Consider the following 57,671-nt stretch of genomic DNA (forward strand, 5'->3'; position numbering starts at 1 on the left):
CCGCGCCATCCTCGAACCGAACCCTGACCAATGTGCAATCTCTACTCAATCACCACGAACCAGGCCGCCATCAGCGAGCTGTTCCGGGTGGTCAACCGCTACGTCGGCAATCTCGCGCCGATGCCCGGCGTGTTTCCGGACTACAAGGCGCCGATCGTACGTGCTGGCGCCGAGGGCCGGGAGCTTGCGACCGCGCGCTGGGGAATGCCGTCGTCGCAGCAAGCGCTGATGGAGGCGACGAAGAAGCGCGCCAAGAAATTGGAGGCCAAGGGCAAGCCGGTCGAGTTCAAGGAACTGCTCCGGATGGAGCCGGACGGCGGCACGACCAACATCCGCAATGTGAAGAGCAAACACTGGACCCGATGGCTTGGCGTTGAGAACCGCTGCGTCGTGCCGTTCAACTCATTCAGCGAGTTCAACAAGGACGAGGGTGGTGACATCTGGTTCGCGCTCGACGAAAGCCGGCCGCTGGCCTGCTTCGCCGGCATCTGGACGAACTGGACTTCGGTCCGGAAGGTCAAAGAGGGCGAGACCACCAACGATCTCTACGCCTTCCTGACGACGGAGGCGAACGCCGAGGTCGGTGCGATCCACCCCAAGGCGATGCCGGTGATCCTGACGACGCCTGAACAGGTCGAGATCTGGATGACCGCGTCCCCGGACGAGGCATTGAAACTGCAGCGTCCGTTGCCGGACGGATCGCTCCGGATCGTCGCCCGCGGCGTCAAGGAGGATCAGGCTGGGGCGGCGACGTGACCAGCGATCCCGACGACCCGGCCAGGCCCCCTTCCCGCCAACGCAAGATCATCCATGTCGACATGGATGCCTTCTACGCATCAGTGGAGCAACGCGACAATCCCGACCTCCGAGGCAAACCGGTCGCGGTCGGCGGATCGCGCGAACGCGGCGTCGTGGCGGCCGCCAGCTACGAAGCCCGCAAGTTCGGCGTTCGGTCGGCCGTGCCGTCAGTGACCGCGAAGCGGCAGTGCCCCGATCTCATTTTCGTCAAGCCGCGCTTCGAGGTCTACAAAGCGGTCTCGCAGCAGATCCGGGACATTTTCGCCGAGCACACGCCGATCATCGAACCGCTCTCCCTCGACGAGGCCTACCTCGACGTCACGGAAAACCTGCAAGGAATCCCGCTGGCTCGCGATGTCGCGCTGGCAATCCGGGCGAAGATCAAGGAGGTGACCGGCCTGAACGCCTCAGCCGGCGTCTCCTACAACAAGTTTCTGGCCAAACTCGCCTCCGACCACCGCAAGCCCAACGGCCAGTACGTGATCACGCCGGAGATGGGTCCGGCGTTCGTCGAGGCCCTTCCCGTCGGAAAATTCCACGGCATCGGACCGGCGACCAGCGCGAAGATGAATGCTCTGGGCCTGTACACCGGCCTCGACCTGCGCAATCAATCGCTCGACTTCATGCAGGCCAATTTCGGCAAAGCCGGCGCGTATTATTACTGGATTTCGAGGGGCGTCGACGACCGCGAGGTCCGCGCGAACCGGATCCGGAAGTCAGTTGGCGCGGAGAACACGTTCTCGAACGATCTTGTGGAGTTCGAAGCGATGGTCGCCGAGTTGCAGCCGCTGATCGACAAGGTGTGGCGCCACTGCGAGGACAAGGGCGCGCGGGGCCGGACAGTCACACTCAAGATCAAGTTCAACGATTTCGAGACCATCACGCGGAGCAGGTCCACACCCCTCGCAATCTCAAGCCGCAGCGAGCTCGAACGGTTATCGATCGCTTTGCTGCAGAACGAGATGCCCGCTCCAAAACCGGTCCGGCTTCTTGGAGTTTCCTTGTCTTCGCTTCATGGCGAAGCGCCGGCCGAGCCGCAACTCGGACTGCCGATTTGAGAGGGGTATCGACCAGGATTTCAGGACGGCGCAGGCGCAGGTTGTTTGCAGCGCGGCAGAGCTCATAAATTAACATTCCTGAATCCCAAAATGAAAAGACTTGCGGTAGGATCGGGCTTTCTAAGGGGCGTACCCATGTTTGAACAAGCGACAACCGCTCTATTGCGAGCGGTACTCGACGAGGTCTGCGAAAAGCTACCCCGCGACGAGACCGGCGCTCGCACCCACGTGGCCTGCAAGATCCTGGAAACCGCAAAAACCGGCGAAGCGACGCCGGAGGTGCTGCGGCAGGTCGCTCGGAAAGCCCTCGCGCAAGCGCCGACGATGTGGCCTTGATAGACGAGGTGCGGGGGTGAATTTCCAGGTCACGGTGTTGAAGATCCTGGTGAGTTACCCCGATGGATTCGCCGTGATGGCGGACCTCAAGCGCGACATGGCTATCCTCGCCACCAGCGGCCCGGAGTGGACCGAGCGCACCAAGCGGCTGGCGGCGCGCGTGCCCGGGCTCGACATTTTTTCGGACGGTCTCGTTGAACGCCAAAATGGCGGCTGGAGGATTACTGTCAAAGGGCGAGCCGTGCTCGAATCCATGGAGGGCCGCCGAACAGAAGAGCCTGCGCTTGAGAAGGTCCCACTAGAAACCGCTGCCGCGCCGGTCCCAGCATTGCCCCAGCCCGTGGAGCGAGCGAAGCGGCGACGCGAACGTCGCCAGCGTCGCCGCGAAGCGAGCGAACGCGCGCGAGCGCATGCGTCTTGAGGGACAGCCGCCGATTTCTCCCAGCGGCGCCGACCGAAGCCTTGATCGGCTTTTCGCGCACACGAGTCCGGTTTCGCCGGAATTGCTACTGTGCCGCATGGGCCGGGTGTGGAAAAGGTCCCGCAGGCGAAGCGCGTCTCACTCCCGCGGCGCGGCGCACGCGATCTTGAGATGGGTCAAAGCAAACCGCGGCGTCATGTGTAGTGTTTGGAGTGTACCGAGCGGCACAACTACCTGTGCTGTTACGGTTGCGGAGTCCCGGACTCCTAGGCACTCCGGACTCCGCTACCTTCGTGGGAGAGGCTGAACCGGCCTCGGCTCCACATCGACTTTCGCGACGCGTTCGATGGAACGAAAGCCGGCGTGGCAGGAGGAATTCGGTTTACGCGGCCGTTTGTTGTCGGACCCATGTCAGGGGGGCAACACACGGCCCTTGATCGCGTTCGCCACGGCGCTCGAATGCACCCGGCCGGAGCCGTCTTCGCGAACGCGCATACGAACGCGCTGCTTCAGATCTTCGAGAACCGCCGGATTAAGGGAGCGGACGAGAGGACCGATGGTGGACCCAAGCGTGGAGCAGTCCCAGAACTCCTCGAAGTCCGCGAACACCCGCTCGATTTCGATCGTTCGGGTCTCGATCCCGACGAACCCAGCCTCCCTCCAAAGTACCCGCAGCGATTCGAGCCGCGCAGCATCGGTCTGAGGAGGCCGGATCGGGGGATAGCCCATGGTCTGAAGCTCGGTCTGGATCGGCTGCATGGGAAAGCCGCCGCCGGCGATGTCCCAGGCATAGGCGGCGACGAGACCACCCGGTCGTACCACCCGCTTCATCTCCGCAACGCCCTTGGCCGGACCGGGTACGAAAAAGATCACAAGAGCCATGACCGCCACGTCGAAGGACCCGTCCGGGAACGGCAGTGCCATCGCGTCCCCGATCTGGAAACTGGCCTTTGCAGCGCCGGGGCGTAGTCTCGCGTAGGCAAGCTGCCCTTGCGAAGGATCCACGCCCTCGATTGCCGCCGGCCTCGTTCTCTGTAAGACAAGTTCGGAGAACGCACCGTTTCCGCAGCCCACGTCTACCCAGGCAAGACCCGGATCGGGCGCCAGCCAGTCCAAAAACACCTCTCCGGCCAACCGGCTCCAGGCGCCCATCATGCGCTCGTATGCAGCCCCATCATCAAAACGTATCTGCTGATCTGTCATCCGCTGCGAACTCTCAGTTTTCGGGGGCCTTCAACGGGCTGTCGGCCCATTTTGGGGCGGCAGGATCACGCAGCGGGTCCCCCTCGCACCGGCTGCAGACGTGGCGTTCCTCGTGCCCCTCGTCGCACGGCGCAACCTTCATTGGCTGCCCGCACTCCGGCACGGCTTCCGGATTGGATAAACGATGGCCATGTGAATGCCCCTGCGAGCGCCAGCTTAATTCCGTGAGATGCGCCGAGACAAGTACGTTGCGCCGAAATCCGCGGCGCCCGTACTTGGCGGCTGAGCGCAATCTGCGGCGCTCGTAGCAGTTATGCTCGAGTCGCCAGCACGATTCCGAACAGTGTTGCCGCACGGGCTACGAGCTGCTCGACCGTGACCTGCTCGCGAACAGAGCAGTCGAGCTCGCCACGCCCCCGCAGGCACCAACAACGTTCCTATCGCCGCTACTGGGGCAGAGAGCCGGGACAGTGCTGTAAACGAAGTAAGGCCAAATCCGACAGTCACCAAGTGGACCAGATAAGCCTAGCTGGACACAGATCCAAACAACCGGATTGGACGGATTCTTAGATTTCCGCATAGACCTCGAGCAGATTGCCGTTGGGTGTCGCGCGGCGATCAGGATGGAAGAGCGCGTCAATCAAGGTGAGAGAGTTTCGCCGGGCTCGTGACGAAGGGAGGGCGTAGCCCGACCGGAGTTACGAGCTCGGCGTCGGCGCGATCCGCTAGGGACCGCGCCGACTGGTGATCGCGGCCGGCAGGTTATGCAAGTGGTTCTTCCGCCAAGAGGAATCACTCGCTTGCCCGGCCGGCACATCACAGATCACCAAATGAGGCTCTACATGAAGCACCGTCAGACCGACAGCCCGCCACTGGCGGCCCAGGCATCATTCAGTGCGGCGGGCAATTGCACTAGGTGGTCAATCAGGGCGTAGTTCAGCGCATTTAGTTTCTCGGGTCGTTGAGAGTCAGAAGAACGACCCGCCCTTTCGTTTCACGAAGCACCAACTCTTCCATTCAAGATCCATTTCGTCGTTTGATCAGGTGCGGACTACGCCGCAAGCGCGGTCCAGCAGCCCCCGGCCGAACCCGTCCCCCTCGGAGGGCGAAGCCCGTGCACCCCAAAAACTGATTTGTAGGAAAGCCGGAGCCCCTCCTGCGAGAAGCATAGGTAGGGCGACCAGGCACAAAAGGTCCTCCAGCGTACAGTTCCATCGAACGACTGGCGTCGAGCAGCGTTGAACCACGCATGCGCACCCGCGGTAATGGAGCGGGCGGGAGACCCCATGAACCTGCGATCCGCCAACGGCTCTCAATCCGCAAACCGCTCGCTTCGGGATCTCGCCGCCGTCGGCCAACTCCGAGGCACACTGAGCATAGACGAAATTCGCGAATCGCTTCCGATCAACCAGATGAGCGAGGAGGAAGTCGGAAGAGCGATCGCCTATCTTGAAGACAAAGGCATCGAGGTGGTGGTAGACCCGGGCCTGCTAACCGGTTCGGCACGACGCGGAGCCGCAGCGCGGTTCGATCGATCCGCCGGCGGCCCGGTCAACACGACGGCTCCAAGAACCGATCTTTCTCCTCAGCCATCGCGCAGTCTGCCCGAACAACCAGTTCCGGTCCGATCTCGCGAGCACTCCCGGTCAGTGACGGTTGTTGTTCTGTCGGCAGGCGTAGTCGTCTGCGCTCTGGCCGCCGTCCTGGTCTGGATGTTGCGGTGAGCCCCAACGCTTTCGCGCCGCTCGCTCGTACTCCGAAGCTTTTTCGCTCACGGAGAACACCAGGGTCCCGCGGCAATTTGCGCGCGAGTTGGCGATGGCGGGGTGAGTGCGCCGCCGCGCAAACCGGGTCAGTCGCCGGAGCGGGGGCGCAGCACTACGTCCGAGCGCCCGGCCATCCCTAATTCCACTGAGAGCTCGATCTGGTATCCGCGGCCGCGGTCTAGGCCCCATTCAGGGCGCGAGAGAGTCCCAGCCCAGATCAAGCTTCGCTGATCGAAAAGACGAAGCCAGCAGCATCAGAAAAAGCGCGCGATTGGCCTGGTACGTGGCGGCCGTCCGGCTACCCTCCGAGCCCTGCATGATGGTGCGACCGTCGCTCGTGCACAGGTACCACCTGCACGCTCGGCGGCGACTTCTCAGGCGAATGTCAAAAAAAGGTAGCTCGTGCAGCATCGAACGCGATTAAACCGGGGCAGCTACCAAGTAGTGTCGGCATTGCCGCTCCGGTTCAAGCGTTCGTGAAAAAAGCTTTGAAAGCCCAGGCGATCGGATATAGCCTCTTCTCGTCGGAGCTCGCACCCTTTTGCAACGGAAGGAAGCGGGCAAGCGGCCGAGGCAGCGCCGCCCCATTCAATCTCCCATGTTTTTGAACCTGAGCCGTTCGGGCGGCTTCCGCCACCCGACCCAATGCGAGCTGGCCGCAATGTCCTCGACCCCCAGCAGGATTGCGCTGTTCATCGATGGCGCCAATCTTCACGCCACCGCACGCAGCCTTGGCTTCGAGATCGACTACAAGCGTCTTTTGAACGAATTCCAGAGCCGCGGGACCTTGGTCCGCGCCCTGTACTATACCGCCTTGCTCGAGGATCAGGAATTCTCGTCCATCCGGCCGCTGCTCGATTGGCTCGATTACAACGGCTACACTGTCGTCAGCAAGCCTGCGAAGGAATTCGTCGACGCGCTCGGACGGCGCAAGGTCAAGGGCAATATGGACATCGAACTCGCGGTAGCCGCGATGGAGCTCGCGGGCGAACTGGACGAGATGGTTCTGTTTTCCGGGGACGGCGACTTCCGTTCGCTGGTCGAGGCTGTGCAGCGCCGCGGCGTTCGAGTGACCGTGGTGTCCACCACCTCCACGCAGCCGCCGATGGTCGCCGACGAGCTCCGCCGCCAGGCGGACGTATTCACCGACCTCACCGTGCTGCGAACCAAAGTCAGCCGAGACCCTCCTGAACGCCCGGCTTCCGGCGAACGCCGCGGCCGGGCCGCTGCGGCGCGCCAAGGCGGCCCGCCCGTGAAGCCGGACCAACTCATCCCTTAGTCCAACTACCTCGCCAGCGCCGCCGCGAGTCCCCCCTCAAGATGAAAAATTTTCGCTCGTCTACCCGAGTAGAGGCATTCTAACCTTGGGGAGCGCCCACCATCCTGACGAGGCGCCCTTTGTTGCTCGATCGGTATTAGATGGAACGCACAGCCCTACCGTCGTGCTTGTGGTGGACGTTCAGAAGGCTTTCGACGAGTGGGAGCTCTCGGGGCTGCGTCGCAACAACCCTCAGGCCATCGATCGGATATCGGATCTTCTTCGCTTCTTCAGGCGCCGTCGGTTGCCGATCGTCCACGTCCGTCACGAGGGGACCGGTGCAAATTCGCGCTTTCGAAGCGATCGCAGCGGCTTCTGCGTCAAAGAGGAGGCGCGAGAACATCCGGGCGAACCCGTAATCGTCAAAAAAGTGAACAGCGCTTTCATTGGAACGGACCTGGAGGCTAAGGGCTTCGAACATCGGTACCATCGTGATTTGCGGCGCCACAACCAACCGCTGCGTCGAAACCACATCCAGAATGGCCGGCAATCTCGGATTCGATGTACGTCTGGTTCGGGACGCCACCTGGAGTTTCGATAGAGTCGGACCTGACGGTGTGCTGCTCAATGCGCAAATCGATGTCACCTCGGTTCTGCCGACCGTTCAGGTCCCGACCTTGGTGTGCACCGTGTCAGCGACATCGTGGTGCCGGTCGAACTTGGCCGCCAGCTGGCGACGCAGATCCCGGGCGCACGCTACATCGAATATCCCGAAGGCGACCATGGCTTCTGGACGGGCGATACCGAGACACTGGTCGGCGACATCGAGGAGTTCGTGACCGGTCATAGAGACCCGGTGAGCCGCGGGCTCGAGCGGATCCTGGCGACGGTGATGTTCACCGACATCGTCGACTCGACGCGGCAGGCGGCCGAACTGGGCGATCAGCGGTGGCGGAGCCGACTGGACGAACACGACGCGCTCGCGCGCCAAACGATCGAGCGTCACCGCGGCGTGCTGGTGAAGTCGACGGGCGACGGAGTGCTGGCCACGTTCGATGGCCCAGGCCGCGCTATCCGGTGCGCGCTTTCGTTCAGCAGTGCCACCCATACGATCGGACTGCCCGTGCGCACGGGCCTGCACACCGGCGAGATCGAATTGCGGGGCGACGACATCGGGGGCATCGCGGTCCATGCCGCGTCCCGCGTGATGGCGCAGTCAGCGCCCGACGAAGTGCTGGTTTCAGGCGTGGTCACCGATCTCGTCGCTGGAGCGGGAATGCATTTCAGCGAACGCGGATCGCATGAATTGAAGGGCCTGCCCGGCAAATGGGATCTGTTCGCGGCCAGCGCCTAATTCATCCCGTGCCGAAGCTGCCGGCGCGCAACAGAGTTTTGTTTGGTGCCAAGCAGACTTCAAGCCTCAACTTGGTGACGCCGTAATTCCCCTGCGCGAGCCTGGAATTAAAGAAAGGGCCGCATTGGCGCGACCCTTGCCGGCAAATTTGCTCGGAATGAAATTGCAGCCCCGGCAAGAGCCATCCTGGCTATATCAACAGGTTTGTGTAATCCGGAGTACCACGGTGTTGCTTTACCGGAACCTGCCGCCTCCTCGTCGCGCTCGGCACAATGAACCTTGGCATGGCTGTGCCGACTAACCAGGTGCCGGGGTTTGCATAGTCCCCCGGGACTGGAAGCCCGCCGCCTGCACTCAATTTCGAGCAGGCGGCGCTTTTTTTGCTAAACGCCTTGAGGAAAGCGGGCCCACTCGGGGCTGGATCAGTGCAGCCACCGTTTGGGTGGCGCCAGAGCCAAGTGCTTTCAAAAGCCCGGCGGAACCTTTGAGCTCCAAGAGATGATGGAAGAGTTTATCCCATCATCAGCCAAGCCATCCCGGCGATGAGGACTAAAAACCCGGTGAGCGCCGTCACCGCGAACGCATACTCGACCCTGTCCATCACCGCCCCGCCCGCTACGCACCATCACAATGGTGCCTTGCGCTGGGACAGCAGAACAACACATTTGTTAATCACCCGTGTTTAATTCCCTTCCGCGATTACGAAAATGGCCCCAGCTCTGGGGGCGACGGGGGATCGCGAGCTGGGGCCGGTAGACACCCTCGGGGAAGGGCATCGGGAAAACGTGGCAACAGCAGCAACGTTCCGATGCATGTCCTAATTTCAAATCGCGAGTGTCCTCGTTAGGACCCTACGCCGTTGCTGGAGAGGGCTCGATCGAGCCGCACTGAGCCTGCTCCTGCAGAAGAACTCTTCAGACGCGGACGAGCGGTCAGGTCCCGGCGGTGATAGCCTTGCTCAGATACGTCGTCCCGAATTCGCGCGCTGACGGACCGGACCGAGCGCTTCTTCCGCCAGCTTCCGTTCAAATCTAGTGGGATGGAACGGCCACGGGGAACGACAAGCAGGTCGTTTCGCTCATTCACGTAGACGTCGTACATGGAAGCGCTCATCTCAAGCGACTTAGCCCGAAGCTCGAAGCCTTTGGTGACTTGGGCGCCACGGTCCCGACAAAGCCGCTCACGCTACCTTTTTCGCGGACAGCTTCTGCAAGGCTAGGCGCGCCACGAGCTCCAGGGCAGTCAGCGTATGCTGCCCACGCCGTGCCGCGCGAAGCAGCCGCTCCGCCACGAATTTTCGGCTTTCGTGATCGCCGCCATGGTTCGGAAGATGCCGGCAGACATCGCCGAGGATAACATCCATGTTCGCTAGTGTCCGGTCGTCAAGTTTCCTCATTGGACTGCTCGCTCGAAGAAAATCAGTTCTGTTGGACCGCACCTCGGCCTGCTCTCTCCGGGAGATTGAGCTCACGCGCCCGCCAATTGGCGTTATCGAATGCTAAGCGGTTCGCCGGGGCTGCGCTTTGTCCCCGCTTTCCCCATTCTCCTCAAATGACCGCCGCCCAGTGCGTCACGGCTGGGGACGCCTCGACCACTAGGCGCACCTACAAGGAACCGCGCGTTGGGAGCGGCAGAGGAACCCGCCAGTTCGCGCGGCGTTGTCGGCGTCAGGCTCGCGAGCGCTTGGATGATTTTGCGTAGGCTCATCGGTTTGGCTGTCGTGCTTGCAGTGCTCTCGGCCGGCGCCTTCGGCGTGTACGCCTGGCGTCCCGAAATTCCGGCAATTGCGCCCGCACAGCCATCCAGCTTCGATCCGGAGCTTGTCCGGCGAGGCGCTCGGCTTGCGGCGGTCGGCAATTGCAACACCTGCCACACCAGAAGGGGTGGTCCGAGTTTCGCGGGCGGACTGCGCATCCCGACCCAATTCGGGTCCATCTATACGACGAACATTACACCCGACGCGGAAACCGGGATCGGGCTGTGGTCGGAAGCGGCCTTTCAGAGGGCGATGCACGACGGAGTGGATCGCCTTGGTCGGCACCTCTATCCGGCATTCCCCTACGATCACTTCACGCACGTCACCGACGAGGATGTCAGAGCACTTTATGCTTACTTCATGACCCGCCAGCCGGTGCACGCGACGACACGCGCGAATGAGCTCCGGTTTCCTTTCAATCAGCGAACTCTTCTGGCCGGCTGGAAGCTCCTCTTCTTCCGCAAAGGTAGCTTTCAGCCCGATGAGCGACATGACGGCAGGTGGAATCGAGGGGCCTACCTTGTCGAGGGCCTTTCGCATTGCGGCGGCTGTCACACACCGCGGAATGCACTTGGAGCCGAACGCGGCAACCATGCCTACGACGGCGGTGAGGCAGAAGGCTGGACAGCCTATGCGCTGAACGTCGACTCACCCTCCCCTGTCCCATGGGACAAGGACGCCCTCTTTCAATATCTGCGTCACGGCTGGCATGAGGCTCACGGGATCGCACGCGGCCCGATGGCACCCGTCGTCGACAACCTAAACGCTTTGGGAGATGATGACCTCTCGGCCGTCGCCATGTACATCGCAGATGTCCTCGGCACTCCCTCGCCAGAACGCGCAGAGCGGGGAAGATCCGTACTTGAACAGACAAGCGGCGGGGGCAGAAAGGGCGCAACGACAACGAGCGACAGCGCTGCGCCGAGCGAAGCGACCAAGGAGAAGCCCGAGGGGGAGGCCATCTACGTCACGACCTGCGCACCATGCCACGAGAGTAGCTGGCCCATGCCGTATGGCGGAATCAATCTGGCGAGAAGCACAGGGCCAAACGGCCCAACGGCCCGCAATCTCGTCAATGTGATCCTCTGGGGTCTACCTCCTTCAGATGGTCAACGCAGCCCGATCATGCCGGGCTTCAACAATGCGATGACAGACGACCAGGTGAGAGCGCTGGTGAGCTACGTCCGGCAGCGATTTGGCCATGGTTCGACTTGGACCAACATCGATCAGGAAATTCGCGACGCGCGAGCCGGGAAGTTCGAGGTCGGCATTTACCCCGCGCCCGCCACTGATCCTGCCTCGGGCGTGATTAGCCAAGCGGAGGTGAGATGATCAAGCTCACCGTCAACGGCCACGAGCACAAGCTCGAAACAGAACCTGACACCCCGCTGCTCTACATTCTTCGGGATGAGCTCGCGCTGAACGGGGCGAAATTCGGGTGTGGCCTCGGCCAATGCGGCGCATGCACCGTCATGCTCGACGGAGAAGCGGTGTTTTCATGTTTGACGCCCTTGCTGCTCGCCGCCGGGAAGAACGTGACCACGGTCGAAGGGCTCGGCACTCGGGAAGCTCCAGGGCCTTGCAGCGGGCGTTCATCGAGGAGCAGGCCGCTCAGTGCGGATATTGTATCGCCGGCATGATGATGCGAGCCCAGGCGCTGCTGGTCAAAAACTCCAAACCGACGGACGCCGAGATCCGAGCTGCGATGGAGCCGAACCTTTGTCGTTGCGGCACGCACATGCGGATCTTGCGGGCGATCAAACGGGCAGCCGCGCTTATGAAGACGGCGAACGCGGGCGCCGCCGGGAGGGCGAGACCGTGATGAACAGCGTGATTCTTTCTCGTCGTCGTGTTCTTGCCGGCGCCGGCGCGCTGGTCGTCAGCTTCGGGGCGGCACATGCGATCGCGCAGGAAGGCAGCACGGCGCAGGATGTGCAGTCAGGCGCGCGCGTATCCCCACCTGCGCCTTTGCCGGGGAGGCTCAAGGACGCACCTCTGCTAGACAGTTGGATCCGCATCGACGCCGATGGGCGGATTACGGTGTTTACGGGCAAAGCCGAACTTGGCCAGGGCATCAAGACCGCACTTTTGCAAGTGGCCGCCGAGCAGCTGAGCGTGCCCCTGCAGGCGCTGAAACTGCAGACGGCGGATACGGCCCTCACCCCGAACGAAGGCTTCACCGCAGGCAGCCATTCGATGCAGGATAGCGGCACTGCCATCATGCATGCTGCGGCACAAAGTCGAATCATCCTGGTCGGTGAAGCCGGCCGCCGGCTCGGGCTTTCGCCCGACCAACTCGAGGCCAAGGACGGATTCGTGTTGGCTGCGGATGGGCGAAAGCTCTCGTACGGCGAATTGGTCTCCGAGCAGATTTTGCATGTCCGGGCGCAGCCGAGTTCGCCGTTGAAGGACCCGACCAGCTTCAGCGTTATGAACACCCCCGTCCGTCGGGTGGACATCCCCGCAAAGGTCACCGGCGCCCCCGCCTATGTCCAGGATATGCGTCCTCCGGGCATGGTGCATGCGCGTGTCGTCCGCCCGCCGAGCTACGAGGCCCAGCTTGTATCAGTGGACTCCGAGTCGGTCGAAAAGGCGCCTGGCGTGCTTAAGGTCGTGCGGGACGGCGATTTCCTCGCGGTGATCGCCGTCAGTGAGTACCAGGCGGTAAAAGCCATGCGACTTCTCGCTGCGGCAGCGCGATGGGACGAGAAGTCGGCCTTGCCGAAGCTCTCCGACTTGCCGAATGCCATTCTCTCTCTTCCGTCCCAAGACTCCGAAATACTCAGGCAAGGTCAGCCTGGAAGCAGCAGCGGTGGGCGAAAACTCGAGGCCAGATACACCAAACCGTATCACTCGCATGGCTCGATCGAACCTTCTTGTGCGATAGCTGAAGCCAGCGGCGACCAAGTGACGGTCTGGACCCACACCCAGGGCGTCTTCCCCGACCGGGATGCCATCGCCGGTATGCTGCATCTTCCGAAGGAGAACGTCCGCTGCATCCATGCCGAAGGATCCGGCTGCTACGGACACAACGGAGCTGACGATGCCGCAGGCGACGCGGCTCTCATCGCGCGTGCCTACCCCAACGTGCCGGTGCGCGTTCAATGGATGCGTGAACAAGAGCATGCGTGGGAGCCTTATGGACCGGCGATGGTGACCCATCTGGCCGCCTCCTTGGGCGACGACGGCACGATCGAAGATTGGAAACACGAGGTCTGGAGCAACACCCACTCCATGCGGCCCGGAGGCGCGGGCGCGCTCCTGGCGGCCCAGCATATGGCGGACCGGGTCCCGGCGCCGCCTCCAAAGCCGTTGCCGCTGCCGGAGGGAGGCGGAGATCGGAACGCGATCCCACTTTATAAATTCCCGAACGCGCGGGTCGTGCACCACTTCCTTCCCGCGATGCCCTTGCGGGTCTCGGCGCTTCGCGCACTCGGTGCCTACATGAACGTGTTCTCGATTGAGAGCTTCATGGACGAGCTTGCGGAAGCCGCAGGCACCGATCCCGTTGAATTTCGGCTCAAATACCTCGAGGATGAGCGCGCTCGCGAGGCCATATCGAAGGCGGCGGAGGAGTTTGGCTGGAGCAGTTTCGAAAAGACACCCGGCCGTGGCCGCGGGTTCGGGTTCGCTCGCTACAAGAACCTGGCGGCTTATTGCGCGATCGCGGCCGAGGTCGCTGTCGATCAGGATAGCGGACGCGTCAAGCTGGTGAGGGCAGTCGCGGCCGTCGATAGCGGGCAGATCGTCAACCCCGACGGGCTGATCAATCAGGTGGAAGGCGCGATCCTGCAGTCGACGAGCTGGACCCTCTACGAGAGCGTCAGCTTCGACGACACCCGCATCACCAGCATCGACTGGGCGACCTATCCAATCATGCGGTTTGCACAGGTGCCCGAGAGCATCGAGGTTCATCTGATCGACCGACCAGGACAGCCTTTTCTCGGCGCCGGCGAAACCGGCCAAGGGCCGGCCGCGGGTGCCGTCGCCAACGCCGTCGCACACGCGATCGGCAAGCGGATACGTGAGCTCCCGCTTAGCCGCGACCAGATCAGGCAAGCCTTGATCTAGTGCGGTCTCACTGGATCAAGCGGAAGGAAGATCGACGTCCTCACATGCGCAGACCATTTCCCACATGCCTCGTGCGCATGCTCCCGAAGCCCGAGCGCCAGCGGCCAGCTCGGAGGGACGCCGGCCTCGGAACGCCGGCAAGAACCGATTAAGGGCCTGCTAACTCTACTCGTAAACTGCCACTCCATATCTCCCCTATATGCGTTCTGTCGGGGGGACGGCCATGACTCAGGTAGAGCAAACACACCATCAATCCAATTCCCTGGACGGGTTCATTCTTCGCCTCGATCGCACCCTCTCACGGTCGGGGCCAGTGTTTTGGGTGACGCTCTACGGCGTTGCGTTGATTCTCGCCATCAGTCTCGGAACGGCGTTGATGATCAACAATGTTCGTGATCGAGAGATGATACGCAGTCAAAAGGAGCTGGAGAGTACTGTCAGGCTGCTGGCTGGTCACTTCGATAGTCAACTGAAAGCCTTCGAGGCGGTACCCAAGTCGGTGGCGGATCTTCTATCCGCAACGCTCACGACCTCCGACGAGTTCAGGTCGTGGGTTTCAACGGAGAGTTTCCATCGCCTGCTCGTAGACAAAGTAAGCGCCAGCCCTGACTTTGCCGGTGTAAACCTGTTCGACGCAGAAGGTGCATTCGTCAATTCTTCGGAAAAGTGGCCCGTCCCAGCTTTGAGTCTGGCCGACCGCGCCTATTTTAAAGCGTTCAATTCAGGTGAAAGCGCTTCACCTCTCCTCATCCAGCTTGTTGAAAGCCGGCTGTCGAAGGGTTTCACGATCGTCCTTGCTCGGAGCATAGTCGGGGCGAACGGTGCCTTCCTGGGCATGGTCACCCGCAGTATCTCGCCCGAAACCTTCCAGGCCTTCTTTTCCTCGACGCTTATCCCTGATGGCTCGCTTGCCCTGGTCCACTGGGACGGCACGCTGTTGGCCCGTTATCCATCCGGAGCAACCGAGCTTGGAAGAACATTCGTAGACTCTCCGCTGCTGGCTCAAGCCGGCTCGGACGGATACGCCTCCCTTCAGGTCACGAGCCCCCTGGACGGTCAGGAGCGCCTTGCCTCCGCGAGAACCCTTCTACATTATCCACTATTCGTGGTCGCCAGCACGCCGATCTCGGCCGTCTTCGCAAACCGGGCGCAGGAGACACGTACATTCATTGGTGCAGCTGCGCTCGTGGCCGTCATCGTGGCAATGATGCTGGCGATCATCGTCAGGTACCTAAGGGAGCAGCACCGCCGACTGGATATTGCGGTCAGCAATATGAGCCAAGGATTGTTGCTGTACGATTCGTCGGAACGTCTTGTGTTTTGCAATGATAGGTACTTGGAGATGTTCGGTCTCTCAAGGCATGTCGTCAAACCCGGGTGCAAGTTCAGGGACGTCGTTCAACACCACAAAGAAGTTGCTCGTTTAGTCGGAGACATCGACGAATACTGCCATCAGGTGAAGCAAAGCATCCACTCTGGACAACCCACCATCGATGAAACTCCCGATGGCCGGTGGCTCCAGGTGGCCACTCAGGCGGTCAAAGGCGGTGGCTGGGTCTCGACAGTCGAGGATGTCACGCAACAGCGCCGCAGCGAGGAACGGACTGCTCGCCTGGCGATGTTCGACACGCTGACGGACCTTCCCAATCGCGCTTTCTTTCACGATCGGCTTGCAACGGAACTTGAGCGCTGCAGTTCGAACGGCGGATTGGCGGTCCTGTTTGTCGATACCGATGAATTCAAGTCGATAAACGATTCTCTCGGTCATCAGGTCGGCGACGATCTACTGCGATCCGTCGCAAATAGCCTGCAGACTTGCCTCAGACCGAATGAGTTCGTCGCGAGACTAGGGGGCGACGAATTTGCCGTCATCTCGCCGGACGTAAATTCTGAAAAAGCTGCCATCGAAGTCGTGGAGCGTGTCTATCAAGCGATCCGTCAGCCTCATCATTGCAAATCTCATCACATCAGAATCGATGCAAGCGTCGGGATTGCTCTCGCTCCTCATCACGGAACAACTTGCGACGAAATTCTTCAAAGCGCGGATTTGGCGATGTACGAGGCCAAGACAATTGGACGGCGCACCTACCGCTTCTTCGACCCATCGCTTGAAAAGAAGGCCAGGGATCGCCGTCTACTGGAGACGGATCTGCGGTTGGCGTTGGAAGAGCGAACGCTGGACGTGTTTTACCAGCCCGTAGTTGATCTTGAGAGCGGCCAGGTTGTCGGCTGTGAAGCGTTGGCCCGTTGGAAACACCCGACCCGCGGCTTCGTGTCGCCCGCAGACTTTATTCCGATAGCCGAACAATCCGGCCTGATCGAGCAACTTGGCGGGTATGTGCTCAGAAAAGCTTGCGATGAAGCGGTAAAATGGCCAGAACACATCAGAGTCGCGGTCAACGTTTCTCCGACGCAGTTCAAGCAAGCCAGCTTCCCGCTCAACGTGCTTGCGGTCTTGACCCAGTCGGGGCTGTCGCCTCAGCGCCTTGAACTGGAGATTACGGAGGCCGTGCTCATCAAGGATGACGAGCTCGCTCTGGCCATTTTGCACGAGCTGCGCACGATCGGAGTGCGAATTGCTCTAGATGATTTTGGGACCGGCTACTCGTCTTTGAGCTACTTGCAACGCTTCCCGTTCGACAAGATCAAGATCGACAGATCGTTCATAACCGGATTATCGGAGCAGGGGGGTTCATCGATCGTGCGTGCCGTCGTCGATATCGCCTCAGAGCGCAACATGACTACGACTGCCGAAGGGGTCGAGACCGAAGCACAGAAAACCCTACTCCGCGAGCTCAACTGCGTTGAGATGCAGGGATATCTGTTCAGCCCGGCCCGGCCCGCCGAAGATATTCTTGCACTCCTCTCGAGCAAGGAGCCGGTTCAGCTTGCGTGTTAGCACTCGCTCCGTCGTTCCTCCCGACATCGAGGAGCCGGTAGCTCACCGTATCATTTCGCGACAGCTCCTCTTGGCTGCGCATGCGGAGCTGCCCGAGACCCTCGGCACCCCGGCCGGCCTGCGGGACGGCGCAGCCGGGGACAGACAAAGACGCAGTACGATCACTTCTGCGAGCCGGAATTCTGGCCATTCGAGGAGTCGGTTGTGTTTCGGCGCGGGGTCTCGACGCTTATCGGCGTGGGGGTCCAATGGACCAGCTTCAATGCAGTCAATGACTTGAAGGAGTCCCCAAGACGCCGATAGGGGTCATTTTTCGATCAGCATTTACAGTCGGGCGTGCTGTGCGCTGTGGCTGGCCTCCTGAGCCTGTTCATCGCCCTCAGCGCGCTCTCGGAGACCAGCCGACGGCCCTCCCGTCGGCGGCGAAGGCAGGATGTTGCCGCCAGCGGCTGGCACACCGCTTTCACACTGCGGTTTCTCGTCGACGGCGGCCTGCCCATAGCCGGAGGTCTGATCGGACGCAGTGTCCGCGTCCCACCCGGCCAAGCGATGTGGTGCGCGTCGACAGCGAAATCGTCGAGATCGTCCCGTCGCGTGCCCATCCGGGCGGCGGCACGGTCGTCGGGCGCAGCGAGACCCGCGGCCAGCGCAGCGAGGCGTCCGGATCATCACGGTCAGGCTGATCGTCGCGGCACCGAAGCGAGCGCCGGGCGGATGCCGGTGGGTGCTGCGGCCCGAGCGGAGGCGCTCCGGAGGGTCCAAATCTGGATTTTGAACGCTTTTCCGCGAATGACACCGTTTTTGAACGTTTCGCCGTACTGCTGAACGTTTTTCCGCGTTCGGGGGATTTTCGGCCGGCCGGGGCTTCGTTGAACGATCTTCCGCGGATGGCCCTGCTTTTGAACGTTTCGCCGTGCGACTGAACGTTTTTCCGCGTTCGAAGGGCTTTTTCGGCCGGCCAAGGGCTTGGTTGAACGATTTTCCGTAGCAAGCCCTATTTTTGAAGGATTTTCCGGGAACCTGAACGATCTACCGCGAACTTGCCGTGTCCTGAACATTTCGCCATCCTGCTGAACGATTTTCCGCCCGAACGCCGGTTTTGAACGAGGAGTTCCATTTGCTGGACCAGAGCCTAGGCCAACTCCGCCTCCATGAGATGCTGGAGCTCGACGTACCGAAGCCGCACGTGCGCTCGACGGCCGTCCGCGGCAACCGTCGAACCATTGAGGGACAGGACGCACTGATCGAACAGTTTCCTCCCCGGTACGTCCCGCAAGACACCGCGATCGAACATCTCAAGTTCGCGCTACGTCACGAACCGCTGGACATGGGCGTCCTGGCAGCCGCCTTCAAGGCGATGCCGAAGCAGGACATCGAGACCTGGATCAAGTCCGAGCCGACCGGCGCCGTCTCGCGGCGGGCATGGTTTCTCTATGAGACGCTGACCGGCAACACGCTCGACATCGAAGACGCCGGCGCGGTGACTTACGTCGACGCACTGGATCCCGAACGGCACATCGTCGCGAACGGCGTGCGGTCCCGCAGGCACAAGGTGACGGACAATCTCCTCGGAGTACCTGGCTTCTACCTCACCGTCCGGCGGACCGCGAAGATCCAGCAGCACATAGCGGAGAAGCTCGACGAAGTCGCGAAGGCGTACACGGAGAAGGTGCCCGCCGAGACGCTGATGCGGGCCGTGCAGTACCTGTACACGAAGGAAACGAAATCTTCCTTCGAGATCGAACACGAACGGCCGACGCCGGAGAAGGCACGGCGCTTCATCGCCGCCCTCGAACAGGGCGAGAAGTTCGACCCGACGGACGAGAAGGGTCTCATCGCGCTCCAGAACGAGATCGTCGACCCGAGATACGCCGCCTCGGACGTCCGCGACTTCCAGAACTTCGTGGGCGAAACTCTCGGCTCGCATCGGGAGAAGGTGCATTTCATCTGCCCGAAACCGGAGGACGTGAAGCCTCTGATGTCGGACTGGATGAAGATGACCGCGCGCCTCAAGCAGGACGCCGAGCCCGTCACCGCGGCGGCGCTGATCGCCTTCACGTTCGTCTTCATCCATCCGTTCGAGGACGGAAACGGCCGCATCCACCGTTTCCTCATCCATCACGTGCTGTCGTCCCAGCACTACACGCCCCAAGGCATCATCTTTCCGGTCTCGGCGGCGATCCTACGCAACATCAGGGAGTACGACACGGCTCTCGAAAGCTACTCGAACCCGCTTCTCGCGCACGTCAAATACAAGATGACGCCGAAGAACGAAGTCGAGGTCCTGAACGAGACCGCGCACCTCTACCGGTACTTCGACGCGACCCGCTTCGTCGAATACCTCTACGACAAGCTTGCGGAGACCATCGCCACGGACCTCAAGGAGGAAGTCGAGTTCGTCGAGAAGTTCGACCGGGCGTACACCGCGGTGACGAACCAGATCGACATGCCGAACAGACGCGCGTCGTTGTTTGTCCGCCTCTGCATGCAGAACGCCGGAAAGCTTTCGAAGAAGAAACGCGAGCAGTTTCCCGAATTGACCGAGGACGAGATCACAATGCTCGAGGAAGCCATCCAGGAAGCGCTGGCGGAATTCGACGAGGCTTAGACCCTTCCGGACCGGTACCGCACGGCCCCGCCCGGACGGCTTATCGAATGATCCTCGGCGACGCATCGCCTCGACATCGGCGTCCTGCCTGTACCGACCCGGCGCCTGCATCCGATGGGCAAATAATCGTTATGAATCCAGCGGGGCTACCAAGGCGCCCGGCACCCTGGTGCCGGAGGATCCGCTCGCCAAGATCGTCCCCTGGAGCGCTACTTCTACCTCATCACCGACGTCATCACCCAGAGCTACGCGGCTTCAGCATGCGAAAGCGCGCATACACGGACGCGGCGTCGAGCCTGGACGCGACCGTCGTCGCCGCCGTCGCGAGCGGACGTTTCGTGACGCGGACCGCCTGCATGGCGGGCGACGCGTTCTCGCCCGCCGACATATCCGCGTACACCATCGCGGTCTTCCTGAGCGACCGGATCAGACTGGAGCGCGCCTCCGCACCTCAAGCGGTGATTCGACCTGGTCAAGGGCCGGCCGGGCGTGCCCACCGTCGGGACGACGAACGGTTGTCACCCAGCCGGCGTATGGTAGCCTTTCGGTTGCATTCCCGCGCATGCACGACCGTTGAGGTGATCCATGGTCATGATCGAGTCCGCCGCCCCCCATCCGCTCGACAGCATCTTCCTGGATTTCGAGAAGAAGTCGGGCTGGACGCTAAGCCACCAGGCGAAGAACATCCTCAGAGAGGGTCTCGAGGCGGTCCATGTGGATACGCTCGGCCTCGGGGATTTCGCCGTGGCCGTCGACCGGACTCCCATCGTCCATCGGGTCATCGACGCCCTGCCCGAGTTTCTGTTCGATCTCGCGAGAAAGGCCGACAAGCGTGACAAGGTCGAGACGTCCAAGCGGACGATCGGCGGCGTGTTCGTCCTCCAGAACATGAGGCTGTGGGAAAGCCTCTCGGGCTGCACCTGCTGGCCGGTCTGAGCCGGCCATGAACGATGCAGCGCCTCCGCCTTCCCCGCCGATCAAGGACACGATCGACGCGAACTCCGGCCGGTTCGAGTTCCTCAAGCAGACGCTCACGCTCGGGCTCGCCGGTATCGGCGGCGTGGCGGCGCTCTTCACCGACCCGTCGCGCGTTCCGAGCGACACGTTCTCGAAGTGGGTGCTGGTGCTGGCCGGCGCCGGGCTGGTCTTCGTCGTGGCCTTCGCCGTCATGGGACTCTCGGCCTACGCCAATCTGCTGACCGTCAGCGCGAAGGTCCCTCGGAACACGAAGGACGTCGAAAAATATTCGAAGGGCGTACGCGATCACGCGCGCGTCGTAATCATCGCGCTTTCGGTGGCGCTGGCCGGTACGGTCACGTTCGCGGTCAACCGGCTGTTCGCGCCGCCGACCACGCCCGAAGGCGCGGTCACGACCGCCGCCGGTTTCGTCGCCAACGAAACGAAGCTCACTACCGACATGATCCATTTCGACAGGATGGAAACCGACAGCGACGCCTACGTCGTGACGTTCTCGGTGCCGACGACCGGCAACGGCTTCACCGTCCGCGTCGCGAAGAAGGACGGTAGCATCGCCCAGGCCACGCAGCAGAAGAAGCCCTAGCGGAGCAGCCTAAAACAATCTCGTCACCAAACGGCTCCGCAGAAACAAAATTGTCACCTCGAAAACAGGATTGTCACCGTGCTCGCTGCGGCGACCGATCCGGCGATGATCGGCATCGTTGCGGCGACTCACGGCGATCGCTATATTCTGCGCGGGCTCGCCACCTTCGACCTGTCGCCGGGTCAAACGGCTTCCACATCGACCATCCCGATCCTTTCGGACCGCGGCACTTGGCTTAATCGGCGACCCCCGTGCCCGTACCGAGGATTGCAGATGAAGTCGATCGTCACTCTTAACGATATCGAATACATGAAGGATGCCCTTCGGGCATCGCTCCCCGACGTCAAGTCGTCCCACCGCGTCGAGGCGCTCGCGCGCGGCCTGGGCTGGGCGACGAACGCGTCGATGCGCGCGGCGCTGGCGGCGGCGCCGGCGGAGACCGCTCCGGACGAAGGCGCCTTTCTCGACTACCTGCGCCGGCATTCGTTCGACGCGCCGAGCGGTACGCTGCTGCGGGCGTTTGCGCAGGCCGGTCTCCGGAGAGCGATGGACCTCGCGCCCGAGCTCAGCGGCTTCGGGTACCGCGTGACGCGGGGCCGCGGCGAGACGCCCGAAGAGGCGGAGGCGCGCTTCCTGAAGAACCGCGCGGAGATGCTCGGCGAGCACGGCGTCGACGAGTTCATCCGCGCCGCCGAGTTCCTCTCCAAGTTCGGCCGGCGCAAGTCGATGAACCGCAAGCGCAGCAGCTACGGGCTGAAGCACGACGCCGAGCGCGAGGCGGGGAGACTACGTCGCGAACGGCATGCTGATCGCCGCGGCGCTGGCGCTGGGCTTCTCCGCCGAGCGGACCCACGCCGGCTCGCCGAACGCTTACTTCAACATCTCCTCCAGGCAGGCCACGTAGCTGCCGCGGTCGGACCGCGATCATCATGGTCGGCATCATCGTCAGCATGACGATGCCGGCGCGACGTCGACGATGCCGGCTGCGATCATCGCCGCGACGATCATCCGCCCGCCGGACCTGCCGGCGCGCCGTCCGCTAGATTCCGGGACGATTCTTGTACGGGGCTTGTACAAGATTTTCGCGAACGCGAGAATCCGCGACGCGAAACGTCGAGGAGGCGCCTTATTTTACAGGAGAAAGTGGACTGGAGCGGGCGAAGGGAATCGAACCCTCGTATGCAGCTTGGGAAGCTGTTCATTCCTCCTCGGCAAATTCAAGACTTCGCTTTAGCCGGCGACCTCCTTTCCTCTTCGCTGTTGGCCCCGAAGGATTCGACCTGCACGAACCGCCGGGCCCCGGTGCGGTCAGGGAACCACTTCTTGGGCGTTCGAATACATCCAGCGGACGGCACACGGAAGCATCAGCGGAACACCGCACACATCAGCGCTGTACGAGTGCTCGCACCCGGACGAGGGGCAAAACTCGGACGAGAAAAGCCATCCAAGCTAACCAAGTGACAAGGATTGAATATCTCTGCGAGAGAGCTGGGAGAAATGTGGTACCGAGTGTGGTACGAAAGAATGCACCGCGACCTCGAATGCCTCAAAGTGCTGATTTTGTTGGTAGCGGGAGAGGGACTCGAACCCCCGACCCCAGGATTATGATTCCCGTGCTCTAACCAGCTGAGCTACCCCGCCACAGGGTCGCGAGGGCCGCAGAAGGCCGATCTCGCGAACGCGCGGCATATAAGGAAGGGGGCGGCGGGCTGTCAATCCGCGTTTGGCAAGGCTTCCGCAAATGGGCAGGTCGATTTGGCGGTTTTTGGCACTGAATCCGTCATGGCCGGCTTGCCGTCTTCGCTAATGCTGCGCTGGCCCTGCACGGAAAGCCCGGTGAAGCCTTGGCGAAGCCGGGTCCCAGCGATCTACGCTTTGCTGACCTCACGAACGTGGATGCCCGGGACCAGCCCGGGCATGACGGAGATCGGGGTTGCGGAACAGGGTCCGCCTACGCCAAGGCTTCGGCGCGACAAGCTATTTCGGTCGCACCGTCGGGTCGCCGCCCGGGCTGCCGGGGGGTGGGATGACGGGCATGGTGCCACCCGTGCTGGGCGCGGGGGCGTGCATTTCGGGGTCGATGCCGGCGGGCGGACAAAGCACGCCCTCGGATTTCGCCAGCTTGTCGCCGAGCGGTTCCCGGGACTGGCCGGTCGTCTTGCCGTCTGGCGTGGCGGCGCCGCGCGCCCGGTCTGCGGGCGAGCAGTCGGTGGCGTGCTGCGGGGACGGCGGCGCGGTCTGTTGCGGCGGCGTCGCCGGGGCGGGCGGGGCCTGCGCGATCGCTGCGCCGGAGGCTGCCATCACGAGACCCGCAAAGATGATGTTCGATGTGGTGCGCATGAAGGCAAACGCGCGGGTCAGGCCCGATGTTCCCGGCCCAAGCGCGATGTGATCGCGCTAGATCGTGACCGGTTCAGGACTCCATTGCCGCCACGAGGCCGGTGCACCTCGCCCGCTTGCGGGAGAGGTCGGCGCGTCTCGGGCGATGCGAAGCATCGTCCCGCGCGCCGGGTGAGGGTTCTTTCCACTCGCGAGATATCGCTGGTCGAGAGAGCCCTCTCCCCTACCCTCTCCCGCAGGCGGGAGAGGGAGCGCGCTGCCGGCTGAGCGGCGCGCCGGGCTCATCCCGATCACGATTTAACGTAGCGGATCAGCGAAAAGTGTCCCATCGGCGGCATCGGGCGGCGCTCGGCCAGGGTGACACCGCCGTGCTTCGCGGCCCAATCGACCAGGCGCTGCCACGGGAATTCCGGGCGCCAGCCGAGGCGGCGGGCGAGCGGCGCAAAGGCAAGCTCGGAGAGTTTGCGAAATCCGCTCTCGGCGCCGATGTGGTTGATGAGGATCAGTTCGCCACCTCGCTTGAGGACCCGCACGAACTCGTCGAGCGTGCCTTCGGGATCGGGCACGGCGGTGATGACATATTGCGCGACCACCGCGTCGAAAAAGTTTTCGGGAAAGGCGAGGTTCTTCGCGTCCATCACCGAGAGCACGTCGACATTGGACAGCCGCATCGCGCGCACGCGCGCCTGCGCCTTGCGCAACATCGGCTCGGAGATGTCGACGCCGCAGATTTTCGTGGTGCGCGCATAGTCGGAGAGCGAAAGCCCGGTGCCGACGCCGACGTCGAGGATGCGGCCGCCGATGCGGTCGGCCTCGGCGATGGTCGACTGCCTTCCGGCGTCGAACACCTTGCCGAACACGAGATCGTAGACCGGCGCCCAGCGGCCATAGGCCTTCTCGACCCCGGCCCGCGAGATATCTGCTGCCATGCCCCTGCCCTTACGCGAAACTCTATCGAGAATGGATCGTTGGTGAGATCGAAGTCCGCCCCGCGCGCGGTCTGACGCCTCTCCCGCTTGCGGGAGAGGTCGACACGCTCGCCAGAGCGTGGCGGGTGAGGGCTCTATCCGTTGGCGAGATATCGCGTGTGGAGAGAGCCCTCTCCCCTACCCTCTCCCGCAAGCGGGAGAGGGGGCGCAGTTTTTCCGTAGCTACAGTCGGGCTGAATTTCATCGCACCTAGCCGCGCACGGCTTCGGGCAGCGACCGCGCTGCGTTGCTCGCGACCTTCGCCGCCGCGCTCTGGATGAAGCCGCCGCCGAGCACGCGCGCCTGCCCTGACGGCGCGTCGTAGAACACGCAGGCCTGGCCCGGCGAAACGCCCTCTTCGCCGGCAACGAGCTCGACCTCGTAATGGCCGCCAGCGCCGCGCAGCCACGCCGGCTGGGGGCTGCGGGTCGAGCGCACGCGCACGAACATTTCGAGGCCATTGCCGATGGCGCGGTCGATATCGCCGTCGCCGATCCAGTTGACGTCGCGCAAGCTGATGCGGTGCATCTTCAGGGCCTCGCGCGGGCCGACGACCACGCGGCGGTTCGCCGCTTCGAGCCGCACCACAAACAGCGGCGCGGCTGCCGCGATGCCGAGGCCACGGCGCTGGCCGATCGTGAAATTGGCGATGCCGTGATGCTGGCCGAGCACGCGGCCGTCGAGATCGACGATGTCACCGGGGTCCATCGCGTTCGGCCGCAGCCGCGTGATGATGTCGGTGTAGCGGCCTGTCGGCACGAAGCAGATGTCCTGGCTGTCGTGCTTGTCGGCGACGGACAGGCCAAAGCGGCGGGCGAGCTCGCGGGTCTCGGGCTTGGTCATGTCACCGAGCGGAAAGCGCAGATAGTCGAGTTGCTCCTGCGTCGTCGCGAACAGGAAATAGCTCTGGTCGCGATCGGCGTCGGCGGCGCAGACCAGCGCGCGCGAGCCGTCGGCGCGACGGCGCGAGGCGACATAATGGCCGGTGGCGAGCGCGGTGGCCCCGAGCTCGCGGGCGGTCTTCAAGAGGTCGCGAAACTTGACCGAGCGGTTGCACTCGATGCACGGCACCGGGGTCTCGCCGAGCGCATAGCTATCCGCGAAATTGTCGATGACGGATTCGCGAAAACGGTCCTCGTAATCGAGCACGTAATGGGGAATGCCGAGCTTGGCGGCGACGTCGCGGGCGTCGTGGATGTCCTGGCCGGCGCAGCAGGCGCCCTTGCGATGGGTCGCCGCGCCATGATCATAGAGCTGGAGCGTGATACCGACGACGTCGTAACCCTCCGCCTTCAACAGCGCAGCCGTCGTCGACGAATCGACGCCGCCCGACATGGCGACGACGACCCTGGTGTCCTGCGGACGGCCTTCGAGATCCAGACTGTTGAGCATGGGTTCCTGATGCCTTGAGCCGGGACATCGGCGGTCCCCGGGAACTTCGGTTCCCCCGGGGGCTGACGTGCCCGGTCGAAAGCGGCTGAGAGCACCCTTTAATATAGGCGGCCTTTCGGTGAAGCAATCGCGCGGGCCGAAAGCTTTACGGCAATTCTTGCCGGGGCGGCAGAAATGGCGGGGTCGCGGGACCCTCGCGGCGCCAGACCAGATCCGTCAATAGATTGATTTTACTGGATAAAATCGCGTCCAGCGCGGCTGGCCCGCTCCTTGCTCACCTCCTGGTCCGAAGACGGTTTCAAGGGGTCGCCTGTGGTTGGTGTCACGTCAGATGTAGCAGCGAGCGCGCAGGTTTCGAGCGCACAGCAGAAGCCTGCCCGCCCGCAGAGCTCGAAGGACACCTCCGGCGGCGACTCCTTCGGTGCGCTGGTCGACAGCAATACGCAGGCGATCAGCAACAGCGCGTCGTCCTCGACCCAGGACACCACGCCGCGGCGCAGTGATTCTTCCTCGTCCTCATCATCGTCCTCCTCGTCCGACCGGAGCACGCGCGACACGTCCTCGCCCGATCAGTCTTCGCAAAGCCAGCCGAGCGACAGCAGCAATTCCGCGACGCCAGCCAGCACCGACACCAGCACAGATCCGGCCAAGGCGAGCGGCAAGACCAAGGACACGTCCGAAGCCTCCGGCGCCAAGTCGGGCGACAAAGCCGACACCTCCAAGACCGACAAGAGCGACAAGGCTGGCAAGACCGACGGCACCGACGGCCTTGCCGCCGCTGTCGACGCCTCGGCCAATGCCCAGACCGCGGCAACGCAAGCCGCTGTGCCCGATCCGAACGCGATCGTCGTCGCCGTGCCCGTTGTCCCAGTCGATCCCAACGCGGCTGCGACCCAGGCTGCCAACACCGCCGCTTCGCCGCTGACCATCGCCGCCGCCGGCATCGCCGCCAGCGCCTCGACCGCGGCGCAGATCACCGGCGCCAAGACCGATACCGCCACGCCTGGCGACAAGGGCGCCAAGACCGCTGGTGCCAAGGTCGACGCCAAAACCTCGGCGACGATCGCGGATGCCGCCACTGGCACAGCCGACGGCACCGCGACCGATGCCAAGACGAACGGCGCACTGGTCGCCGCGATCGATCAGGGCACGCCGAAGACCTCGTTCAAGGCCGCCGCGACGGGGCAGTCGCAGACCGACGTCTCCAATATCGGCCAGGATGCGGGCAAGACCGCAACGAGCGCCGCCACGCAGAATCCCGCGACGGCCGCGACGATAAACGCCGCGCATCCGCAGAACGCAAAGCCGCAGGCTGACGCGACCCCGACCGATGCGAAGGCCGGCGCCGCCGACCGCATCCCCGATGCCACGCCAGCCGCTCCGACCGCGCACGCCCATGCCGACACGCAAGCCGTTGCGGCGACGACGGACACGGGCGCGCAGGCCGCCAATGCCGTGCAGGCGCCGCTGACCACGACGACCTCGGTCGCGACCGCCTCCACCGCAACGCTGACCGCGAGCGCGGCCACATCCACCGCCGTGCCGATCAGCGGCGTGCCGATCGAGATCGCCGCCGCCGCACGCGCCGGAAAAACCCGCTTCGACATCAGCCTCGATCCGGTCGATCTCGGCCGCATCGACGTCCGCATCAATGTCGACCGGAACGGCCAGGTCACCTCGCACCTCACCGTGGAGAAGCCGGAGACGCTGTCGCTGCTGAGACAGGACGCACCGCAATTGCAGCGCGCGCTCGACGATGCCGGCCTCAAGACCGGCAGCAACGGGCTCTCCTTCAGCCTGCGCGACCAAAATTCGTCGGGCCAGAACTCCGGCCAGAACAACGACAACAACGGCAACGCCCGCCGGCTGATCATCAGCGACGAAGACGCAAGCACTGCTGCGCCCATCAGCCGCAGCTACGGCCGCATGCTCGGATCGAGCAGCGGCGTCGACATCAGAGTGTGAGGAGTATTCGCAAATGACCACCACGAATTCCGCCACCGCACCTGCCGTCGTCTCCGGCACCACACCGACATCGTCCTCGTCGTCCTCGTCGAACCCGACCCTGGGCTCGACCACCGGCGCGACGCTCGCCGGCAACTTCCAGACCTTCCTGACGCTGCTGACGACGCAGCTTCAGAACCAGAACCCGCTCGATCCGCTGGACACCAACCAGTTCACTCAGCAGCTGGTGCAGTTCGCCGGTGTCGAGCAGCAGCTCAAGACCAACGACTCGCTGTCCCAACTCGTCACCCTGCAACAGACCACGCAGGCGACCCAGGCGCTGGACTTCGTCGGCAAGACCGCCGTTGTCGACGGCACCACCGCGACGATGACGAGTTCGTCGGCAACCTGGCATCTCAACGTGCCGACCGATGCGACCGTGGATGTTTCCATCGCCAATTCCAGCGGCCAGACCGTGTTCACGGGCAAATACACCGCCGGCGCCGCCAGCGACGTTCCCTTCACCTGGAATGGCCAGGGCAATGACGGCACGCAGTGGCCGGACGGCAAATACACCATCACGGCGACGGGCAAGGATGTCTCGGGCAATAGCGTCGGCATCGCGGCCCAGGTGCAGGGCACGGTGTCGTCCGTCGACCTGACCCAATCGCCGCCGCTGCTCACGATCGACGGCAACAGCTACACCCTGAGCCAGGTGAAGAGCATCGTCGCCACCAGCAGCAGCACCGGCAGCTGAGGCTCGCCCCCCATGCCACACATGCAGCGTCGTCCCGGCGGAGGCCGGGACCCATGCCGCGAGATCTTTCGATGAAACGCAGGTAGCAGTAGCGCGAAAGACTTCCCAACTACGAGTCTTCGCCAAACTACTCCCTGTGGTTATGGGTCCCGGCCTTCGCCGGGACGACGGTTGGGGCATCGCAGCGTCGCGCTCAGGCTCCGTTCGTTAGTAAAGTCTTTACGAACACCCCGCTCAGCCGGCTGAAACACGTGTTCAGCCCGCCGGGCCGGTCGCGTTCCAGCCAGTTTCAACGAGAATTGTATTGAAGCCTTAGGCTTAGCGGATTTTTAAGCCGCGATGCGTACGGTTGTGGCGTGAGTTCAGTGGTTGAGAGTTTGTGAGTACACCATGACAGAACCCCATCGCCCGAGGGTAAAATACGTCATCGGGCCGGACGGCAGTCCGCTGACGATTGCAGATCTGCCCGCACCCGGCACCAAACGCTGGGTCATCCGCCGCAAGGCCGAAGTCGTCGCCGCCGTTCGTGGCGGACTCCTCTCGCTCGAGGAGGCCTGCAGCCGTTACACCCTGACGGTCGACGAATTTCTCTCCTGGCAGTTTTCCATCGACCAGCACGGTCTGGCGGGCCTTCGCACCACCCGCATCCAGCAATATCGCCAGTAAGCGATCCGGAAATCTGTGGCTTTTGACGAAAATCGGTCTCGCCATGCGAGGCCGATTTTTTTCATGGCGCTACTTTTGTCCGAGCTCTTAACCTTCGTTAACCATATCGAAACCATCACCTAGGCAATAATTGCCCAGTCGGCCTTTCCAGGGAAAGCAGCCGAATCTGTTGGGGCGGTTGCTTGCAAGGTCTTGGGGACTTTCTGAAGGGTATCGGCGCCGCCCGCTTCGGGGCGATGATCGCGGTCACCGCCGCGCTCATCGGCTTCTTTGCCTTCGTCATCATGCGCGTCACCACGCCGCAGATGACGACGCTCTTCACCGATCTCAGCGTCGAAGATTCTTCCGGCATTATCAAGGACTTGGAGCGCCAAGGCATCCAGTACGAGCTGCGCAATGAAGGCAGCGTCATCATGGTGCCGAAGGACAAGGTCACGCGTCTGCGGATGAAGCTCGCCGAGGGCGGCCTGCCCAAGGGCGGCGGGGTCGGCTACGAGGTGTTCGACAAGTCGGACGCGCTCGGCACCACCAGCTTCGTCCAGAACATCAATCATCTGCGCGCGCTCGAAGGCGAGCTTTCCCGCACCATCCGCGCCATCGACCGCATCCAGGCCGCGCGCGTCCACCTGGTGCTGCCCGAGCGCCCGCTGTTCTCGCGCGAGGCGCCGGAGCCGTCGGCCTCGATCGTGGTCCGGGTCCGCGGCTCGCTGGAAGCCCAGCAGATCCGCGCCATCCGCCATCTCGTCGCCTCCGCCGTCAACGGCTTGAAGCCGCAGCGGGTCTCGATCGTCGACGAAGCCGGCAATTTGCTCGCCGACGGCGCAGCGACGGATCCGGAGCAGGCCGTCGGCGACGAGCGTCGCACCGCCTACGAGAAGCGGATGCGCAAGCAGGTCGAGGACATCGTCTCCTCCGTGGTCGGCTCGGGCCGCGCCCGCGTCCAGCTCTCCGCCGATTTCGACTTCAACAAGGTCACTCAGACCTCGGACAAGTTCGATCCCGAGGGCCGCGTGCTGCGCTCGAGCCAGACCCGCGAAGAGCAGAGCATGACCGCCGACAACAACGGCCAGGTCACGGTCAACAACGAGCTGCCCGGCAACCAGCAGAACAGCGGCGTCGCGGCCAAGGACCAGAGCAAGAAGAGCGAGGAGACCAACAATTACGAGATCTCCCACACCACCAAGACCGAAGTGACCGAGGCCGGCCGGGTCAACCGCATCTCCGTCGCGGTCCTGGTCGACGGCATCTACTCCAAGAACGAGAAGGGCGATCTGGCCTATCAGGACCGCACCAAGGAGCAGCTCGAACAGATCGCCACTCTGGTGCGCTCGGCGATCGGCTTCGACCAGAAGCGCGGCGACCAGGTCGAGGTCGTCAATCTGCGCTTCGCCGAGGCACCCTCCACTGCCCCGATTGCGGAGCCGACCGGCTTGCTCGGCATGCTCCAGTTCACCAAGGACGACCTGATGTACTTCGTCGAGCTCGGCGTGATGATGCTGCTCGGCCTGGTCGTGCTGTTCATGGTGATCCGGCCGCTGGTCAAGCGGATCCTGGCCTCCGAGGAGGTCGCCGCCGCCATCTCCGGCGCCCTCACCGGCCCCGCCGCCTCGGACGAGGCTGCGCCGGTGGGCCAGGCGCTGCTGCCGAGCGGCACCGCAAGCGCGATCGACGTCGCCACCGTCCAGGGCCAGGTCCACGCCCAGTCCGTTCATCGAGTCGGCGAGCTCGCCGAGCGCAACCCCAACGAAACCGTCGCCATCATCCGACAATGGCTGACGGAACCCGCGAAATGATTCGAGAAGTGAACTGACATGGCCGGCACTTTGCAAAACGCCAACTCAAACGACATCACCAGCGTGATCTCCACGCTCGGCCAGCGTGCCGTCGGCCGCGCGGGCGCCAAGGTCGAAGTGGTGCCGGGGCCGAAGCGCGCCGCGATCCTGATGTTGGCGCTCGGCGAGCAATATGGCGGCAAGATCTGGGGACTGCTCGACGACGACGAGGTGCGGCAGCTCTCGCTGGAAATGTCGACGCTCGGCACCGTCGAGGTCGACACCGTCGAAGACATGCTGCTCGAATTCGTCTCGCGCATGTCGGCCTCCGGCGCGCTGATGGGCAATTTCGACGCCACCGAGCGGCTGCTCCAGCAATATCTGGCGCCCGAACGCGTCAACGGCATCATGGACGAGATCCGCGGCCCGGCCGGGCGCAACATGTGGGAGAAACTTTCCAACGTGCAGGAAGAGGTCCTCGCCAACTACCTCAAGAACGAATATCCGCAGACCATCGCGGTGGTGCTCTCCAAGCTGAAGCCGGAGCACGCCGCGCGCGTGCTGGGCATCTTCCCCGAGGATCTCGCGCTCGACGTCGTCAACCGCATGCTGAAGATGGAGGCGGTCCAGAAGGAAGTGATCGAGAGCGTCGAGAAGACGCTCCGCACCGAATTCATGTCCAACCTGTCGCAGACCCGCCGCCGCGACGCCCACGAGGTCATGGCCGAAATCTTCAACAATTTCGACCGGCAGACCGAAACTCGCTTCATCACCTCGCTGGAAGAGGACAACCGCGAATCGGCCGAGCGCATCAAGGCGCTGATGTTCACCTTCGACGACCTCGTGAAGCTCGATTCCGGCTCGGCCCAGACACTGATGCGCAACGTCGACAAGGACAAGCTCGGCGTGGCGCTGAAGAGCGCCAACGAGGACGTCCGCAACTTCTTCTTCGGCAACATGTCCTCCCGCGCGGCCAAAATGCTCCAGGACGACATGGCGGCAATGGGCCCGGTGCGCCTGCGCGACGTCGACGAGGCGCAGGCGCTGCTCGTCAACCTCGCCAAAGACCTCGCCGCCAAGGGCGAGATCATGCTGACCAAGAACCGCGCCGACGACGAACTGGTGTATTGATGGGCGCACCCGCAAAATTCCTGTTCGATAATGACTTCGCCGCGCCCGACCGGACGCGCGAGAAGGCCGCGACCGCGGTCGAGATCGCCCAGAAGCTCGCGGAAGCCGAGGCGCGCGCCTATCAGGACGGATTTGCCGCCGGCCAGCGCGAAGCCAAGGCGGAGAGCGACCGCCGCGTGGCGCTCGCCGTCGAAGAGATCAGCGTCTCGATCCGGGGCATTGCTTCGGGCATCGGCAATATCGAGAGCAAGATGGAGACCGAGGCTGTCGACGTCGCGCTCGCGGTGGCGCGCAAGCTGTGCGCCGATCTGGTCGCAGCCGAGCCGCTTGGCGAGATCATGGCGCTGGTCAAGGACTGCTTCTCGCATCTGGTCGCGACGCCGCATCTCGTCGTCCGCATCAACGACGCGCTCTACGACAGCGCGCGCGAGAAGATCGAGCGCCTCGCCAAGCAGAGCGGTTTCGAAGGACGGCTGGTGATCCTGGCCGAGCCCGAGATAGCGACCGGCGACTGCCGGATCGAATGGGCCGATGGCGGCGTCGTGCTGGAGCGCGGCGCCATCGTGGCCAAGGTGGACGAGCTGGTCGGACGCTATATCGCGTCCCGCAGGGGGAATTAAGCCATGAGCGACACCGACGGACAGGTCCCGCTGCCCGATCTCAACGGCCCGATGCCGCCGACCGGCAACGACGTCAGCTACAACGAGGAGGAATATGCCTCGCGCGTCGCCGCCGACCTCGAAGCCGTGTTCGACGTGCCGGTGCAGGTCTCGGCCGTGCTCGGCCGCTCGAAGATGGACGTCGGCGAACTGCTGAAGCTCGGACCCGGCACCGTGCTCGAGCTCGACCGGCGCGTCGGCGAGGCCATCGACATCTACGTCAACAACAAGCTCGTCGCCCGCGGCGAGGTGGTGCTGGTCGAGGACAAGCTCGGCGTGACCATGACGGAAATCATCAGGACCGAACGCGGGTAATAGTTTTGAGCATGATCTTTTCGGAAAACCGCTACGCACTTTTCCGGATCATGCTCGCGCCAACACAGGACATGACGCGCGGCAGCGCGAACAGACGGACAGGAGACTGATATGCGGCTTCTCATCGTTGGCACGTTAAAAGGCCAACTCACCACCGCCACCAAGATCGCGATGGAGAACGGCGCCACCGTGACCCACGCCGAGGATCACGACCAGGCGATGCGCGTACTGCGCGGCGGCAAGGGCGCCGACCTCCTGCTGGTCGACGTCGCCCTCGACATCCGCGACCTCGTGATGCGGCTCGAGGCCGAGCATATCCACGCCCCGATCGTCGCCTGCGGCATCACCAACGACGCCCGCGCGGCGGTCGCCGCGATCCACGCCGGCGCCAAGGAATACATCCCGCTGCCGCCCGATCCGGAGCTGATCGCGGCGGTGCTAGCTGCGGTCGCCAATGATTCCCGCGAGCTGATCTATCGCGACGACGCGATGGCGAAGGTCGTCAAGCTCGCTCAGCAGATCGCAGGTTCCGACGCCTCGGTGATGATCACAGGCGAATCCGGCACCGGCAAGGAAGTGCTGGCGCGCTACGTCCATACCCGCTCGGCCCGCGCCAAACGCCCGTTCATCTCGATCAACTGCGCCGCGATCCCCGAGCACCTCCTGGAGTCGGAGCTGTTCGGCCATGAGAAGGGCGCGTTCACCGGCGCCATCGCCCGCCGCATTGGAAAGTTCGAGGAAGCGACTGGCGGCACGCTGCTGCTCGACGAAATCTCCGAAATGGACGTCCGCCTGCAATCGAAACTGCTGCGCGCGATCCAGGAGCGCGTGATCGACCGCGTCGGCGGCACCAAGCCTGTCCCCGTCGACATTCGCATCATCGCGACCTCGAACCGCAATCTGGGCGACGCTGTGCGCGAAGGCACCTTCCGCGAGGATCTGTTGTTCCGCCTCAACGTCGTGAACCTGAAGATCCCGCCGCTGCGCGAGCGTCCCGCCGATATTCTGGAGCTCGCCCAGCACTTCGTGAAGAAATACGCCGACGCCAACGGCGTGCCGGTACGCCCGGTCTCGGCGGAAGCACGCCGCGTGCTCTCCACCAACCGCTGGCAAGGCAACGTCCGCGAGCTCGAAAACACCATGCATCGCTCCGTGCTGATGGCGCAGGGCGACGAGATCGGACCCGACGCCATCCTCACGCCGGACGGTGATCGCCTCGACCTCGCCAGGACGGTACCGGCGGTGGCGCATGCCACGATGGCCGCCGAGCAGGTGACGCGGGCTCTGGTCGGACGCACCGTGGCGGATGTCGAACGCGACCTGATCCTGGAGACGCTGAAGCATTGCCTCGGCAACCGGACCCACGCCGCCAACATTCTGGGAATTTCGATCCGCACCTTGCGCAACAAGCTCAACGAATATTCCGACGGCGGCATCCCGATCACCCCCGCCGGCACGCCGGGTGAGTATCCGCGGATGCCGATGGTGGGGGCGTAGGCCTCACCGCAAAATCGAGAGACGTGCAATGCCCGGGTTGAGTCCCGGGCATTTTTGTTTGAATGCGGCTACCAACCTCGTCATTGCGAGCGCAGCGAAGCAATCCAGAATTCATCCGCGGTGACAGACTGGATTGCTTCGCTACGCCGCTACGCTCGCAATGACGGCGTTGAGAGCGCTTCTCGCATGACGGGACCGCGCCAGCCGACTAGGCCATGGCCACGGCAGGCCCTATAACCCGCACTGAGAACCACGCGAGGGAAAGCATGTCTGAAGCTCAAATCATCGATTGGCTGGCGTCGCAGCGGCAGGCGATGATCGATCTGTTGTGCGACGTCGTGAACATCGATTCCGGGTCCTATGACAAGGAAGGCGTCGATGCGGTCGGCGCGCGATTCGAGCGGCATTTTGCCGAGCACGGCATTCCCTGCCGGCGCGAAAGCCACGGCAGCTTTGGCGATGCGCTCCATGCCGAGGTCGCAAAGCCCGGCAGCAACGAGAAGCCGGTGCTGTTGATGGGACATCGCGACACCGTGTTCGGCAAGGGCGAGGCCGGACGGCGCCCGTTCACGATAAGAGACAATCGCGCCTATGGACCCGGCGTCGCCGACATGAAGGCCGGCCTCGTCATGAACGTGTTCGTGGCCACCGCCTTCCACAGATTCGGCGGCAATCCGCATCCGATCAAGCTGCTGATCACCTCGGATGAGGAGATTGCCTCGCCCTCGTCGCGACCGGTGATCGAGCGTGAGGGGCGCTCTGCGCGCGCCGTGTTCAATTCCGAGCCGGGCCGCCCGACCGGCAACGTCGTCACCAGCCGCAAGGGCGGCATCTTCATGCATTTCGCCATCACCGGCAAAGCCGCGCATTCCGGCGCCAATTTCGCCGCAGGCGTCAGCGCGATCGGCGAGCTCGCGCACAAGATCATCCAGATCCACGCACTGACCGATCTCACCAAGGGTATCACGCTCAATGTCGGGCTCGTTGCGGGCGGCCAGTCGGTCAACACGACGGCGCCTTACGCCGAAGGCCAGATCGATATGCGCTATGTCGACCCGGCCGACCGCGCCACGGTGATGGCTGAGATCGAAAGGATCATCGCCACGCCTTGTGTACCCGGCACCAGTGCCGTGCTGACGATCAAGGGCGAGTTCGCGCCGGTCGTGCAGAGCGAGGGCTCGAAGGCGCTGTTCGAACGCTATCAGGCGGCCGCAAAGCAAACCGGCCTCACCACGCTCCAGGGCGAGTTCTCCGGCGGCTGCGCCGATTCCGGCTTCACCGCCGCGGTCGGGACGCCGACCATCTGCGGCGTCGGACCGGTCGGCGGTCTCGCGCATACGCCGGAGGAATATCTCGAGCTCGACAGCATCGTGCCGCGCGCGCAAGCCTTGGCGCTGGCGATTTTGCGAGGGTAAGCACAGGTGCCGTAGGGTGGGCAAAGCAAAGCGTGCCCACCAATTCTTGCTCAACTGCAGAGAGATGGTGGGCACGGCGCAAGGGCGCCTTTGCCCACCCTACGAGACCTCCCGAGTTCTAAGAATAACTCGGCGCGTCGGGCTTGCGGAAGATGTGGATGGGATCGCCCGGGATGACCGGCTGGCCGCGAAACATCGCGTAGGCGTAGAGCGCGAGATAGGCGATCGCGAGCGCGCCGATGGCGTAGAAGGCCCAGGTCGCGACGCGTTTCATCATGGCGCTCCATTGCCGTCCCGGCCTGAGAAGGCTCAGGCAGCGCTTCTAGAGCGATGACGGGGAAAAGGCCAGCCTGTGCAGCTTTCGACGGCAGCGATCAAGCGCCGCGCAGGCTGCGTGCGGGAACCCTGACGTCTGCGAGCTTGGCGGCATCCTCGTCCTGGTCAACCGCCACATATTGCCCATGCCAATAGGCCAGCGCTGCGGTCCGGGTCGAACTCCTGATGTCCCTGACACGGCCGATGACGATGGCGTGCGAGTGCCGCTCGACGATCTCCTCGACCTCGCAATCGACGGCCGACAATGCGCCGACCAGCAGCGGAACGCCCGAGACTGAAGTCACCCACTGGGCGCCGGCAAAGCGATCGACGCCCTTCAGTCCGCCCTTGCCGGCAAAGCGTTCGGCGATGTCGAGCTGATCGGCGTTGAGGATGTTCACGCCGAAGGCGCCATAGCGCCTGATCAGCGGGAAAGAGGAGGCATCGCGGTTGACGCTGACCAGCAGTGTCGGCGGATCAACCGACAGCGACGTGACCGACGTGACCGTCATGCCGGTGACGTCCTTGCCCCGCCCGGCGGTGATGACGCTGACGCCACCGGTCAGGTGGCGCATGGCGCCGCGGAAATCGGCAGACGAGACGAGGGTGTCGGTCATGATATTGCGGGGGACTACATTCATTTCATGCTCCCCGAAGCGGGGTTCCTCTCTATCTAGGTACGATCGTCCGCCAACAAAAGGTGGCTCAGGATCGAGCCTTCAAGGCTTGCGAGTTCGATCGAGCCGCGCTCGCGCGGCCGGGCGGTGTTAACCAAGAGATCATGGGCAATGCGGCCCTCGTCGATCACCAGCACGCGGTCGGCCAGCGCGACCGCCTCGGAAACGTCGTGGGTCACCAGGATCGCGGTAAAACCCTGGTCGCGCCAGACCCGCTCCAGCAGGCGCTGCATCGAGATTCGAGTCAGCGCGTCCAGCGCGCCGAGGGGCTCGTCGAAGGCAAGCACGCGCGGATGGGAGACCAGGGCGCGGGCGAGCGCAACGCGCTGCTTCTGGCCGCCCGACAGCACCGATGGCCACTGCTCGCGCTTGTCCGTGAGCCCGACCTCGGCCAGCGCCTTCTCGGCACGAGCGTGCGCGTCGCTCGATGAGCGGTTGCGGCCGAGGCCGACCTCGACATTGGACAGCACGCGCGCCCAGGGCAGCAGCCGCGGCTCCTGGAACATCACCCGGATGTCCTCGGGCTGGATCGCCGCATCACCAAAGCTGATGCTGCCGGCGTCGATGTTTTCGAGGCCTGCGATCAGGCGCAGCAGCGTGCTCTTGCCGCAACCGCTCTTGCCCACGATGGCGACGAACTGGCCGGCGGGAATGTGCAAATCGACGCCGCGCAGCACCTCGTTGTCGCCGAAGGACTTGCGCAAGCCCCGGATGCTGAGCGGCAGGCCGGTGGTCTGCACCTGGCGTTCTTGCCGCTGCTCGCGCAGCTCGCGGGCCTGCGGGGCGAAGCTGGCGCGCTCGGTTTCGGGAAGGGTCGTCCGAAGGGCTGTCTGCATGTGATTCCCAGTATTTCTGCTCAACGTTTCTGGAATGCGGGGTGCCAGGAGAGCGTCAGACGCTCCAGCACACGGGAGGCGCTGTCGGCGAGCTTGCCGAGCAGGGCGTAGATCAGGATCGAGAGCACGACGACGTCGATCAGCATGAACTCGCGCGCCTGCATCGCCATGTAGCCGAGGCCAGACGAGGCCGCGATGGTCTCGGCGACGATCAGTGTCAGCCACATGATGCCCAGCGCAAAGCGGATGCCGACGAAGATCGAAGGCAGCGCGCCCGGGAAGATCACCCGGCGAAATAGCTCGCCGTCGCTCATGCCGTAGATGCGGCCCATCTCGATCAGCTGCGGGTCGACGGTGCGGATGCCGTGCAGGGTGTTGAGGTAGATCGGGAAGAATACCCCGAGCGCCACCAGGAACAGCTTTGCACTCTCGTCGATGCCGAACCAGAGGATGACCAGCGGGATCAAGGCCAGATGCGGCACGTTGCGCACCATCTGGAGCGTGGTGTCGGTAAGCTTGGCCGAGAGCTGGGACAGGCCGTTGGCAAGCCCGAATGCGAAGCCGATGCTGCCGCCGATCAAAAACCCGATCGAGGCGCGCCAGAACGAGACCCAGATGTTGCGGATCAGCTCGCCGGAGAGCAGCAGCTTCCAGCCCGCGAGCGCGACGTCGCTCGGCGCTGGCAGCACGCGGGTCGGCACCAAGCCGGCGACGCAGGCCACCTGCCAAGCCGCGACGATGGCGAGCGGCACGATCCACTGGATCAGGCCGTCGACGCGCGGCAGGCGGAAGCTGCGCGGAAGGGAAAGACTGTCGATCAGGCTCATGATTGCGACACCTTGTGCTGCGGACGGAAATCGCTGCCGACGGTTTCGCCAAAAGGACCGCCGTTGAAGTGCAGCTTCGTCACGTTGCTCGGCTGCTCCAGCGAGAGCAGCGGGAACACCAGCTCGGCGAAGCGATAGGCTTCCTCGAGATGCGGATAGCCCGACATGATGAAAGTATCGATGCCGATATCCTGATACTCCCTGATGCGCGCGGCGACGGTTTGGGCATCGCCGACCAGCGCCGTGCCGGCACCGCCGCGCACCAGGCCGACACCGGCCCAGAGGTTCGGCGCGATCTCGAGCTTGTCGCGCTTGCCGCCGTGGAGCTGCGCCATGCGCTGCTGGCCGACCGAGTCCATGCGCGCAAAGTTCTTCTGCGCGGTGGCAATGGTGTCGTCGCTGACATGCTTGATCAGCTCATTGGCCGCGCGCCAGGCCTCTTCGTTGGTCTCGCGGACGATCACATGGAGGCGGATGCCGAAGGACAGCTTTCGGCCGCGTGCGCTCGCGACCTCTCTCACCTTGGCGATCTTCTCGGCGACCAGAGCCGGCGGCTCGCCCCAGGTGAGATATTTGTCGACCGTATCGACGGCGACGTCGATGCCGGCATCCGACGAGCCGCCGAAATACAGCGGCGGCCGCGGCGACTGCTCCGGTGGAAACAGCAGCTTGCCGTCCTCGATGCGGATGTGCTTGCCCGCGACGTTCACCGTCTTGCCGGCGAGCAGGTCGTTATAGACGTTGAGGAACTCGCGGGTGACCTCGTAGCGCTCGTCATGGCCAAGGAAGATGCCGTCGCCCTTGTTCTCGACGGGATCGCCGCCGGTGACGACGTTGACCAGCAGCCGGCCGGCTGTGATGCGATCGAGCGTCGCGGTCATGCGCGCCGCAACGGTCGGCGATTGCAGGCCGGGGCGCACGGCCACCAGATAGCGCAGCCGCTCGGTAAAGGGCGCGACGCTGGAGGCGACGATCCAGGAATCCTCGCAGGAGCGCCCGGTCGGCAGCAGCACGCCGTAATAGCCGAGCTGATCGGCGGCTTGCGCAATCTGGCGCAGATAGTTGAAGCTGACCTCGCGGCCGCCGATGCCGGTGCCGAGATAGCGGCCGTCACCGTGCGTCGGCAGGAACCAGAGGATATTGGCGTTGGCTTGCTTGCTGATGGTCCTGCTCATGATCCTGGCCTCCGCGCCACGTCGGAAATCTTGATGGATTTGGGAATCAGGTTGAGCGCGAAGAATGCGTCCGCAACCTGCTGCTGATCGGCGATCACGGCATCGGTCAGCGGCTTGATGCCGTAGGCCTGCCGCTTCAGAGCGACCTCGACGACGGGAACCGACAATCCAATCGCCGGCGCCAGCTGCTCGGCCACCGCATGGATGTCGCCCTTGGCCCAATCATCGACCGAGCTCAGCTCGGCGAGCACGGCATCGACGATCTCAGGATGGGCTTCGAGGAATTTCTTCGAGGAGAAATAGAACTGGTAGTTGGCGACGATGTTGGTGCCGTCAGCGAGCGTGCGCGCACCGGTGGCGGCTTCTGCCGCCGCTTGGAACGGATCCCAGATCACCCAGGCATCGACCGCGCCGCGCTCGAAGGCGGCGCGCGCGTCGGCCGGCGCCAGAAACATCGGCTCGATCTCCGAATATTTGACGCCCGCCTTCTCCAGTGCCTTGACCAGAAGATAGTGAACGTTGGACCCTTTGTTCAGCGCGACCTTCTTGCCCTTGAGATCGGCGACCGACTTCAACGGGCTGTCCTTCGGCACCAGGATCGCCTCGCCCTTCGGCGCCGGCGGCTCATAGGCGACATACCGGATCGGCGCGCCGGCAGCCTGCGCGAAGATCGGCGGGGCTTCGCCGGTATTGCCGAAATCGATCGCGCCGACATTGAGCGCTTCGAGCAGCGGCGGGCCTGAGGGAAATTCGGTCCACACCACCTTGTAGCCGCTCGCTGCAAGCTTCGGCTCCAGCGTGCCCTTGCTCTTGAGCAGCACCAGCTTGCCGTATTTCTGATAGCCGATGCGGACGACCTTGTCCTGTCCGTAGGACGTGCCGACCGCAGCGGCGACGATGCCGATCGACAGCACGATGGCCGCGATCAGACGTTGAACAATGCGCCTCATGTTCAAACCTTTTGATGGGGGGAGATTGGTCGGCACGTTCATGTGGCCGTGCTGCGCCAGACGATGTCGCGAATGACGATCGGCCTCGGGATCAGGCCGAGCTTGTAGAACCGGTCGGCGACGCCCTGCTGGGTCGCAACGATGTCGTCGGTGACGGGCCCGACCGCGAAGGCCGACCGGTTGGCGGCAATGGTCTGGATGTCGAGCGGAATGCCGGTCACCGTTGCCAGCGATTTCGCGACTTGGTCGCGGTGCTGCTCGGCCCAATTTGCGGTCGCGGTGGTGACGTCGACGATCTGTTGCAGGAGGGGCCCGTGACTCCTCGCGAACTCGCGGTTGGCAATGTAGAAGGAATTGGACTTGGTGACCTCGCTCGCGTTGATCAGGATACGGCCATTCTGTTTGGCCTCGCCGATCGCGAAATACGGATCCCAGATCGCCCACGCCTCGATGCTGCCATTGGCGAACGCTGGGCCGGCGTCCGGCGGCGTCAGATAGACCGGCGTGATGTCGGCATAGGTGAGGCCGGCTTTCTCCAGTGTCTGCACCACGATGTTGTGGGCACTGGAACCCTTGGTGAAGCCGACGCGCTTGCCTTTCAGATCAGCAATCGCGTGAATCGGCGAGTCCTTCGGCACCAGAATGCCAGCGCCGTTGGTGATGGGCTGGCCTGCGGCATAGACGATCGCAGCACCCGCGGCCTGGGCGAACACCGGCGGGGAATCGCCGACCGCGCCGTAGTCGACGCTGCCGACGTTCATCGCCTCCATCATCGGCGGGCCCGAGGAGAACTCGACCCACTTCACCTCGATGCCTTGCGGGGCGAAATGTTTTTCCAACGCGGCCTGCTGGCGCGTGATAACCAGCACACCGTTCTTCTGGTAGCCGATACGAATTTCCTTCACGGCCGCTTGCGCGTTCGCGCGCGTCGCAAACGTAGCTGCGGCCGCTGTTTCAACGGATAGCTTGAGAAAGTCCCGACGCTGCATCCAACACTCCCGGGCCCGCGCGGCCGTCATTCATTCGCGTTGGAGAATGATGGTGCGGGCGATCGGAGCTGTCGAGACGCGCGGAAAAATAGCGATGCCCGCACTGCGCGTGCGGCAGCGCGCATGATTAATCTTTCAACCGGTCAAGCGAATGAAGATGAAGTTTTTCTGCACGCGAATGTGAGAGACGCGCGGATTCCGTCCGACGCTGTCACGACCGAAACAAAAAATGTCGAAAACAACCCCATGCACAGTAGCCGGGGCCAGTCAGATCAATGGCTTACTCATCGGGCAACACGGTTTGACTCGTCGGGCAAAACAGGAGCACAGTTCCATGATGGCACAAGAGGGATCGGTACGCCTTCCGGCCTAGCGCCGCCATCTCACCGGCAAATTCTGCAGCCCGCGGAACGCCCAGCCGCCGATCCGCACCGGCTCGTCCTCGGCGAGTTCGAGCTGCCTTGCGCGGGCAAACACGGTCGGCAGCGCCACGTCGGCGATCATGGCGCGGGAGGCAAAGGCGCCGGCGCAGAAATGCGGGCCGGCGCCGAAGGCGACGCTCTTGGACGTATCACGCCGCACGTCGAACTGATCGGCGCGGTCAAAATGCTTCTCGTCGCGGTTGGCTGAGCCGAACATCAGGAACACGCGCTCATCCGTTTCGAACGCAACATCGCGGATCGACCACGGCTTTGCGATCCGCCGCGGCGACATCCCGATCGGCGAGATCCAGCGGGCGTATTCCTCGAACGCTTCGAGCCAGGACACCTCGCCCTTGCGCACGAGATCGAGCTGGTCGGGATGGGTCAGCAGCGCCCACACCGTTCCGGCGATCGCCTTGCGCGGCTCGTTTTGCCCGCCGGAGATCGCGAGATTGACGTTGGCGCGCACGCTGTCCATCGCCATGCCGGAGGCGACGAGCACGCCGAGGATGCTCTGGTCGGGATGCTTGCGCATCACCGGCAGCATGTCGTCGATCGCCGCATCGATGCCCGAGGTCGCGGCATGGCAGCGCGCCTCGACCGCGGGATCGCCCCCGTAATTGGCGATGCCCTCAATCATGCCCTGCGACCAGGCATCCATGTCCTGGTAGCCGATATTGGTGAGGCCGGTGATCGACTTCAGGCACTCGCCGGAGAACGGCAGCGCGAAGTCGCGCATGAAGTCGATCCGGCCGGGCTCGATCGCGTCGAGGATGCGATCGGCGTGGGCCTGGAACTGCGCGGTCCAGTGCGCCTTCACCGTCTTCGGCGACACCGTCGGAAACATCGCGCGGCGCTCGACCTGATGCGCTTCGCCGTCCTTGCGCATCATGTTGTGGCCCATTAGCCGGTTCATCAGGCCCGCGGGCTGATGCGAGGAGAACACGTCGATCTGCTTCTCGGAGATCGAGATGTCGTCGCGGCTCGTCAGCAGCGTCGAGCCGAGCTGCGGCACGAAGGCGATCGGCGCCTCCTTGCGCATGGTCGCAAGCATCGGATAGGGGTCGGCCCAGAACGAGGCCGGTTCGATGTCGATGCGCGGCGCGGTGCTCAAAGCGGGCTCCCCGGATACTCGTGTGATCCGGACCAGACTAGCGAACTCCGGTGCCGGCGTCTGTCCCTAGCGATGGGGACAGGGCAATATTGGGGCGTGGCTTAACAAGCCTGATGCACGCAAAGGAACGGCTAACCACATTCCGACGGCCGGATGCGCGAGGCATGGGAAGTCGATCAACCAGTGACAGCATGGGGCTATCGTAGATCAACCGAGGGAAACTGCCGTGACTGGAATGACGAAGCTTCGCTCTCGGTTCATGTTAGCTGCTTTGTGGATCAGTCTCGTCGGTGCTCTCGTCGTTTTGTTTTCGCTGCTCAACCGGCCAGGCGGTGATCCGCAACTTTGGGTGATCAGCCTGATCGTATCCTGGTTGCCGTTCCTTGTGCTGGTGGGCGTCTGGCTGTGGTACTCGCGTGCGGCTCGGCGCTCATCATCCGGCACGAGCTGGGTCGATCTCTACGAGCGGCAGGTCGCCGAAAACAGGCGCACGAATGCATTGTTGGAGAGGATCGCCGCGGCCCTGGAAAAGCCGTCTCCGGGTTAGCTCGCACCGCGGTTATCACGGAGACAAAGGGTATGCGCTCGCGGATTTTTGCGCAGGTCTGGCTGGTGGCCTTGGCGCTCGCAACAACCGCTGCCGTCAGCCGGCCAGCGGCAGCCGACGACCAACAGGCGTGCTTGAAAGGATCGAAGGAAGCCGCTGCCGCGACGATCGCGGCCTGCACGCGCGCGATCGAAAGCGGCGACTATGGAGACCAGGACCTCTCCACCTTATATCATACGCGCGGCTATGCCTGGTCGCGGACAAGCCTCGCCGATCGCGTCGACCGCGCCTTCAAGGACTATAGCGAGGCGGTCCGAATTAACCCGAAAGCTGGCGGCTCGCTGCTCAACCGGGCGCACATCTACAACCAGCGGTGCGAGTACGACCGGGCGATAGCGGACGTCGACCACGCGTTCGAAAGCGGCCTGTCGGACTACGGAAAGCGGGTTGGATACGGCGAGCGCGGCTACGCCTATCAAGCCAAGGGTGACAACGACCGGGCCATCGCGGACTATACCGAGAGTCTCCGGCTGGATGCGAACAACAGTTTCGCCCTCATCGCCCGAGGCGACGCCTACTTTGCCAAGGGCAATTTTGATCGTGCAATCGCCGACTACGACGGGGTGATCGCAGTTGATCCAGAATATGTGCACGACTAGCATGCCTACAGCAATCGCGCCATTGCGTACCTATCCAAGGGCGATGTCCGTGGCGCCATCGCGGACTTTGACCGGGAGCAGGCGCTATCATGGCTCGCTGCTGCTGCCTTTTTTGCAGCGGTGATCTGGCTGTGTTGCCGAAGGGACGCCCATGCGCCCGGACGGTGGTCCGGGCGGACGATCGTTCAGATGTGCGAGAATGAGCTCGTGGAAATAAAGCGCAGGAACGCCGCCTTGGAGAGTATCGCGGCGGCTCTGGAGAAGCGGTCATCGGGTTAGCCGACCGCAGTGTTTAACTTCCGGAATGACCGTCCGAGCCGCCCAACCAACCGTCGTTCTGGCCGGGCCCAAAGTTCGTATTGTTTCGATCCGGGGAGACCCTCGTCCCCTGGTAACAGGCGTAGCCAATGAAGCCGAGCAGGGCGACGAGACAGATGGGTGCAAGAAGCCAGTCTGGCATGGTTCTAGTCCCTGATAAGCTGGCCCGCCGTGATCGCACTGACGATACCCCGAGCGCATCAAAGACTCAACTGAACGCTAAACTTGGATCGAAGGACGAGGTGTTCAATCAGGCCCTCAGGCGACGTTGGCGGGCTCAATCAACCCTTACCCGGACTCGATAAAGTGCCGAGGCGACGGTCGAGGCGAGCACCAGCACAAGACCAAGCCCGATCATGGGGTTCTTTGCGATTACCGCCGCGAGCGATACCCCCAGCGCCGCGGCCAGCATCTGCCAGAAACCCAGCAGCGCCGAGGCTGCACCGGCGCGATCGCCAAACGGCGAAAGTGTCTGCGCGCTGCAGAGCGGATTGACCATGCCCATTCCCAGGAGGAAGACGCATGCGCCGGCAAGAAATGGCAAAAAGCGCCCGTCGAACAGCGCAAACAGCAACACCATGCCGCTGCCGACACAGGCGAGTGCGAGGCCGATGCCGATCGATCGGTCGAGACCGAGATGCGGAACGATTTTCGTCGCGGTAATGCCCGCGCTGAAGACGATCATGACCGTGCCTGCGAAGAACAGGCCGAGTTGCAGTGGGGTGAAGTCGAGGCCCTCAATCAAGACACGCGGCAACGCCGAAAACATTGCAAACAGCGCGCCCAGGATGAGGCTGACAGTCGCGGCAGGAATCACGAAGCGGCGGTCAGTCGAAAGCGACCAGTAGTTCCTGGCGATCGTCGATGCATCGAACGCGGGGCGAGGTGCGAGGTGAGTTTCTTCGAATGCGGCAAAAAAAGCCATGGCGGCAACAGCGGCGAAGATTGCGACGAAGACAAAGGCCGAACGCCAACCAAAAAAATGATCCAGCGCGCCACCCACCAGCGGCGAGAATCCGGGTGCCGCTGCCATCGCAATCATGACAAAGGTGAGCACCCGGGCCAACTTTTCACCCTCAAAGAGATCTCTTGCGATAGCTCGCGAAAGAACGGATGCGGCACATGCCCCAGCAGCCTGCACGACGCGACCGATGAGCAGTGCCGCGAAGTCGTTGGCCAACGCGCACCAGATGCTCCCTGCGAAAAACACCGCGAACCCGATCATCACGGGTACGCGCCGGCCGAAACGATCCGACATCGGACCGACAACAAGTTGTCCGAGCGCGAACATGGCAAGGAATATGGTGATAGCCCCCGTGACCTGTGCGCTAGAGACGCCCACCGCAGCGGCGATATTCGGCAGCGAAGGCAGCAGGATGTTAGTGGCTAGTGTGCCGCTCGCAGACAGCGCTGCAAGAACGGCAACCTGAAGACCGAGCGGCACGACCCGTGCGAGCGGAGGATTTTCAACGTTGCTGGTCATGAGCCGCTTCAGGTTTATGAATGATAATTATCATATCATTCGCGCTTTGTGCGCGCAACCTGAGCACACTCCGCTTTGGGTCATTCGCGTCGACCGTGGCCGCGTGGCGCCATATCCGGTCGAGCTGGCCCAGTTCGGAAGCGAGAATCCCAGAGTTGGCGTACCCTCAGTTCAGGCTCCGCGGCCCCGCGAGCAGGCGCAGCACGATGGCGAACAATTCGTTCTGCGAGGAGATGCCGAGCCGCTCATAGGCGCGCTTGCGATAGGTCAGGGTCGAATGCAGGCTGATGCCGAGCGCCTGCGAAATCGCCTCGGAGCTGAAGCCGAGCAGGATACGCCGGCAGACCTGCTGCTCGCGGTTCGTGAGATCGGCGAGTGGCGCGCGGGTAGCAAACAGCGCGGCGAGATTCTGGTCGGGCGGACTGTGCTGGAAGTGGCGTGCGACGCTCGCGCCGATCGCAGGCGCTATGGCCTGGAGCCGCGCGCGCTCGACATCGCCGAAGCGGCCCTGGGCGGCGATGCGGTAGAAATTCACGTAGAAGCAGGTGTCCTCGACCCAGATCGCGGTCGCGCATTTGTCGACGATGCCGGAATTGTTGAAGAATATCTTCCGGTAGCGTGCGCCGTACATGCGCGGCGCAAAAGCCGGCAGCACGATGGGGGCGCGGCCCTCATCTTCGAACAGCGCATCGCGATTGGGATCGGATTCGTGGAACTGCCCGGCATAGGCGGCACCGAGATGGCCGCCGGTCGGGATGTTGCCGGCATCGAGCAGGCAGCTCGTCGCACCGGCGCGCGTCAACGCGAACACCATGCAATGGCCGACGCCGGCCTGCCTGCGCAGCGTGTCGATCAGCACGTTGGGAAAATCCGGCCGGCCGATGGCAAGCACCGCGGGCGTAACGTCGCCTACGGCCGGATTCAGGGCCGTCCCGTGAGGCCGCATCGTTCTCTCCCTGTCGCGTTTTGCGAAATTTAGCAGCAATGGCAGCGCGCCGGAAGACGGAAGTCGCCGGGATATGCGGCCCGATGGGTGCCGGGCCTGCGCGGCAACGCCAACGGTTCGGGAAGCGAATGAGGATCACGCCGAACCAATGCGCTCGACGAGCTCAAAGCGTTCACACCAGAGCGTCATATCCGGCGCGTAGCGTCCGAGCCGGGTGAAATACCGCTTATGCGCCTCGCGCCAATACTGCAAGGAGCGGTCACCTTCACCTTCGTCATAGGCAAACGCCTCATCGACTTCATCGAAGCGTCGCTTCGTGAGCTCGATGGTCTTGAGAACGGCTTTCGGAACGCCTTGTCCATCGACAACGACCATCAATTTTCCGACTTTCGCCGATAGAAGACCCTGACTTTCCGCCCAGCAGGTCGCACGCTTGGCTCCCGCAAGAACCAGCTCAAGGAGCCTGTCGGCGAGATCAGGACTATCACCGAAGGAAAACGTCTCGAGACTATGCCAGTCCATTGGCGAAACACTGATGCTCGTGTTTAAGGGTGTCAAGACGCAACGCGACCGGGCGACACGCGGCGCTACACGCCCGGAGCACGCATCCACAATCAGACGATCAGCGGCGCTCGCCGCAGACGCCGACGTTGTTCTGGAGAATGCCGCTATTGGGACCGGACCCGTGGGGGCGCACAACGTCATTAAATTCGGCCGCTGATTACCGTCCTTGCGGCCGCAGTGGCAGTTACAATTTCGGTGATCGCTCCGCCCAGGCTTTGGTGGCTTGGCAGGTTTCCATCGCTCGGGCGTAGGCGGGGCGTGTGGTCGTGCAGGCGAGATAGGCACGCTCGACTGAACCCGGAGTATAGTTGCCGGTTCGCAGACCAAGCAGGAGAGCGTAGCTCACTGAAATGTCGGCAGCGGTGAACTTGTCCCCGGCGAGAAATGGATGATTTGAGAGACGCTGGATGACCAATGCCAGCCGGCCATGAAAGGTCTCCAGTGCCCAGCTCGTGACCCGGGCGTTTCGTTCTGCTTCCGGCGCGAGTGCGCGACCGACGAAGACGGCGTTCATTGGCCCAGCGAGCCCAGCCTCTCCCAAATGGAGGAATTGCAGATAGGCGGCGAAAGCCGGATCATCCGGGGCGACGGCGAGCGGGCTCGAGCCGTGGCGGGCGAGCAGGTATTCGAGGATCGCGATCGATTCGACCATGATCGTCTCACCGTCCTGTAGCGCCGGGATAAAGCCGATAAGCCATCCCCAATTCCTCGAGCAGCCAAACGACACGGAACCCACGACCTTCGCCAAAGACAGTGAGCATAGTTGAGCGTCCTTACGTTGGCTCAAGTGCTTCAATTCGCAGGAGCGAGAATGACTACGCATACTGCTATGGCTCGCACTTGCACAAGGCTCGTCGAATACACGGCATCGTGCAGCGCCGGTCCTTCTCACCTTGTGGGTTCAGGTAGGCACGCCAGAGCGCGCGATGTCCGTTTGGAGATCCCCTACCCCGCCGCCTTCGCCGGCGCGACGCTGATCGCGAGCTTGCCGTAGCGGTCGGTGAAAGCCTCGGTGTCGATCTCCTCGAGCTTGATCTCGCCGCTCATGACACCCTTCTTCCAGGCCGCCTGCGCGGGATCGTTCTGGAACTCAGGCATCACCTCGCGGCCGAACAGCTCCAGCGATTCGCATATGTGCTCGTGGCTGTTCTTGCCCGCTTGATTGAGCAGGATGACCTGGTCGATATGCGAGCTCTGGAATCGCTTCAGCTTCCTGCGGATCGTCTCGGGCGAGCCGATCAGGCCACCGCGCAGCGCGGCCTCCTGCGCCTCCGGATTGTCGCGCTTCCACTTGTTGTACTCGTCCCACATATTGATGGTGTAGGGCGCGGGACGCTGGCGGTTCTGCGCGGCGCCATAGAAACGCAGCGCGAACTGGAAGAAGGTGGCGCCGTCGGCACGCGCACGCGCCTCTTCATCGGTCTTGGCGCACATGAAGAACGACACCAGCGCCATGTTCGGATTGATTTCATAGTCGGCGAGCTTGGTGAGGCGCTTGGTGATCGCGTTGTAATAGGCGTGGACCCAGGCATGCGCGGCATCGGCGCTGACGAACTGGAAGCCGAGCGCGCCAAAGCCGTGGCGGCCGGCGCGTTCGATGGTCGGCAGCTGCGAGCAGGCCATCCACAGCGGCGGATGCGGCTTCTGCACCGGCTTCGGTACGACATTGCGCAAAGGGATATCGAAATGCTTGCCGTGGTGCTCGCTGCCTGCGTCCTTGAACATCGGGAAGATCGCGGCGACGGCCTCCTCGAACACCTCCTTCTTGGTCTCCATGTCGCGGCCGAACGGTGTCAGCTCGGTGATGGAGGCGCTCTCGCCCATGCCGAATTCGCAGCGTCCGTTGGAGAGCAGGTCGAGCACCGCGACGCGCTCGGCGACGCGCGCCGGATGATTGGTGGTGAGCTGGAGGATGCCGTGGCCAAGCCGGATGTTCTGCGTGCGCTGACTGGCGGCGGCGAGGAAGGATTCCGGCGAAGGCGAGTGCGAATATTCCTCGAGGAAATGATGCTCGACGACCCAGGCGTGGTCGTAGCCGACCTTGTCGGCGAGCTCGAGCTGCGAAAGCGCGTTCTGGTAGAGCTTGAGCTCGTCGCCCGCCACCCACGGCCGTGGCAGTTGCAGCTCATAGAAGATGCCGAACTTCATGACGCCATCTCTCCCACATTTTCTTGCCTGCTTGTTTTTGTTGCGGGCATCTTAATGCGTGGGACGGCGCTGTCTACGCAGTCGCAATTCCGCCTTGCGGGAGGATGCGCTTTTCGGCGCGGCGGCCATTCAGGACCACGCCGATGAAGGTGAAGCGCACCAGCAGGTGATAGCTCGCCAGCATCGGCGGAATCGCGACGATGAGAATCATGGCGAACTTGACCAGCCCGGGCCAGTCGAGTTGCGACAGCGCGACCTGGAGCGCCATCACGATCGGCATGTGGATCAGGTAGAGCCAGTAGGACGCATCGGCGAGATAGCGTCGCGTCGGGCTGAAGCCGGACATGAACCGGAGCGCGACGCCGATGATCGCAAACGTCGCGATCCATATGGCCGGTGCGTAAAGCATGACCGAGACCAGCCGCAGCGTATCGGACCGGAACGGCAGCCTTGGTGCGCCCGGCGCCGATGTGATGATGCCGGCGAGCAGGTAGCTGATCAGGATCAGGCCGATCGCCGCCAGGAGATTCCACAGCCAGCGTCGCTCCAGGATCCGCAGCAGATCGATCCGCCGATGCAGCAGCCATCCGACCCCGAAGGCAGTGCCGAAGCCGATCCACGCCTGCGCGTTGGTGACAAGCGATTGATCCGGCGTCCTCACGCCCATCGCGCTGATCCAGCGTTGGTCGAGACTGAAAGCAATGCCGATCGGGATTGCCACAACCAGGGGCGCCAGGGGATTTCGCATGATCCGCGCAAACAGACGATCGAGGACCGTTCGGAATGTGCCGGAGGCGTCAAGCCAGATAGTCGCGCCACGGAGCAGCAGCATGGCGGCGTAGAGCTCCAGCAGCACATACAGAAACCAGAGGTGGGTCAGGGGGAAATTCGGCAATGCCGGTAGCCAGCTGGACGTGGGGTGGGTCAGACCGCCATTCGGAAAGCCGGATGCCCAGATCACGACCAGCGCCATCGGCGCGAACACGAGCGGCCAGGCGATCACGAGCGGCAGCCCGATCCGCTGCAGCCTGTCCTTGACGAAGTCCCAGGGCCCGCGGCGATGAAAGCTCATGCGGGCGAAGAAACCCGCCATCAGGAAGAACGTCGTCATCCGGAAGACGTGGATGGTGAAGGACAGCAAGCCCAGGATCAGGCTTGGATGGGTGTCCTGGATGATCCAGAACCGGGGCGACGCCGGCACAAACGACAGCGTCGCGTGCAGGACGATGCCGAGCAGGAGGGCAAGAGCCCTGACCGCATCAAGCGCATGCAGGCGTTCCGGTGCGGAGGGGACGACGGTGATCAAAGGAGACATGGACGGGCTCGGCTTGCTGGAGAAGAGCTTTTTCCTGCCGGCAGTCTGCTTGATGCCCTCAGGACTCTCTCGCCCAATCCAAAAATCGGCTAGCCGATTTCTCGGCGCGGCTGGCTGGTTTGGAGAGGGCGCTCCTGGTCCGGCGCCGTTTGCGGCCGGCTCAACGCCTCGCGCCGGAATTCGGTCGGAGTCACGCCGGTCTCGGCCTTGAATGCGCGATTGAAAGGCCCGATCGACTGGAAGCCGGCGTCCATGGCGATGGTCAGCACCGGGACCTCCCGTTGCGCCAAATCGGACAGCGCCAGCCTGGCATCCTCGATGCGATAGTGATTGAGGTACGCATTGAAATTGCGATAGCCCAGCCCTTCGTTGATCGCCTGGCGCAGCCGATGCTCGGGAATGTCGAGCCGTGCCGCCAGCGCCCCGATCGCAAGCCCCTCCTGCCGGTAGGTTCGCTCGATCGTCATCAGATGGTCGAGACGCCGCAGCAGGATCGGATCGACCACGACCGATCCCGTGGGAGCACGAGCGGCGCCGCGCGCGCTGGATGCGATTGCCGCCGTGGCGTCGACGGGCACGGCCGGCTGGGTGGCGAAAGCGCCCAGTCCGGCGAGCATCGCCACGACGAACAGGCCGAGCGCGGTCGGAAGACTGCCGGGCGCGCCGGGCAGCGCAACGGGAATCGCGGCGAAGCCGGCGCCGGCGACGGCCGCGATCAGCCCGACATTGATCGCCAGCATTGCCAGCCGCAGCCGGCGGCGGCGCGCGACCAGATCGGCACGCCAGGTCTTGACCGTCTGCACCGCGGCCGCGAGAGCCAGTGCCAGGCAGACCAAGGCCAGGACTCGACCGCCGGCCCCGGCCAAAGCGGGCCAGTGCGCCCAGCTCAGCGTGATCGCGAACCCCAAAGCCACGATGCTCAGCCACAGGGCGCCGTGCCATCGCCTGAGGACGAAATCGTCGTCGAACGCCGCGCGCGCCCACATCCAGAACACGGCGGGTTGCGCCGACAGGATCGGCAGCACCCACCACCACGAGGATTTTGGAAACAAAGGCGCGGTCGCGATCGCATAGAACACGCCGCCGGCCGACATGGCCATGCCCAGCAAACCCTGCTGGCTGGTGCCACGGCGCAGCAGCGCCACCAGAATGATCATCAGGAACACGCCGCTGGTCGCGCCGCGCAGTCCGAGATCGATGGCCGTGAGCCCCATCCCGTTCACAATCTGCATTCCCCGTTAGACGCCAACTCTCGCACCGCCTCCGCGCGGGCACAACCCGGACTTGTGCTTGCGGACATTGAGGCCGCGATCGTCGCCAATCGACGGATTGATCCAGATCAACGCCGCGGCGGCCCGAATGCATCAAAAGTGCAGCAAGGCAACGGCCCGGATGCCGTCCCGATTTCCCAAAATTCAGCGAGAGCGGATATGTCGGCCCCTGACGACACGCATGGGCGCGTGCGCCGTAGGCGCATGGAGATCTTTGCGTTCCTGTTCCTGACCGCGGTCGTGATGCCCGTCCTCGCGGTCGGAACCGTCGGCTCATACGGGCTCGGCGTCTGGATCTACCAGATGGTCGCAGGTCCGCCCGGCCCACCGCCCTCCCCGCATTGATCCCGCACAGCGAAAGACAGGCATCATGGCCCAAGCCTCACTCAGCAAAGCCACACTCAACCGCCGCGCATTGATCACCGGCCGGGTGCTCGGCGCTGACCGCATCATCCCGCCGCCGGGATACGAGATCGCCAGCATCATCGTGCAGGCGCGTCCCGAACGCCTTGCCGAGGTCGAGACCGCGATCGTCGCGCTTCCCGGCTGCGAAATCCACGGCCGCGACCCGCGCGGAAAGCTCGTCGTCGTCACCGAAGCGCCGGACGCCGGCAGCCTCGGCACCATGCTCAACACTATCCAGTCGCTGCCGAACGTCTATTCCGCGGCGCTGGTGTTTCACGCCATCGAAACGACCTAACGGCCGGAGAGCCATCATGACATCGCCGAAGCTCGACCGCCGCCAGATGCTGAAGCTCGAAGCCGCCGCGATTGCAGCCGTCGCGGCCGGCATGCCGGCGCCGGCGCTCCCCGCCAATCTCGTCACCGAGCGCGAGACGGCCGAACTGAAATGGGACAAGGCCGCCTGCCGCTTCTGCGGCACCGGCTGCTCGGTGATGGTCGCGACCAAGGACAACCGCGTGGTCGCCACCCACGGTGACATCAAGGCCGAGGTCAATCGCGGCCTCAACTGCGTCAAGGGCTACTTCCTGTCCAAAATCATGTACGGCCATGACCGCCTGATCCAGCCGATGCTGCGCAAGGCCAACGGCAAGTACGACAAGAACGGCGAGTTCACGCCGGTGTCGTGGACCGAAGCCTTCGACATCATGGAAGTGAAGTGGAAGGAGGCGTTCAAGAAGCGTGGGCCGAACGGCGTCGCCATGTTCGGCTCCGGCCAGTGGACGATTTGGGAAGGCTACGCCGCCTCAAAACTGTTCAAGGCCGGCTTCCGCACCAACAACATCGACCCCAATGCGCGGCACTGCATGGCGTCCGCCGTGGCCGGCATGATGCGCACCTTCGGCATCGACGAGCCGGCCGGCTGCTATGACGACATCGAAGCCGCCGATGCCTTCGTGCTGTGGGGCTCCAACATGGCGGAGATGCATCCGATCCTGTGGACGCGCCTGACCGACCGCCGGCTCACCGCGCCGCATGTCCGCGTCGCCGTGCTCTCGACCTTCGAGCACAGATCCTTTGACCTCGCCGATATCGGCATGGTGTTCAAGCCGCAGACCGACCTCTATTTGCTCAACGCCATCGCCAACCACATCATCAAGACCGGCCGCGTCAACAAGGACTTCGTGGCCGCGCATACCATTTTCCGGCGCGGACAGACCGATATCGGCTACGGCTTGCGGCCCGAGCATCCGCTGCAGAAGAAGGCGACCGGCGCGGCTAAGGCCAACGACTCCACCGAGATGAGCTACGACGAGTACGTCAAGTTCGTCTCGGACTACACGCTGGAGAAAGCCGCCGAGATGTCCGGCGTGCCGCTGAACCGGCTGGAAGCGCTGGCTGAGCTCTATGCGGATCCCAAGACCAAGGTGGTCTCGTTCTGGACCATGGGCTTCAACCAGCACACCCGCGGCGTCTGGTGCAACAACCTCGTCTACAACATCCATCTCCTGACCGGGAAGATCTCTTCGCCCGGCAACAGCCCGTTCTCGCTGACGGGCCAGCCTTCGGCCTGCGGCACCGCGCGCGAGGTCGGCACCTTCTCGCACCGCCTGCCCGCCGACATGGTCGTGACCAACAAGGAGCATCGCGACAAGGCCGAGCACATCTGGAAGCTGCCCGAGGGCACCATCCCCGACAAACCCGGCGCTCACGCCGTGCTGCAAAGCCGGATGCTGAAGGACGGCCTGATCAACGCCTATTGGGTGCAGGTCAACAACAATCTCCAGGCCGGCCCCAACGCCAACGAGGAGACTTATCCGGGCTTCCGCAATCCCGACAATTTCATCGTGGTCTCGGATGCCTATCCGAGCGTGACGGCACTCGCGGCCGATCTCATTTTGCCGACGGCGATGTGGGTCGAGAAGGAAGGCGCGTACGGCAATGCCGAGCGGCGCACGCAGTTCTGGCACCAGCTCGTCACCGCGCCGGGCGAGGCGAAATCAGACCTCTGGCAGCTGATGGAATTCTCCAAGCGATTCAAGATCGAGGAGGTCTGGCCCGAGGAGCTGATCGCCAAGATGCCGGAGGTTCGCGGCAAGACGCTGTTCGACGTGCTCTATCGCAACGGTCAGGTCGACAAGTTTCCGAGCTCGGAGATCGAGCAGGGCTATCTCAATGAGGAGTCGAAGGCGTTCGGCTTCTACGTGCAGAAGGGGCTGTTCGAGGAATATGCCTCGTTCGGTCGCGGCCACGGCCACGACCTCGCGCCGTTCGAGACTTATCACCGCGAGCGCGGCCTGCGCTGGCCGGTCGTCAACGGCCAGGAGACGAAGTGGCGCTTCCGCGAGGGCAGCGACCCCTACGTCAAGCAGGGCGCCGACGTGCAGTTCTATGGTTACCCCGATGGCAAGGCGCGCATCTTCGCGCTGCCCTACGAGCCGGCGGCGGAATCACCCGACAACGATTATCCGTTCTGGCTCTCGACCGGCCGCGTGCTGGAGCACTGGCATTCCGGCACCATGACGCGCCGCGTGCCCGAGCTTTACAAGGCGTTCCCCGAAGCCGTGTGCTTCATGCATCCCGACGATGCCCAGGACGCAAAGATCCGACGCGGCGACGAGGTCAAGGTGGTGTCCCGCCGCGGCTTTATCCGCGCCAGGGTCGAGACCCGCGGCCGCGACCGGCCGCCGCGCGGCCTGGTGTTCGTGCCGTGGTTCGACGAATCCAAGCTGATCAACAAGGTGACGCTCGACGCCACCGATCCGATCTCGTTGCAGGCTGACTTCAAGAAATGCGCGGTGCGCATCGAGCGGGTGGGGCTGTCATGACCAGACGAGTTGCAATTGTGCTGATCGCGTTCGCGATTGCCGCCGGGGCGAGCTCGCTGACCGCGCAGACGGTGACATCAGGCCTGCGCGGACCGACGCCGCTCAACGACGAGGGTCCGGCGCCGCAGATGCTGCCGAACCGCAATACATCCGAGCGGGAGGTTCGCAATTATCCCGAGCAACCGCCGGTGATCCCGCACACCATCGACGGCTACCAGATCGACCTCAACGGCAACAAGTGCCTGTCCTGCCACGCGCGGGCACGCATCGCGGAATCACAGGCGCCGATGGTCTCGATCACGCATTTCATGGATCGCGACGGCCAGTTCCTGGCCTCGATCTCGCCGCGGCGGTTCTGGTGCACCGAATGTCACGTGCCGCAGAACACCGCCACACCGCCCGTCAGCAATGATTTCACCGACATCGACACGCTGCTGTCGCGCGCAAGCCCCGGGGGCCGGCGATGACCGCCACCGCCGACGAGCCCAATGAGCGGTTGGAGGCGAAACGCGGATTGATCGCGCGGGGTCTGGATTTCGCGCGCGAGCTCTGGCAGGTGCTGATCCGGCCGAGCTCGGTGTTCGGGCTCGGCGTACTCGTGCTGGCGGGTTTCGCCGCCGGCGTGATCTTCTGGGGCGGCTTCAACACCGCGCTGGAGCTGACCAACACCGAAAAATTCTGTACCGGCTGTCACGAGATGCGCGAGAACGTGTTCGCCGAGCTGAAATCGACCATCCATTTCAGCAACCGTTCCGGCGTGCGCGCCACCTGTCCGGACTGCCACGTGCCGCACAACTGGACCGACAAGATCGCGCGCAAGATGCAGGCCTCCAAGGAGGTCTGGGGCAAACTGTTCGGCACGATCGACACCCGCGAGAAGTTTTTGGATCACCGGCTCGAGCTTGCGGCGCATGAATGGGCGCGGTTCAAGGCCAATGATTCGCTGGAATGCCGCAACTGCCACAGCGCCGATTCCATGGACATCACCAAACAGTCGCCGAGGGCCTCGGTGGCGCACCAGCGCTTCCTGTTCACGGGGGAGAAGACCTGCATCGACTGCCACAAGGGCATCGCCCACCACCTGCCCGACATGCGCGGCGTTCCCGGCTGGCAATAGGGATGGTCTCCCATCTGACTTCCTGGCGCGGCCTGAGCGAGCGCCTCGTCCTTCGAGACGACCGCTTTGCGGTCTCCTCAGGATGAGGCTAGGCGGTATCTCGCCTGCCGAAACTGCTGCCGCGCACTCCGTCCTCATCCTGAGGGCCCGCCAAGGGCGGGTGTCTCGAAGGATGGTCCGCAGACAAAGGGCCTTGATGCGATTGTCCCGCGCTTGAACCAGCGGGGCTAATGGTTAGTTTTGGGGGTGGCGAATCGCTTCGATTTCGCCCTTTCTCAAGACACAAATGCCCACATTCACCCCGCATCAGGATGCCGCGCTGAAAGCCGTCGGCGATTGGCTCAAGGCCAAACCCGGCCGTAACGGCACGCCGCCGGTGTTCCGCCTGTTCGGCTATGCCGGCACCGGCAAGACCACGCTGGCGCGGCACATCGCCGACGGCGTCGACGGCGAGGTGAAGTTCGCCGCCTTCACCGGCAAGGCCGCGCTGGTGATGCGCAACAAGGGTTGCGACGAGGCCTCCACCATCCATTCCCTGATCTACCGCGCCCGCGAATCCGGCGAGGAGCAGCCGAGCTTCGAGCTCTGGGACGACGCGCCGGCGTCCAAGGCCAAGCTGATCGTGATCGACGAATGCTCGATGGTCGATGCAGAGCTCGGTCGCGACCTGATGTCGTTCGAGTGTCCGCTGCTTGTGCTGGGCGATCCCGCGCAGCTGCCGCCGATCCAGGGCGGCGGCTTCTTCACCAACACCGAACCGGACGCGATGCTCACGGAAGTGCACCGCCAGGCGCAGGACGACCCGATCGTGCGAATGTCGATG

The 57,671-nt window shown here is 63.5% G+C and carries 50 protein-coding genes, 1 tRNA gene and 3 pseudogenes (1 of these 54 running past the window's edge); 33 read left to right on the plus strand and 21 right to left on the minus strand.

Annotated features, from left to right (window positions below; translation table 11 throughout):
• Window positions 1–30 precede the first annotated feature (30 nt).
• The 4 genes from AC0L2O_RS16955 to AC0L2O_RS16970 all read left to right on the plus strand — a co-directional run bounded on the left by AC0L2O_RS16955 (window position 31) and on the right by AC0L2O_RS16970 (window position 2,613).
• Window positions 31–756 (plus strand): SOS response-associated peptidase, encoded by a 726-nt coding sequence (locus AC0L2O_RS16955; protein WP_473370502.1) that lies wholly within the window; start codon window positions 31–33, stop codon window positions 754–756.
• Entirely contained in the window at window positions 753–1,856 is a 1,104-nt protein-coding gene (dinB, locus tag AC0L2O_RS16960) for a DNA polymerase IV (protein WP_473370503.1), read from the plus strand. Before AC0L2O_RS16955 ends, dinB begins: the two co-directional genes overlap by 4 nt.
• 135 nt (window positions 1,857–1,991) lie before the next feature.
• Window positions 1,992–2,192, plus strand: coding sequence for a hypothetical protein (locus tag AC0L2O_RS16965; protein WP_473370504.1), 201 nt, complete (start codon window positions 1,992–1,994; stop codon window positions 2,190–2,192).
• Window positions 2,193–2,208: 16 nt separating this feature from the next.
• Window positions 2,209–2,613, plus strand: a complete 405-nt coding sequence (locus AC0L2O_RS16970; RefSeq protein ID WP_473370505.1) for a hypothetical protein — start codon at window positions 2,209–2,211, stop codon at window positions 2,611–2,613.
• Window positions 2,614–3,024: 411 nt separating this feature from the next.
• On the opposite strand, the gene AC0L2O_RS16975 is transcribed toward AC0L2O_RS16970, so the two are convergent.
• Complete coding sequence (locus AC0L2O_RS16975) at window positions 3,025–3,816, minus strand: class I SAM-dependent methyltransferase (protein WP_473370506.1); 792 nt, start codon at window positions 3,814–3,816, stop codon at window positions 3,025–3,027.
• Window positions 3,817–5,102: 1,286 nt separating this feature from the next.
• On the opposite strand from AC0L2O_RS16975, the gene AC0L2O_RS16980 reads away from it, so the two are divergent.
• From AC0L2O_RS16980 to AC0L2O_RS17020, 9 genes and pseudogenes are all read left to right on the plus strand, one after another.
• The gene (locus AC0L2O_RS16980; RefSeq protein ID WP_473370507.1) at window positions 5,103–5,540 is read left to right on the plus strand and encodes an RNA polymerase sigma factor region1.1 domain-containing protein; all 438 of its coding nucleotides are present in this window, start codon (window positions 5,103–5,105) and stop codon (window positions 5,538–5,540) included.
• Window positions 5,541–6,243: 703 nt separating this feature from the next.
• The gene (locus AC0L2O_RS16985) at window positions 6,244–6,861 is read left to right on the plus strand and encodes a LabA-like NYN domain-containing protein (protein WP_473370641.1); all 618 of its coding nucleotides are present in this window, start codon (window positions 6,244–6,246) and stop codon (window positions 6,859–6,861) included.
• A gap of 172 nt (window positions 6,862–7,033) precedes the next feature.
• Window positions 7,034–7,394: pseudogene (locus AC0L2O_RS16990) on the plus strand (isochorismatase family protein); the annotation flags it as partial.
• Between the two features lie 152 nt (window positions 7,395–7,546).
• Window positions 7,547–8,194, plus strand: coding sequence for an adenylate/guanylate cyclase domain-containing protein (locus AC0L2O_RS16995; protein WP_473370642.1), 648 nt, complete (start codon window positions 7,547–7,549; stop codon window positions 8,192–8,194).
• A 1,687-nt stretch (window positions 8,195–9,881) separates the two neighbouring features.
• Window positions 9,882–11,282 carry a c-type cytochrome gene (locus tag AC0L2O_RS17000; RefSeq protein ID WP_473370508.1) on the plus strand — a complete coding sequence of 467 codons (1,401 nt, stop codon included), beginning with the start codon at window positions 9,882–9,884 and terminating at the stop codon, window positions 11,280–11,282.
• Window positions 11,279–11,772, plus strand: a pseudogene (locus AC0L2O_RS17005) ((2Fe-2S)-binding protein). The gene AC0L2O_RS17000 and the pseudogene AC0L2O_RS17005 overlap by 4 nt, the downstream one beginning before the upstream one ends.
• On the plus strand, window positions 11,772–14,021 hold the full coding sequence (locus AC0L2O_RS17010; RefSeq protein WP_473370509.1) for a xanthine dehydrogenase family protein molybdopterin-binding subunit: 2,250 nt from the start codon (window positions 11,772–11,774) through the stop codon (window positions 14,019–14,021). The pseudogene AC0L2O_RS17005 and the gene AC0L2O_RS17010 overlap by 1 nt, the downstream one beginning before the upstream one ends.
• A gap of 223 nt (window positions 14,022–14,244) precedes the next feature.
• A complete protein-coding gene (locus tag AC0L2O_RS17015; RefSeq protein ID WP_473370510.1) occupies window positions 14,245–16,920 on the plus strand; it encodes a bifunctional diguanylate cyclase/phosphodiesterase in 2,676 nt (891 codons plus the stop codon).
• Window positions 16,921–18,037: 1,117 nt separating this feature from the next.
• Window positions 18,038–19,528: a Fic family protein gene (locus tag AC0L2O_RS17020; RefSeq protein ID WP_473370511.1), complete on the plus strand. Its 1,491-nt coding sequence runs from the start codon at window positions 18,038–18,040 to the stop codon at window positions 19,526–19,528.
• 235 nt (window positions 19,529–19,763) lie between these two features.
• On the opposite strand, the gene AC0L2O_RS17025 is transcribed toward AC0L2O_RS17020, so the two are convergent.
• On the minus strand, window positions 19,764–19,931 hold the full coding sequence (locus tag AC0L2O_RS17025) for a hypothetical protein (protein ID WP_473370512.1): 168 nt from the start codon (window positions 19,929–19,931) through the stop codon (window positions 19,764–19,766).
• Window positions 19,932–20,113: 182 nt separating this feature from the next.
• Here AC0L2O_RS17025 and AC0L2O_RS17030 point away from each other — a divergent pair, with 182 nt between their 5' ends.
• The 3 genes from AC0L2O_RS17030 (at window position 20,114) to AC0L2O_RS17040 (ending at window position 22,043) form a co-directional block, all read left to right on the plus strand.
• The gene (locus AC0L2O_RS17030; RefSeq protein ID WP_473370513.1) at window positions 20,114–20,464 is read left to right on the plus strand and encodes a hypothetical protein; all 351 of its coding nucleotides are present in this window, start codon (window positions 20,114–20,116) and stop codon (window positions 20,462–20,464) included.
• A gap of 7 nt (window positions 20,465–20,471) precedes the next feature.
• Window positions 20,472–21,089, plus strand: a complete 618-nt coding sequence (locus tag AC0L2O_RS17035) for a hypothetical protein (RefSeq protein ID WP_473370514.1) — start codon at window positions 20,472–20,474, stop codon at window positions 21,087–21,089.
• Window positions 21,090–21,167: 78 nt separating this feature from the next.
• The gene (locus AC0L2O_RS17040) at window positions 21,168–22,043 is read left to right on the plus strand and encodes a hypothetical protein (protein WP_473370515.1); all 876 of its coding nucleotides are present in this window, start codon (window positions 21,168–21,170) and stop codon (window positions 22,041–22,043) included.
• A gap of 610 nt (window positions 22,044–22,653) precedes the next feature.
• Here the strand turns inward: AC0L2O_RS17040 and AC0L2O_RS17045 are convergent.
• The 4 genes from AC0L2O_RS17045 to mnmA all read right to left on the minus strand — a co-directional run bounded on the left by AC0L2O_RS17045 (window position 22,654) and on the right by mnmA (window position 25,789).
• Window positions 22,654–22,730, minus strand: a tRNA-Met gene (locus tag AC0L2O_RS17045).
• A 336-nt stretch (window positions 22,731–23,066) separates the two neighbouring features.
• Complete coding sequence (locus AC0L2O_RS17050; protein WP_473370516.1) at window positions 23,067–23,429, minus strand: hypothetical protein; 363 nt, start codon at window positions 23,427–23,429, stop codon at window positions 23,067–23,069.
• 290 nt (window positions 23,430–23,719) lie between these two features.
• Window positions 23,720–24,358: a class I SAM-dependent methyltransferase gene (locus tag AC0L2O_RS17055; RefSeq protein ID WP_473370517.1), complete on the minus strand. Its 639-nt coding sequence runs from the start codon at window positions 24,356–24,358 to the stop codon at window positions 23,720–23,722.
• Window positions 24,359–24,607: 249 nt separating this feature from the next.
• Window positions 24,608–25,789 (minus strand): tRNA 2-thiouridine(34) synthase MnmA, encoded by a 1,182-nt coding sequence (gene mnmA, locus AC0L2O_RS17060; RefSeq protein ID WP_473370518.1) that lies wholly within the window; start codon window positions 25,787–25,789, stop codon window positions 24,608–24,610.
• Window positions 25,790–26,101: 312 nt separating this feature from the next.
• Here mnmA and AC0L2O_RS17065 point away from each other — a divergent pair, with 312 nt between their 5' ends.
• From AC0L2O_RS17065 to AC0L2O_RS17105, 9 genes are all read left to right on the plus strand, one after another.
• Entirely contained in the window at window positions 26,102–27,754 is a 1,653-nt protein-coding gene (locus tag AC0L2O_RS17065; protein WP_473370519.1) for a flagellar hook-length control protein FliK, read from the plus strand.
• A 13-nt stretch (window positions 27,755–27,767) separates the two neighbouring features.
• Window positions 27,768–28,490: a flagellar hook assembly protein FlgD gene (locus AC0L2O_RS17070; RefSeq protein ID WP_369721523.1), complete on the plus strand. Its 723-nt coding sequence runs from the start codon at window positions 27,768–27,770 to the stop codon at window positions 28,488–28,490.
• A 390-nt stretch (window positions 28,491–28,880) separates the two neighbouring features.
• Window positions 28,881–29,156, plus strand: a complete 276-nt coding sequence (sciP, locus tag AC0L2O_RS17075; protein WP_002714638.1) for a CtrA inhibitor SciP — start codon at window positions 28,881–28,883, stop codon at window positions 29,154–29,156.
• Window positions 29,157–29,338: 182 nt separating this feature from the next.
• Window positions 29,339–30,949, plus strand: coding sequence for a flagellar basal-body MS-ring/collar protein FliF (gene fliF / locus AC0L2O_RS17080; protein WP_473370520.1), 1,611 nt, complete (start codon window positions 29,339–29,341; stop codon window positions 30,947–30,949).
• Window positions 30,950–30,967: 18 nt separating this feature from the next.
• Window positions 30,968–32,059, plus strand: a complete 1,092-nt coding sequence (gene fliG / locus AC0L2O_RS17085) for a flagellar motor switch protein FliG (RefSeq protein ID WP_409192153.1) — start codon at window positions 30,968–30,970, stop codon at window positions 32,057–32,059.
• A complete protein-coding gene (locus AC0L2O_RS17090; RefSeq protein WP_473370521.1) occupies window positions 32,059–32,679 on the plus strand; it encodes a FliH/SctL family protein in 621 nt (206 codons plus the stop codon). Before fliG ends, AC0L2O_RS17090 begins: the two co-directional genes overlap by 1 nt.
• Before the next feature lie 3 nt (window positions 32,680–32,682).
• Window positions 32,683–33,033: a flagellar motor switch protein FliN gene (gene fliN / locus AC0L2O_RS17095; protein ID WP_369721520.1), complete on the plus strand. Its 351-nt coding sequence runs from the start codon at window positions 32,683–32,685 to the stop codon at window positions 33,031–33,033.
• A gap of 111 nt (window positions 33,034–33,144) precedes the next feature.
• On the plus strand, window positions 33,145–34,530 hold the full coding sequence (gene flbD, locus AC0L2O_RS17100) for a sigma-54-dependent transcriptional regulator FlbD (RefSeq protein WP_409192151.1): 1,386 nt from the start codon (window positions 33,145–33,147) through the stop codon (window positions 34,528–34,530).
• Between the two features lie 266 nt (window positions 34,531–34,796).
• A complete protein-coding gene (locus tag AC0L2O_RS17105; RefSeq protein WP_473370522.1) occupies window positions 34,797–35,945 on the plus strand; it encodes a M20 family metallopeptidase in 1,149 nt (382 codons plus the stop codon).
• Between the two features lie 118 nt (window positions 35,946–36,063).
• Here AC0L2O_RS17105 and AC0L2O_RS17110 read toward each other — a convergent pair whose 3' ends face one another.
• From AC0L2O_RS17110 to AC0L2O_RS17145, 8 genes are all read right to left on the minus strand, one after another.
• Window positions 36,064–36,222 carry a hypothetical protein gene (locus AC0L2O_RS17110; protein WP_473370645.1) on the minus strand — a complete coding sequence of 53 codons (159 nt, stop codon included), beginning with the start codon at window positions 36,220–36,222 and terminating at the stop codon, window positions 36,064–36,066.
• Between the two features lie 97 nt (window positions 36,223–36,319).
• Entirely contained in the window at window positions 36,320–36,901 is a 582-nt protein-coding gene (locus AC0L2O_RS17115; protein ID WP_473370523.1) for a flavin reductase family protein, read from the minus strand.
• Between the two features lie 32 nt (window positions 36,902–36,933).
• Window positions 36,934–37,773: an ATP-binding cassette domain-containing protein gene (locus AC0L2O_RS17120; RefSeq protein WP_473370524.1), complete on the minus strand. Its 840-nt coding sequence runs from the start codon at window positions 37,771–37,773 to the stop codon at window positions 36,934–36,936.
• A 20-nt stretch (window positions 37,774–37,793) separates the two neighbouring features.
• Window positions 37,794–38,600, minus strand: coding sequence for an ABC transporter permease subunit (locus AC0L2O_RS17125; protein ID WP_473370525.1), 807 nt, complete (start codon window positions 38,598–38,600; stop codon window positions 37,794–37,796).
• Window positions 38,597–39,775, minus strand: a complete 1,179-nt coding sequence (gene ssuD / locus AC0L2O_RS17130; RefSeq protein ID WP_473370526.1) for an FMNH2-dependent alkanesulfonate monooxygenase — start codon at window positions 39,773–39,775, stop codon at window positions 38,597–38,599. The genes AC0L2O_RS17125 and ssuD overlap by 4 nt, the downstream gene beginning before the upstream one ends.
• Window positions 39,772–40,725, minus strand: a complete 954-nt coding sequence (locus AC0L2O_RS17135) for a sulfonate ABC transporter substrate-binding protein (protein ID WP_473370527.1) — start codon at window positions 40,723–40,725, stop codon at window positions 39,772–39,774. The genes ssuD and AC0L2O_RS17135 overlap by 4 nt, the downstream gene beginning before the upstream one ends.
• A gap of 38 nt (window positions 40,726–40,763) precedes the next feature.
• Entirely contained in the window at window positions 40,764–41,714 is a 951-nt protein-coding gene (locus AC0L2O_RS17140) for a sulfonate ABC transporter substrate-binding protein (protein WP_473370528.1), read from the minus strand.
• Between the two features lie 369 nt (window positions 41,715–42,083).
• Window positions 42,084–43,250, minus strand: a complete 1,167-nt coding sequence (locus tag AC0L2O_RS17145; RefSeq protein ID WP_473370529.1) for a cytochrome P450 — start codon at window positions 43,248–43,250, stop codon at window positions 42,084–42,086.
• A 235-nt stretch (window positions 43,251–43,485) separates the two neighbouring features.
• Between AC0L2O_RS17145 and AC0L2O_RS17150 the strand changes: the two genes are divergently transcribed.
• Entirely contained in the window at window positions 43,486–43,797 is a 312-nt protein-coding gene (locus tag AC0L2O_RS17150; RefSeq protein WP_473370530.1) for a hypothetical protein, read from the plus strand.
• Window positions 43,798–43,862: 65 nt separating this feature from the next.
• Window positions 43,863–44,456: a tetratricopeptide repeat protein gene (locus tag AC0L2O_RS17155; protein WP_473370531.1), complete on the plus strand. Its 594-nt coding sequence runs from the start codon at window positions 43,863–43,865 to the stop codon at window positions 44,454–44,456.
• Window positions 44,457–45,051: 595 nt separating this feature from the next.
• On the opposite strand, the gene AC0L2O_RS17160 is transcribed toward AC0L2O_RS17155, so the two are convergent.
• The 7 genes and pseudogenes from AC0L2O_RS17160 to AC0L2O_RS17190 form a co-directional block, all read right to left on the minus strand.
• Window positions 45,052–46,257 carry a multidrug effflux MFS transporter gene (locus AC0L2O_RS17160; protein ID WP_473370532.1) on the minus strand — a complete coding sequence of 402 codons (1,206 nt, stop codon included), beginning with the start codon at window positions 46,255–46,257 and terminating at the stop codon, window positions 45,052–45,054.
• Between the two features lie 166 nt (window positions 46,258–46,423).
• The gene (locus tag AC0L2O_RS17165) at window positions 46,424–47,203 is read right to left on the minus strand and encodes a helix-turn-helix transcriptional regulator (RefSeq protein WP_473370533.1); all 780 of its coding nucleotides are present in this window, start codon (window positions 47,201–47,203) and stop codon (window positions 46,424–46,426) included.
• 135 nt (window positions 47,204–47,338) lie between these two features.
• Complete coding sequence (locus AC0L2O_RS17170) at window positions 47,339–47,908, minus strand: ASCH domain-containing protein (RefSeq protein WP_473370534.1); 570 nt, start codon at window positions 47,906–47,908, stop codon at window positions 47,339–47,341.
• A 43-nt stretch (window positions 47,909–47,951) separates the two neighbouring features.
• Window positions 47,952–48,528: pseudogene (locus AC0L2O_RS17175) on the minus strand (glutathione S-transferase family protein).
• A 184-nt stretch (window positions 48,529–48,712) separates the two neighbouring features.
• Window positions 48,713–49,915 (minus strand): LLM class flavin-dependent oxidoreductase, encoded by a 1,203-nt coding sequence (locus AC0L2O_RS17180; protein ID WP_409192139.1) that lies wholly within the window; start codon window positions 49,913–49,915, stop codon window positions 48,713–48,715.
• A gap of 73 nt (window positions 49,916–49,988) precedes the next feature.
• On the minus strand, window positions 49,989–51,230 hold the full coding sequence (locus tag AC0L2O_RS17185) for an acyltransferase family protein (protein WP_473370535.1): 1,242 nt from the start codon (window positions 51,228–51,230) through the stop codon (window positions 49,989–49,991).
• 89 nt (window positions 51,231–51,319) lie between these two features.
• Complete coding sequence (locus tag AC0L2O_RS17190; RefSeq protein ID WP_473370536.1) at window positions 51,320–52,462, minus strand: AraC family transcriptional regulator; 1,143 nt, start codon at window positions 52,460–52,462, stop codon at window positions 51,320–51,322.
• A 198-nt stretch (window positions 52,463–52,660) separates the two neighbouring features.
• On the opposite strand from AC0L2O_RS17190, the gene napE reads away from it, so the two are divergent.
• The 6 genes from napE to AC0L2O_RS17220 form a co-directional block, all read left to right on the plus strand.
• Window positions 52,661–52,846, plus strand: a complete 186-nt coding sequence (gene napE / locus AC0L2O_RS17195) for a periplasmic nitrate reductase, NapE protein (RefSeq protein WP_369721504.1) — start codon at window positions 52,661–52,663, stop codon at window positions 52,844–52,846.
• Window positions 52,847–52,871: 25 nt separating this feature from the next.
• Window positions 52,872–53,201 carry a chaperone NapD gene (locus AC0L2O_RS17200; RefSeq protein WP_369721503.1) on the plus strand — a complete coding sequence of 110 codons (330 nt, stop codon included), beginning with the start codon at window positions 52,872–52,874 and terminating at the stop codon, window positions 53,199–53,201.
• Between the two features lie 16 nt (window positions 53,202–53,217).
• Window positions 53,218–55,731, plus strand: a complete 2,514-nt coding sequence (gene napA / locus AC0L2O_RS17205; protein WP_473370537.1) for a nitrate reductase catalytic subunit NapA — start codon at window positions 53,218–53,220, stop codon at window positions 55,729–55,731.
• Entirely contained in the window at window positions 55,695–56,198 is a 504-nt protein-coding gene (locus tag AC0L2O_RS17210) for a nitrate reductase cytochrome c-type subunit (RefSeq protein ID WP_473370538.1), read from the plus strand. Before napA ends, AC0L2O_RS17210 begins: the two co-directional genes overlap by 37 nt.
• A complete protein-coding gene (locus AC0L2O_RS17215) occupies window positions 56,195–56,848 on the plus strand; it encodes a NapC/NirT family cytochrome c (RefSeq protein ID WP_473370539.1) in 654 nt (217 codons plus the stop codon). Before AC0L2O_RS17210 ends, AC0L2O_RS17215 begins: the two co-directional genes overlap by 4 nt.
• A gap of 286 nt (window positions 56,849–57,134) precedes the next feature.
• Window positions 57,135–57,671: the start of an ATP-dependent DNA helicase gene (locus AC0L2O_RS17220; protein WP_369721500.1), read on the plus strand. 579 nt of this gene lie beyond the right edge of the window; the window shows 537 of its 1,116 coding nt (coding positions 1–537); it begins with the start codon at window positions 57,135–57,137; its stop codon lies beyond the right edge, outside the window.

It is taken from the genome of Bradyrhizobium sp. Kon10 (assembly GCF_055807395.1).

Bases quoted from the DNA above. Each gene is read 5' to 3' on its own strand.
- AC0L2O_RS16955 (WP_473370502.1), top strand. From the start codon at position 31: ATGTGCAATCTCTACTCAATCACCACGAACCAGGCCGCCATCAGCGAG.
- AC0L2O_RS16965 (WP_473370504.1), top strand. From the start codon at position 1,992: ATGTTTGAACAAGCGACAACCGCTCTATTGCGAGCGGTACTCGACGAG.
- AC0L2O_RS16975 (WP_473370506.1), bottom strand. From the start codon at position 3,816: ATGACAGATCAGCAGATACGTTTTGATGATGGGGCTGCATACGAGCGC.
- AC0L2O_RS16980 (WP_473370507.1), top strand. From the start codon at position 5,103: ATGAACCTGCGATCCGCCAACGGCTCTCAATCCGCAAACCGCTCGCTT.
- AC0L2O_RS16985 (WP_473370641.1), top strand. From the start codon at position 6,244: ATGTCCTCGACCCCCAGCAGGATTGCGCTGTTCATCGATGGCGCCAAT.
- AC0L2O_RS17000 (WP_473370508.1), top strand. From the start codon at position 9,882: ATGATTTTGCGTAGGCTCATCGGTTTGGCTGTCGTGCTTGCAGTGCTC.
- AC0L2O_RS17010 (WP_473370509.1), top strand. From the start codon at position 11,772: ATGAACAGCGTGATTCTTTCTCGTCGTCGTGTTCTTGCCGGCGCCGGC.
- AC0L2O_RS17015 (WP_473370510.1), top strand. From the start codon at position 14,245: ATGACTCAGGTAGAGCAAACACACCATCAATCCAATTCCCTGGACGGG.
- AC0L2O_RS17025 (WP_473370512.1), bottom strand. From the start codon at position 19,931: ATGGTGTACGCGGATATGTCGGCGGGCGAGAACGCGTCGCCCGCCATG.
- AC0L2O_RS17030 (WP_473370513.1), top strand. From the start codon at position 20,114: ATGGTCATGATCGAGTCCGCCGCCCCCCATCCGCTCGACAGCATCTTC.
- AC0L2O_RS17035 (WP_473370514.1), top strand. From the start codon at position 20,472: ATGAACGATGCAGCGCCTCCGCCTTCCCCGCCGATCAAGGACACGATC.
- AC0L2O_RS17050 (WP_473370516.1), bottom strand. From the start codon at position 23,429: ATGCGCACCACATCGAACATCATCTTTGCGGGTCTCGTGATGGCAGCC.
- AC0L2O_RS17055 (WP_473370517.1), bottom strand. From the start codon at position 24,358: ATGGCAGCAGATATCTCGCGGGCCGGGGTCGAGAAGGCCTATGGCCGC.
- mnmA (WP_473370518.1), bottom strand. From the start codon at position 25,789: ATGCTCAACAGTCTGGATCTCGAAGGCCGTCCGCAGGACACCAGGGTC.
- AC0L2O_RS17070 (WP_369721523.1), top strand. From the start codon at position 27,768: ATGACCACCACGAATTCCGCCACCGCACCTGCCGTCGTCTCCGGCACC.
- sciP (WP_002714638.1), top strand. From the start codon at position 28,881: ATGACAGAACCCCATCGCCCGAGGGTAAAATACGTCATCGGGCCGGAC.
- fliG (WP_409192153.1), top strand. From the start codon at position 30,968: ATGGCCGGCACTTTGCAAAACGCCAACTCAAACGACATCACCAGCGTG.
- AC0L2O_RS17090 (WP_473370521.1), top strand. From the start codon at position 32,059: ATGGGCGCACCCGCAAAATTCCTGTTCGATAATGACTTCGCCGCGCCC.
- fliN (WP_369721520.1), top strand. From the start codon at position 32,683: ATGAGCGACACCGACGGACAGGTCCCGCTGCCCGATCTCAACGGCCCG.
- flbD (WP_409192151.1), top strand. From the start codon at position 33,145: ATGCGGCTTCTCATCGTTGGCACGTTAAAAGGCCAACTCACCACCGCC.
- AC0L2O_RS17105 (WP_473370522.1), top strand. From the start codon at position 34,797: ATGTCTGAAGCTCAAATCATCGATTGGCTGGCGTCGCAGCGGCAGGCG.
- AC0L2O_RS17110 (WP_473370645.1), bottom strand. From the start codon at position 36,222: ATGATGAAACGCGTCGCGACCTGGGCCTTCTACGCCATCGGCGCGCTC.
- AC0L2O_RS17115 (WP_473370523.1), bottom strand. From the start codon at position 36,901: ATGAATGTAGTCCCCCGCAATATCATGACCGACACCCTCGTCTCGTCT.
- AC0L2O_RS17120 (WP_473370524.1), bottom strand. From the start codon at position 37,773: ATGCAGACAGCCCTTCGGACGACCCTTCCCGAAACCGAGCGCGCCAGC.
- AC0L2O_RS17125 (WP_473370525.1), bottom strand. From the start codon at position 38,600: ATGAGCCTGATCGACAGTCTTTCCCTTCCGCGCAGCTTCCGCCTGCCG.
- ssuD (WP_473370526.1), bottom strand. From the start codon at position 39,775: ATGAGCAGGACCATCAGCAAGCAAGCCAACGCCAATATCCTCTGGTTC.
- AC0L2O_RS17135 (WP_473370527.1), bottom strand. From the start codon at position 40,725: ATGAGGCGCATTGTTCAACGTCTGATCGCGGCCATCGTGCTGTCGATC.
- AC0L2O_RS17140 (WP_473370528.1), bottom strand. From the start codon at position 41,714: ATGCAGCGTCGGGACTTTCTCAAGCTATCCGTTGAAACAGCGGCCGCA.
- AC0L2O_RS17150 (WP_473370530.1), top strand. From the start codon at position 43,486: ATGACGAAGCTTCGCTCTCGGTTCATGTTAGCTGCTTTGTGGATCAGT.
- AC0L2O_RS17160 (WP_473370532.1), bottom strand. From the start codon at position 46,257: ATGACCAGCAACGTTGAAAATCCTCCGCTCGCACGGGTCGTGCCGCTC.
- AC0L2O_RS17165 (WP_473370533.1), bottom strand. From the start codon at position 47,203: ATGCGGCCTCACGGGACGGCCCTGAATCCGGCCGTAGGCGACGTTACG.
- AC0L2O_RS17170 (WP_473370534.1), bottom strand. From the start codon at position 47,908: ATGACGTTGTGCGCCCCCACGGGTCCGGTCCCAATAGCGGCATTCTCC.
- AC0L2O_RS17180 (WP_409192139.1), bottom strand. From the start codon at position 49,915: ATGAAGTTCGGCATCTTCTATGAGCTGCAACTGCCACGGCCGTGGGTG.
- AC0L2O_RS17185 (WP_473370535.1), bottom strand. From the start codon at position 51,230: ATGTCTCCTTTGATCACCGTCGTCCCCTCCGCACCGGAACGCCTGCAT.
- AC0L2O_RS17190 (WP_473370536.1), bottom strand. From the start codon at position 52,462: ATGCAGATTGTGAACGGGATGGGGCTCACGGCCATCGATCTCGGACTG.
- napE (WP_369721504.1), top strand. From the start codon at position 52,661: ATGTCGGCCCCTGACGACACGCATGGGCGCGTGCGCCGTAGGCGCATG.
- AC0L2O_RS17200 (WP_369721503.1), top strand. From the start codon at position 52,872: ATGGCCCAAGCCTCACTCAGCAAAGCCACACTCAACCGCCGCGCATTG.
- napA (WP_473370537.1), top strand. From the start codon at position 53,218: ATGACATCGCCGAAGCTCGACCGCCGCCAGATGCTGAAGCTCGAAGCC.
- AC0L2O_RS17210 (WP_473370538.1), top strand. From the start codon at position 55,695: ATGCGCGGTGCGCATCGAGCGGGTGGGGCTGTCATGACCAGACGAGTT.
- AC0L2O_RS17215 (WP_473370539.1), top strand. From the start codon at position 56,195: ATGACCGCCACCGCCGACGAGCCCAATGAGCGGTTGGAGGCGAAACGC.